This window comes from Pedobacter sp. B4-66 (assembly GCF_018492665.1).
Classification (GTDB): domain Bacteria; phylum Bacteroidota; class Bacteroidia; order Sphingobacteriales; family Sphingobacteriaceae; genus Pedobacter.
In genome coordinates this window covers 807,399-865,069 of the sequence record NZ_JAFVME010000003.1, presented here as the reverse complement: position 1 = coordinate 865,069, position 57,671 = coordinate 807,399, and the positions used below count along the sequence as shown (strand labels likewise).

55 protein-coding genes (1 of these 55 only partly in view) are annotated in these 57,671 nt (G+C 36.1%); 29 read left to right on the top strand and 26 right to left on the bottom strand.

Annotation, left to right across the window (positions count from 1 at the left end; translation table 11 throughout):
• From J1905_RS08330 to J1905_RS08305, 6 genes are all read left to right on the top strand, one after another.
• On the top strand, nucleotides 1-1,159 hold the 3' portion of the coding sequence (locus tag J1905_RS08330) for a glycosyltransferase family 2 protein (protein ID WP_214226807.1). 53 nt of this gene lie to the left of the window's left edge; only the last 1,159 of its 1,212 coding nucleotides appear in the window; the start codon falls outside the window, past its left edge; it ends in the stop codon at nucleotides 1,157-1,159.
• Between the two features lie 119 nt (nucleotides 1,160-1,278).
• Entirely contained in the window at nucleotides 1,279-2,439 is a 1,161-nt protein-coding gene (locus J1905_RS08325) for an acyltransferase family protein (RefSeq protein WP_214226806.1), read from the top strand.
• 76 nt (nucleotides 2,440-2,515) lie between these two features.
• A complete protein-coding gene (locus tag J1905_RS08320) occupies nucleotides 2,516-3,718 on the top strand; it encodes a glycosyltransferase (protein WP_214226805.1) in 1,203 nt (400 codons plus the stop codon).
• Between the two features lie 10 nt (nucleotides 3,719-3,728).
• On the top strand, nucleotides 3,729-4,346 hold the full coding sequence (locus tag J1905_RS08315; RefSeq protein ID WP_250318035.1) for an acyltransferase: 618 nt from the start codon (nucleotides 3,729-3,731) through the stop codon (nucleotides 4,344-4,346).
• Nucleotide 4,347: 1 nt separating this feature from the next.
• On the top strand, nucleotides 4,348-4,923 hold the full coding sequence (locus J1905_RS08310) for a gluconate 2-dehydrogenase subunit 3 family protein (RefSeq protein WP_214226804.1): 576 nt from the start codon (nucleotides 4,348-4,350) through the stop codon (nucleotides 4,921-4,923).
• Nucleotides 4,924-4,933: 10 nt separating this feature from the next.
• On the top strand, nucleotides 4,934-6,634 hold the full coding sequence (locus J1905_RS08305; RefSeq protein WP_214226803.1) for a GMC oxidoreductase: 1,701 nt from the start codon (nucleotides 4,934-4,936) through the stop codon (nucleotides 6,632-6,634).
• A gap of 3 nt (nucleotides 6,635-6,637) precedes the next feature.
• Here the strand turns inward: J1905_RS08305 and J1905_RS08300 are convergent, their stop codons facing one another.
• A complete protein-coding gene (locus tag J1905_RS08300) occupies nucleotides 6,638-8,014 on the bottom strand; it encodes a hypothetical protein (RefSeq protein ID WP_214226802.1) in 1,377 nt (458 codons plus the stop codon).
• A gap of 706 nt (nucleotides 8,015-8,720) precedes the next feature.
• Here J1905_RS08300 and J1905_RS08295 point away from each other — a divergent pair.
• Complete coding sequence (locus J1905_RS08295) at nucleotides 8,721-8,963, top strand: hypothetical protein (RefSeq protein WP_214226801.1); 243 nt, start codon at nucleotides 8,721-8,723, stop codon at nucleotides 8,961-8,963.
• Nucleotides 8,964-9,101: 138 nt separating this feature from the next.
• On the opposite strand, the gene J1905_RS08290 is transcribed toward J1905_RS08295, so the two are convergent.
• Nucleotides 9,102-10,436: a lipopolysaccharide biosynthesis protein gene (locus J1905_RS08290; protein WP_214226800.1), complete on the bottom strand. Its 1,335-nt coding sequence runs from the start codon at nucleotides 10,434-10,436 to the stop codon at nucleotides 9,102-9,104.
• Between the two features lie 141 nt (nucleotides 10,437-10,577).
• On the opposite strand from J1905_RS08290, the gene J1905_RS08285 reads away from it, so the two are divergent.
• A complete protein-coding gene (locus tag J1905_RS08285) occupies nucleotides 10,578-11,489 on the top strand; it encodes a glycosyltransferase family 2 protein (protein ID WP_214226799.1) in 912 nt (303 codons plus the stop codon).
• Between the two features lie 8 nt (nucleotides 11,490-11,497).
• Nucleotides 11,498-12,664, top strand: a complete 1,167-nt coding sequence (locus tag J1905_RS08280) for a glycosyltransferase family 2 protein (protein WP_214226798.1) — start codon at nucleotides 11,498-11,500, stop codon at nucleotides 12,662-12,664.
• 6 nt (nucleotides 12,665-12,670) lie between these two features.
• Here the strand turns inward: J1905_RS08280 and J1905_RS08275 are convergent, their stop codons facing one another.
• From J1905_RS08275 to J1905_RS08250, 6 genes are all read right to left on the bottom strand, one after another.
• Nucleotides 12,671-13,660, bottom strand: coding sequence for an LCP family protein (locus J1905_RS08275; RefSeq protein ID WP_214226797.1), 990 nt, complete (start codon nucleotides 13,658-13,660; stop codon nucleotides 12,671-12,673).
• A complete protein-coding gene (locus J1905_RS08270; RefSeq protein WP_214226796.1) occupies nucleotides 13,660-14,373 on the bottom strand; it encodes a 4'-phosphopantetheinyl transferase family protein in 714 nt (237 codons plus the stop codon). Before J1905_RS08270 ends, J1905_RS08275 begins: the two co-directional genes overlap by 1 nt.
• 353 nt (nucleotides 14,374-14,726) lie before the next feature.
• Entirely contained in the window at nucleotides 14,727-14,888 is a 162-nt protein-coding gene (locus J1905_RS08265) for a hypothetical protein (RefSeq protein WP_226905054.1), read from the bottom strand.
• 300 nt (nucleotides 14,889-15,188) lie between these two features.
• A complete protein-coding gene (locus J1905_RS08260) occupies nucleotides 15,189-15,749 on the bottom strand; it encodes a hypothetical protein (protein WP_214226795.1) in 561 nt (186 codons plus the stop codon).
• Between the two features lie 325 nt (nucleotides 15,750-16,074).
• On the bottom strand, nucleotides 16,075-16,326 hold the full coding sequence (locus J1905_RS08255) for a hypothetical protein (protein ID WP_214226794.1): 252 nt from the start codon (nucleotides 16,324-16,326) through the stop codon (nucleotides 16,075-16,077).
• Nucleotides 16,327-16,353: 27 nt separating this feature from the next.
• On the bottom strand, nucleotides 16,354-18,528 hold the full coding sequence (locus tag J1905_RS08250; protein ID WP_214226793.1) for a S46 family peptidase: 2,175 nt from the start codon (nucleotides 18,526-18,528) through the stop codon (nucleotides 16,354-16,356).
• A gap of 121 nt (nucleotides 18,529-18,649) precedes the next feature.
• Here J1905_RS08250 and msrC point away from each other — a divergent pair, with 121 nt between their 5' ends.
• The 13 genes from msrC to J1905_RS08185 all read left to right on the top strand — a co-directional run bounded on the left by msrC (nucleotide 18,650) and on the right by J1905_RS08185 (nucleotide 30,815).
• Complete coding sequence (gene msrC, locus J1905_RS08245; protein WP_214226792.1) at nucleotides 18,650-19,126, top strand: free L-methionine (R)-S-oxide reductase MsrC; 477 nt, start codon at nucleotides 18,650-18,652, stop codon at nucleotides 19,124-19,126.
• Nucleotides 19,119-19,724 (top strand): DNA-3-methyladenine glycosylase, encoded by a 606-nt coding sequence (locus J1905_RS08240; protein ID WP_214226791.1) that lies wholly within the window; start codon nucleotides 19,119-19,121, stop codon nucleotides 19,722-19,724. Before msrC ends, J1905_RS08240 begins: the two co-directional genes overlap by 8 nt.
• Before the next feature lie 92 nt (nucleotides 19,725-19,816).
• Entirely contained in the window at nucleotides 19,817-21,103 is a 1,287-nt protein-coding gene (kynU, locus tag J1905_RS08235) for a kynureninase (protein WP_214226790.1), read from the top strand.
• A gap of 20 nt (nucleotides 21,104-21,123) precedes the next feature.
• Nucleotides 21,124-21,984, top strand: a complete 861-nt coding sequence (locus J1905_RS08230; RefSeq protein ID WP_214226789.1) for a bestrophin family protein — start codon at nucleotides 21,124-21,126, stop codon at nucleotides 21,982-21,984.
• Nucleotide 21,985: 1 nt separating this feature from the next.
• The gene (locus J1905_RS08225) at nucleotides 21,986-22,885 is read left to right on the top strand and encodes a histone deacetylase family protein (protein ID WP_214226788.1); all 900 of its coding nucleotides are present in this window, start codon (nucleotides 21,986-21,988) and stop codon (nucleotides 22,883-22,885) included.
• Between the two features lie 2 nt (nucleotides 22,886-22,887).
• A complete protein-coding gene (gene topB, locus J1905_RS08220; protein ID WP_214226787.1) occupies nucleotides 22,888-24,747 on the top strand; it encodes a DNA topoisomerase III in 1,860 nt (619 codons plus the stop codon).
• Between the two features lie 43 nt (nucleotides 24,748-24,790).
• Complete coding sequence (locus J1905_RS08215; protein ID WP_214226786.1) at nucleotides 24,791-25,897, top strand: MBL fold metallo-hydrolase; 1,107 nt, start codon at nucleotides 24,791-24,793, stop codon at nucleotides 25,895-25,897.
• A gap of 60 nt (nucleotides 25,898-25,957) precedes the next feature.
• Nucleotides 25,958-26,335 carry a hypothetical protein gene (locus J1905_RS08210; protein WP_214226785.1) on the top strand — a complete coding sequence of 126 codons (378 nt, stop codon included), beginning with the start codon at nucleotides 25,958-25,960 and terminating at the stop codon, nucleotides 26,333-26,335.
• Nucleotides 26,326-27,135, top strand: coding sequence for a hypothetical protein (locus J1905_RS08205; protein ID WP_214226784.1), 810 nt, complete (start codon nucleotides 26,326-26,328; stop codon nucleotides 27,133-27,135). Before J1905_RS08210 ends, J1905_RS08205 begins: the two co-directional genes overlap by 10 nt.
• Nucleotides 27,135-28,061, top strand: coding sequence for a tRNA (adenosine(37)-N6)-dimethylallyltransferase MiaA (gene miaA, locus J1905_RS08200; protein WP_214226783.1), 927 nt, complete (start codon nucleotides 27,135-27,137; stop codon nucleotides 28,059-28,061). The genes J1905_RS08205 and miaA overlap by 1 nt, the downstream gene beginning before the upstream one ends.
• A gap of 77 nt (nucleotides 28,062-28,138) precedes the next feature.
• Nucleotides 28,139-28,636, top strand: a complete 498-nt coding sequence (locus tag J1905_RS08195) for a hypothetical protein (RefSeq protein WP_214226782.1) — start codon at nucleotides 28,139-28,141, stop codon at nucleotides 28,634-28,636.
• A 229-nt stretch (nucleotides 28,637-28,865) separates the two neighbouring features.
• Entirely contained in the window at nucleotides 28,866-29,402 is a 537-nt protein-coding gene (locus J1905_RS08190) for a DUF3347 domain-containing protein (protein ID WP_214226781.1), read from the top strand.
• Nucleotides 29,403-29,525: 123 nt separating this feature from the next.
• Nucleotides 29,526-30,815: a citrate synthase gene (locus tag J1905_RS08185; protein WP_173089402.1), complete on the top strand. Its 1,290-nt coding sequence runs from the start codon at nucleotides 29,526-29,528 to the stop codon at nucleotides 30,813-30,815.
• A 57-nt stretch (nucleotides 30,816-30,872) separates the two neighbouring features.
• On the opposite strand, the gene J1905_RS08180 is transcribed toward J1905_RS08185, so the two are convergent.
• From J1905_RS08180 to J1905_RS08160, 5 genes are read right to left on the bottom strand one after another with little or no spacing between them, the layout of a single operon-like run.
• The gene (locus J1905_RS08180; protein WP_214226780.1) at nucleotides 30,873-32,003 is read right to left on the bottom strand and encodes a DUF3667 domain-containing protein; all 1,131 of its coding nucleotides are present in this window, start codon (nucleotides 32,001-32,003) and stop codon (nucleotides 30,873-30,875) included.
• A 45-nt stretch (nucleotides 32,004-32,048) separates the two neighbouring features.
• Complete coding sequence (locus J1905_RS08175) at nucleotides 32,049-33,314, bottom strand: nucleoside permease (RefSeq protein WP_214226779.1); 1,266 nt, start codon at nucleotides 33,312-33,314, stop codon at nucleotides 32,049-32,051.
• A gap of 59 nt (nucleotides 33,315-33,373) precedes the next feature.
• The gene (locus tag J1905_RS08170) at nucleotides 33,374-33,988 is read right to left on the bottom strand and encodes a bifunctional nuclease family protein (protein WP_214226778.1); all 615 of its coding nucleotides are present in this window, start codon (nucleotides 33,986-33,988) and stop codon (nucleotides 33,374-33,376) included.
• Nucleotides 33,989-34,029: 41 nt separating this feature from the next.
• Nucleotides 34,030-35,001 carry an electron transfer flavoprotein subunit alpha/FixB family protein gene (locus tag J1905_RS08165; RefSeq protein WP_214226777.1) on the bottom strand — a complete coding sequence of 324 codons (972 nt, stop codon included), beginning with the start codon at nucleotides 34,999-35,001 and terminating at the stop codon, nucleotides 34,030-34,032.
• Between the two features lie 45 nt (nucleotides 35,002-35,046).
• The gene (locus J1905_RS08160) at nucleotides 35,047-35,784 is read right to left on the bottom strand and encodes an electron transfer flavoprotein subunit beta/FixA family protein (protein ID WP_214226776.1); all 738 of its coding nucleotides are present in this window, start codon (nucleotides 35,782-35,784) and stop codon (nucleotides 35,047-35,049) included.
• 86 nt (nucleotides 35,785-35,870) lie between these two features.
• On the opposite strand from J1905_RS08160, the gene J1905_RS08155 reads away from it, so the two are divergent.
• Nucleotides 35,871-36,206 carry a tetratricopeptide repeat protein gene (locus tag J1905_RS08155; protein WP_214226775.1) on the top strand — a complete coding sequence of 112 codons (336 nt, stop codon included), beginning with the start codon at nucleotides 35,871-35,873 and terminating at the stop codon, nucleotides 36,204-36,206.
• A gap of 11 nt (nucleotides 36,207-36,217) precedes the next feature.
• Complete coding sequence (chrA, locus tag J1905_RS08150) at nucleotides 36,218-37,420, top strand: chromate efflux transporter (protein WP_350027971.1); 1,203 nt, start codon at nucleotides 36,218-36,220, stop codon at nucleotides 37,418-37,420.
• Nucleotides 37,421-37,438: 18 nt separating this feature from the next.
• On the opposite strand, the gene dnaB is transcribed toward chrA, so the two are convergent.
• Nucleotides 37,439-39,013, bottom strand: a complete 1,575-nt coding sequence (gene dnaB, locus J1905_RS08145) for a replicative DNA helicase (protein WP_214226774.1) — start codon at nucleotides 39,011-39,013, stop codon at nucleotides 37,439-37,441.
• A 206-nt stretch (nucleotides 39,014-39,219) separates the two neighbouring features.
• Here dnaB and rlmB point away from each other — a divergent pair, with 206 nt between their 5' ends.
• On the top strand, nucleotides 39,220-39,990 hold the full coding sequence (gene rlmB / locus J1905_RS08140; RefSeq protein ID WP_214226773.1) for a 23S rRNA (guanosine(2251)-2'-O)-methyltransferase RlmB: 771 nt from the start codon (nucleotides 39,220-39,222) through the stop codon (nucleotides 39,988-39,990).
• Between the two features lie 28 nt (nucleotides 39,991-40,018).
• Here the strand turns inward: rlmB and J1905_RS08135 are convergent, their stop codons facing one another.
• From J1905_RS08135 to J1905_RS08125, 3 genes are all read right to left on the bottom strand, one after another.
• A complete protein-coding gene (locus J1905_RS08135) occupies nucleotides 40,019-41,296 on the bottom strand; it encodes an Hsp70 family protein (RefSeq protein WP_214226772.1) in 1,278 nt (425 codons plus the stop codon).
• A gap of 90 nt (nucleotides 41,297-41,386) precedes the next feature.
• Complete coding sequence (locus J1905_RS08130) at nucleotides 41,387-42,478, bottom strand: mannose-1-phosphate guanylyltransferase (RefSeq protein ID WP_214226771.1); 1,092 nt, start codon at nucleotides 42,476-42,478, stop codon at nucleotides 41,387-41,389.
• Between the two features lie 20 nt (nucleotides 42,479-42,498).
• Nucleotides 42,499-43,464 carry a KpsF/GutQ family sugar-phosphate isomerase gene (locus J1905_RS08125; protein ID WP_214226770.1) on the bottom strand — a complete coding sequence of 322 codons (966 nt, stop codon included), beginning with the start codon at nucleotides 43,462-43,464 and terminating at the stop codon, nucleotides 42,499-42,501.
• An 89-nt stretch (nucleotides 43,465-43,553) separates the two neighbouring features.
• On the opposite strand from J1905_RS08125, the gene recQ reads away from it, so the two are divergent.
• Entirely contained in the window at nucleotides 43,554-45,743 is a 2,190-nt protein-coding gene (recQ, locus tag J1905_RS08120) for a DNA helicase RecQ (protein ID WP_214226769.1), read from the top strand.
• A 14-nt stretch (nucleotides 45,744-45,757) separates the two neighbouring features.
• Nucleotides 45,758-46,573: a 3-deoxy-8-phosphooctulonate synthase gene (kdsA, locus tag J1905_RS08115; RefSeq protein ID WP_214226768.1), complete on the top strand. Its 816-nt coding sequence runs from the start codon at nucleotides 45,758-45,760 to the stop codon at nucleotides 46,571-46,573.
• Nucleotides 46,574-46,605: 32 nt separating this feature from the next.
• Here kdsA and J1905_RS08110 read toward each other — a convergent pair whose 3' ends face one another.
• Both J1905_RS08110 and J1905_RS08105 read right to left on the bottom strand, forming a co-directional pair.
• Nucleotides 46,606-48,507, bottom strand: coding sequence for an OmpA family protein (locus J1905_RS08110; RefSeq protein WP_214226767.1), 1,902 nt, complete (start codon nucleotides 48,505-48,507; stop codon nucleotides 46,606-46,608).
• A 50-nt stretch (nucleotides 48,508-48,557) separates the two neighbouring features.
• Nucleotides 48,558-49,181 carry a 7-carboxy-7-deazaguanine synthase QueE gene (locus J1905_RS08105; RefSeq protein ID WP_214226766.1) on the bottom strand — a complete coding sequence of 208 codons (624 nt, stop codon included), beginning with the start codon at nucleotides 49,179-49,181 and terminating at the stop codon, nucleotides 48,558-48,560.
• A gap of 149 nt (nucleotides 49,182-49,330) precedes the next feature.
• Between J1905_RS08105 and J1905_RS08100 the strand changes: the two genes are divergently transcribed.
• On the top strand, nucleotides 49,331-49,663 hold the full coding sequence (locus J1905_RS08100) for a Rieske (2Fe-2S) protein (RefSeq protein WP_250318034.1): 333 nt from the start codon (nucleotides 49,331-49,333) through the stop codon (nucleotides 49,661-49,663).
• An 84-nt stretch (nucleotides 49,664-49,747) separates the two neighbouring features.
• On the opposite strand, the gene J1905_RS08095 is transcribed toward J1905_RS08100, so the two are convergent.
• From J1905_RS08095 to J1905_RS08070, 6 genes are all read right to left on the bottom strand, one after another.
• Nucleotides 49,748-50,629 carry a bifunctional 5,10-methylenetetrahydrofolate dehydrogenase/5,10-methenyltetrahydrofolate cyclohydrolase gene (locus J1905_RS08095; RefSeq protein WP_214226765.1) on the bottom strand — a complete coding sequence of 294 codons (882 nt, stop codon included), beginning with the start codon at nucleotides 50,627-50,629 and terminating at the stop codon, nucleotides 49,748-49,750.
• Nucleotides 50,630-50,714: 85 nt separating this feature from the next.
• A complete protein-coding gene (lepA, locus tag J1905_RS08090) occupies nucleotides 50,715-52,502 on the bottom strand; it encodes a translation elongation factor 4 (RefSeq protein ID WP_173089419.1) in 1,788 nt (595 codons plus the stop codon).
• A 30-nt stretch (nucleotides 52,503-52,532) separates the two neighbouring features.
• Nucleotides 52,533-53,276 carry a copper homeostasis protein CutC gene (locus J1905_RS08085; RefSeq protein ID WP_214226764.1) on the bottom strand — a complete coding sequence of 248 codons (744 nt, stop codon included), beginning with the start codon at nucleotides 53,274-53,276 and terminating at the stop codon, nucleotides 52,533-52,535.
• Between the two features lie 11 nt (nucleotides 53,277-53,287).
• A complete protein-coding gene (locus J1905_RS08080) occupies nucleotides 53,288-54,322 on the bottom strand; it encodes a glycosylasparaginase (RefSeq protein WP_214226763.1) in 1,035 nt (344 codons plus the stop codon).
• Nucleotides 54,323-54,338: 16 nt separating this feature from the next.
• Nucleotides 54,339-55,142: a nitrilase family protein gene (locus tag J1905_RS08075; RefSeq protein WP_214226762.1), complete on the bottom strand. Its 804-nt coding sequence runs from the start codon at nucleotides 55,140-55,142 to the stop codon at nucleotides 54,339-54,341.
• A gap of 24 nt (nucleotides 55,143-55,166) precedes the next feature.
• Nucleotides 55,167-56,312 carry a methionine aminotransferase gene (locus tag J1905_RS08070; protein WP_214226761.1) on the bottom strand — a complete coding sequence of 382 codons (1,146 nt, stop codon included), beginning with the start codon at nucleotides 56,310-56,312 and terminating at the stop codon, nucleotides 55,167-55,169.
• A gap of 67 nt (nucleotides 56,313-56,379) precedes the next feature.
• On the opposite strand from J1905_RS08070, the gene J1905_RS08065 reads away from it, so the two are divergent.
• On the top strand, nucleotides 56,380-57,150 hold the full coding sequence (locus tag J1905_RS08065; protein WP_214226760.1) for a queuosine precursor transporter: 771 nt from the start codon (nucleotides 56,380-56,382) through the stop codon (nucleotides 57,148-57,150).
• Here J1905_RS08065 and J1905_RS08060 read toward each other — a convergent pair whose 3' ends face one another.
• Complete coding sequence (locus tag J1905_RS08060; protein WP_173089425.1) at nucleotides 57,151-57,528, bottom strand: GreA/GreB family elongation factor; 378 nt, start codon at nucleotides 57,526-57,528, stop codon at nucleotides 57,151-57,153.
• Between the last annotated feature and the right edge of the window lie 143 nt (nucleotides 57,529-57,671).

Here is a 57,671-nt window from a genome sequence, read left to right as displayed (position 1 = left end):
TTATCTCCTTTTTAATTGTGTTTATCTGTTGTTTTTTGCAATAGCTGGACATTTTTTGAAGAAAGAGAAAAAGGGGAGAGTAGCGACACTAAAAAAGATTGCAATTCTTATCCCAGCCTATAAGGAGGATGCTGTAATTCTAGAATCTAGTTTTCGAGCTGTAAATCATAGTTATGATGGTGAATTTAAGGTGTTTGTGGTTGCTGATGGACTGAGTAAGAATGCTATAGATAAAATGAATGAGTTTGGTTGCACTGTTATTCCTGTTTATTTTGAAAAGAGTACTAAAGGAAAGTCACTATTGTGTGCCATGAATCTTATTCCTGCAGATAGGTATGACATAGCTTTGGTATTGGATATCGATAATATTATGGCTGACAATTTTCTTAATGATCTAAATATTGCTTTTGCTGACGAACATAAAGTTGTGCAGACACATAGAACCGCAAAGAATCTGAATACAACTTTTGCATTTTTGGATGCTTGCAACGAAGAAATCAATAACCATATTTATAGAAAAGGTCATTATGCAGTAGGACTTTCACCTGCATTGATTGGTTCAGGAATGGCTTTTGAATTTGATTACCTCCATTCGTTATTAAAAGATATCGGCGAAACGGTAGGTGAAGATAAGGAGATGGATTTCAAAATAGCAAAGGATAAAAACAAGATTGTTTATCTGAATAATACTTATGTGTATGATGAGAAAATTGAAAACGCTAAGGTCTTTACACAGCAACGAACCCGTTGGATTGCCGCTCAGATAGAATTTTTTAAAAAGTACTTTTTTCAAGGATTTCGTGAGCTGTTTGTGAATAGGAATTTTGAATTTTTCAATAAAGTTCTTCAATCTATGCTCGTACCTAGGATGTTGCTTTTGGGACTGTTATTTGTCTTATCAGTAGCTGGGTTTGCTTTACTAAATAGTCCTCTCTCTTATTACTTTATTGTGCTATTTGTTGTTTTATGTTTTACGTTATTAATTTCTCTGCCTTTAAAATTTTATCGTGATAGACGTTTAGTGTCGGCTGTTTTTAAAATTCCTTATGCATTATGGTGTATGGTAATTGCATTATTTAGAATTAAGCGCGCAAAGGTTTCATTCATGCCAACACCTCATACTTCAAATTCACAAACTGATCAATTGTCTCAAAAGTAATATCGTATGCCATTTGAAATATTAGCTTTACCCGCAATCGCATTTTTAGTCTGGGGATTTATTAACGGATACAAAATTGAAAAAAAGAAAAAATTATAACGCATTTCAACAGGCACAACATGTTTAAATTCCTTAATTCCCTTCCTTCAAAATTAACCAGGATTACATCAGGGGGGAAACTTATCAGAGAAATTGACGGACTAAGGTTTATAGCCATACTTCCTGTTTTAGTACAACATTTTACAGAAAGATTTGAACGAAACACATCTATTGATTTTATACCTCTTGCATCCGATAATTTCATTAGTTTTTTGGCAGCCCGAGGCTTCTTAGGTGTGTATATTTTTTTTGTAATTAGTGGTTTTGTACTGGGGCTTCCGTTCGCTGCCCATAAATTTCAAGGGAAAAAAGAAGTTAAAATTGGTAATTATTTTTTAAGAAGAGTAACAAGATTGGAGCCACCTTACGTAATATGGATGACCTTATTCTTTCTGTTATTTGTTTTTCATAAACATGTTCCTTTTTTGACATATTTACCTCATTATTTAGCTAATATTACTTATACGCATGCTTTGATTTATAATGAATGGTCGCCTTTTAATCCACCAACCTGGACTTTGGAGATTGAGATTCAGTTTTATTTACTAGCGCCTTTTTTAGCTATGTTATTTTTCAAGATCAAAGAAAAATATTTGAGAAGAATTTTTAACATTACTATCATTTTACTTCTGGTGTTATGTCAGCAATATTTCCAATTTTTTAAAGTGCCCTATAACTTCACTATACTTGGACATCTTCAGTATTTTCTTGTTGGATTTCTTTTAGCTGATCTTTATTTAAATGATTGGAGCGAAATTAGTCCGAACACTCTTTTTGATTTTACAGGTGTCCTTGCATTATGTTCTCTGATTTATTTTTGGAGCTGGGATTATGAATTGTTTAACAGGATAATGGTTCTAATCTCTTTATTTGTATTTTTTGTTTCTGTATTTAAGGGTAACTATCTGAACAGATTTGTAGTAAACAGATGGATTATGGCTATAGGAGGGATGTGTTATACTATTTACCTCATCCATCTGCCTTTTGCAGAATTTTTAATTTTGCTTACAAAAAAGATTCAGGTAAGTTCTTATTACGCTGTGAACCTGTTTGTGCAACTGGGCATATTTATTCCAATTATTCTATCAATTAGTGCAGTATTTTATTTTTATTTAGAAAAGCCATTTATGAATAAGGATTGGCCTAAAAACTTTTATTTGAAATTAAAATCTTTGTTTTAGTGGACCGTGTTTTCTGATTAAGACTCAGAGATTTTTAAATTATTGTTTATTAAAAAACCCATTATCTAAGCTTAATATGAGCCAAGATCTAATAGAAAATAGAGATATCGTAATAGTTGGCCAGCAAGCCTGGGACATTCAAATTGGCAGTAATTGTAAGAATTTGGCAATGGAGTTTAGTAAATACAATAGAGTATTGTATGTAAATCCTCCTTTAGACCGGATTACGAAGATAAAGGATAGAAAAAATCCTTTTATTTCTAAAAGGATTAATGTAGTTAACAAGGTAATAAGGTGTTTAACAAAGCAATTTGAAAATCTTTGGGAGTTGAATCCTGACAGAACTATTGAATCTATTAACTGGATTAAATTTAGACCATTGTTCAGATATCTTAATAAAAGGAACAATGTTAGGTTTGCTTCCTCTATAAAAAAAGCTATGAAGGAGCTTGATTTTAAGAATGTAATACTATTTAATGATAATGATATATTCAGGTCATTTTATTTGAAAGAATTGCTATCTCCTGAGGTTAGTGTTTACTATTCTAGAGATTATATGTTGGGCGTTGACTACTGGAGGTATCATGGTATGCAATTAGAGCCAGAGTTGATTGAAAAAAGTGATGTAATTGTTGCCAACTCGATCTATTTGGCGAATTATTGTAAGAAATATAATCCGAGATCTTTTTATGTTGGACAGGGATGTGATCTGACTTTGTTTAAAGACGATAGCAGTTTGCAGATCCCTAAGGAATTGAAAGAGATAAAAACTCCCATAATTGGTTATGTGGGAGCAGTTAGCGCGAGCAGACTTGATATTGATATTTTAGTTCATGTTGCAAGGGAAAAGCCAGAGTGGCAGGTTGTCCTTGTAGGTCCTGCTGACGATCAATTTAAAAATAATGAATTAAATTTGATGAAAAATGTGCATTTTATTGGTCGTGTTCCCGAATCCCGCTTACCAAGTTTTATAAAAGGATTTGATGTTTGCTTGAATCCACAATTATTAAATGAACTCACAATTGGCAATTATCCAAGGAAAGTTGATGAGTATCTAGCTATGGGTAAGCCGGTTGTAGCCACATTAACGGAGGCAATGGGGACCTTTAGCGAATTTGTTTATCTCGCTACAGGTAAGGAAGAATATGTTCGGTTTATCGAGGAAGCCTTATCTAACAACTCAGTTGAGTTAATAGAGGCTCGAAAGTTGTTTGCTTCCTCACATACATGGACTAATAGTGTTGCTGAAATTTATAAGGCTATAAAATCTACTGTTTAATTTATTTTGAATGATGTCTATCTCGGATAAAATAAAGTCGAATCCTAAGCTAAAAAAACTAGTTCATTGGATGTTAGTTTCTAGCTATAAGCCACGGTTGTGGGTTAGGATATTCATAAATCCGTTTAAACATAAACGAAGGAAATCATCTGTTGTAAGATGGAAAACCAGACTTGATTTATTTCCATTTAATAAATTTGAGCTAGGTGAAAATTCACTTATTGAAGATTTTTCTGTTATTAACAATGGTGTAGGTGATGTATTTATCGGATCTGATACCATAGTGGGGATTTCTAATATTATTATTGGCCCCGTTGAAATAGGAAATAACGTAATGCTTGCCCAGCATATAGTAATTTCAGGATTGAATCATGGATATTCTGATCCAGTAATACCTCCAAGTAAGCAATCGGTTGTTACCGCCAATATTGTTATAGAGGATGATGTTTGGATAGGTGCAAATTCTGTTGTAACGGCTGGTATTAGGATTGGGAAACACTCAGTTGTAGGTGGGGGTAGTGTAGTGACTAATGATGTTCCTGAGTATTGTGTTGTAGTGGGAAATCCGGCACGTATTATTAAGCGATTTAATTTTGAAACTGCTACCTGGGATAAAATCAAGAAATAATATGAATAGACGTAAGGTGTTAAAAATAGGTGGAATAGCTGGCTTTTCAGGTTTGTTTTCATTTTCCATTTATAAAGCTATTTTTGAGCTAGACCATCCGTATAAAGAATACTTTTCTGAACATAAAATTTTGCTTGCCGAAGTTGTAGACTGCATTATTCCTGAAACTCAAAGTGCGGGTGCTAAAGCTGCGGGTGTACATATTTTCATTATAGGAATACTAGAAAACTGTGCTTCTGAAGTAGAAAAGAGCAATTTTTACAAAGGATTGGAAGAATTAAAAAGATACTCAATAAATGAGTATGGAAGCTCTTTTATGAATTGTAACGAAAAGCAAAGAGATGAAATAATTACATATTTTGAAAATAAAGGGGAAATTAAGGCAGGGATTGTAGGAAAGATAAGAAAGAAAGTGTTAGGGGAACCTTTTTTTAGCTTACTAAAACGATACACTATCGACGGATATTGTAATTCCTATTTGGGAGCTTCGAGAAATCTAAAATATGATAAAATACCCCATACATACGAACCTTGTATTAGTTATAGACAGGGAGAACCATCATGGGCTACTAAGTAATTAAAGAATAATGCAGATCAGTGGAAAACTAAAGCGGGATAATACCTATGATGCTATCGTAATAGGGTCAGGAATCAGTGGAGGATGGGCAGCTATGGAATTATGTAAGCAAGGTCTTAAAACATTGGTGTTGGAGAGGGGTAGAGATGTTGAACATGTAAAAGATTATCCAACCGCGATGCTAGATCCATGGGATTTTAAATTCGGAAATAACAATACTGTTCAGGATAAAATTGATGATCCGGTTCAGAGCAAAGTTTATAGACCAGGGAATAAGCATTTCTTTATTCGTGATAAGGAACAACCTTACTTACAGGAAAAACCCTTTGACTGGATTCGCGGAAGTCAGGTTGGAGGGAGATCTTTAGTCTGGGGCAGGCAATGCTATCGTTGGAGTGATCTTGATTTTAGCGCAAACCTGTACGATGGGCATGGAGTTGATTGGCCAATTAGATATTCTGATATCAAGCCGTGGTATGATTATACAGAGAGTTTTGTTGGGATTAGTGGAAAGGCTGAAGGGCTTCCTCAATTGCCAGATGGGAATTTTCTGCCTCCTATGGAACTCAATTGCATAGAAAGACATTTGGCAGAATCTATTAAAAAAAATGATGAACATAGGATAATGACAATTGCCAGGGTTGCTAATTTAACACAAGCCTGGAAAGGTAGAGGTACATGTATGAATAGGAATCTTTGTACAAGAGGATGTCCGTTTGGTGCTTATTTTAGTAGTAACAGTTCAACCATTCCTGTTGCAAATTCGACAGGGAATCTTACTCTGCGCCCTTTTTCTATTGCTTCCGAATTAATTTATGATGAACATACACAGAAAGCTACCGGAGTTAAAGTTATTGATACATTAAATGGTGAACAGTATGAGTTTTATGCCAGAATAATTTTTGTAAATGCTTCAACGATTTCAACAACTGCATTGTTGTTGAATTCCGTATCAAGTCGTTTTCCAAATGGTTTTGGTAATGATAGTGGGCAACTTGGACATAATTTAATGGACCACCATTCCTCCGCAGGCGCAACTGGTATTCATCCAGGCTTCAAAGACAAATATTATAAGGGTAGAAGACCCGCGGGATTTTTGATTCCAAGGTATAAAAATTTAATTCCAGGAACGTCAGATGAAGAGTATGTTCGTGGATACAACATTCAGGGGCACGGAGAAAGGCAAGAATGGATTGACAAATCAAAAGGGATTGATGGTTTTGGAAAGGCTTTTAAAGCCCAACTATCTACTCCAGGTTCGTGGTCTGTATGGATGGCGGGATGGGGGGAGTGTTTGCCTTATTTTGAGAATAAAGTTAGTTTAAGCGATACACAAAAAGATAAATGGGGAATCCCATTAGTAAGCATTGACTTTTCATTTAAAGCTAATGAAACAAAAATGATGAATGATATTCAACAGTCCAGTTGTGCTATGCTTGAATATGCCGGTTTTGAGGATGTTAATGGATTTAATTACGGTCATAATGGAGGTAGTACTGTTCATGAAATGGGAACTGCAAGAATGGGACACGATCCTAAAACATCAGTTCTTAATAAATTTAACCAAATACATGCCGTTAAAAATGTTTTCGTAACGGATGGGAGTTGTATGGCCTCATCAGCATGTCAAAACCCATCATTAACCTATATGGCCTTAACGGCAAGAGCCTGCGCATATGCCGTTAGTAAACTTAAGAAAAACGAATTATAATATTTATTCTACCGCTCCATATGAAGGTGATATGGCATTTCTTAATGTTTCATAGTAATCTCTAACTACTAGATAATGTGCTCTGCCTTTATTTTTTGCTTTTGAATTTGAATTTAATCTCCATGTGGTCTGACTTGAAAATCCAACATCATTACTAGTCGCAAAATATAGATTTCCAAGGTCTTCTGATTTAGTTACGCCTTGTTGGTTAATTGTTTTGTTAAAGGGATTTGAAGCAGGGAAATTGAATCCAATATTATTAAATACTTGACAGGTGCCTCCTTGTAGTGAATAAACGTCAACAAGATTTCCATACCATTGTTTGGTTGTATTTAAATTTCCGCATGTATTGTTGAAGACCTTTACATTTACATACGTTAATCCCGATGTTACATATGCAGGAACTGTCTGGACTTCGAATGCAGAGTATTTCCTGGAATTAACCACAATATTATTATAGATCAAGATTTCTTTTTTCGTAGTGCCTATCGAATAACACCAAGCTCTAATTGCATTTCCTTGATGGTTACTTATGTAGTTGTTGTAGAATTTTCCATTTCCCATCATTTGAAATATTCCATTGTGCTCATTGTTGGCAGAATTAATATTATTAACTCTATTGTGATGTATGGAGTAATCTTCTACATTGCCAACCCATGCTATACTGCCTACTGTGGGTGAGTTATTGTATTCTAAATTAGCAATTTCTAATCCTTTGATTAAACCATTCATTGCTCCCCATTCTGCAGATCCAGGGAAATTAATAAGTCTTGCTGTATTTTCAGCATAGATATTTAAGAACTTCAGATTCTTGGAATAAGAAGCTTCTGTACCATCATATTTTGTATTTTGATTATTATAGATGATTACCCAGTCTTTAATGTTTTTGAAGGAAGCGTTTTGGATGGTAGCATTGTTATAAGGGCGTGATATTAATATAGATCGGTAAGCATTATCATGAAATTGAAAACCATATTTAATTGTAGGATCGCCAGTTCCCGAAATGATTACATTCTTTAAATTAGTTAGGTTCATTATAGCGTTGTTGCCCTTCAATTCTACCAGGCCTCCATTTATAATCATGATCGGGCATCCATCTGTAGATTGAATATTTTGAATGTTAATACTCTTATATGCTCCTTTCGTTATCTTTATGCGATCGCCACAACCTAATTTAAGGGTAGCGCCGTTGATAACTAGATTTCCGGATCCTGTCCCTACGATTATTGTTTTGCCTGTAATTGGAGGAACAAGACTTGTATCTTCATTGGGAATTGAGGTTGGGGGTGCTTCAGGTGTCTGGATAGATTCACTTACTGTATTTTTTTTGCAAGCTAGTAATAGAAGAATTATGAAAAATAGGTTATAATTTAATTTCATATTGTTGTTGTTAAATAATACATTCTAAACTTAAATTCATTCATTATCTAGATCTATTAATAGATGAAAATTTCTTGTTAACTTATGTAGATAAACAGGAAAAAAAATACCCTAATTGGGTAAAGTAATTGCATGAAAAATCTCTCTTAAATATAAGTCCCTTGTGCAAATGTAATTTTTTTGAGATATAATCATAATTAAATTTGTATTATTTTTTTGTAATGGCCTTTTTTCATTAATTAAAACCACTTTTTCTGTAAAAAAAATATTTGTTACAACTCCTATGTTAGAAGTTTTTTTTTCGGAATTGTATTTTTGGTACGAAAATTATTAGCGTGTTTTTTTCTTTATAACTTATTGATCTTGAGCGTAATTTTTATGTTTTAATTCTTAATTATTGTTCTTGTTTTGTTTGGTAATCTAGCAAACAAAGAACATCTTTATTGGATAAAGTGAAAAAATAATCTCATATCAAAAAAAATGTCAATACTTTTAATTAGCTACGACTCTAATCTTTCTCTTGGTTAAGAAAATAGTTGCTACTGATTCTATTGATTTAATTATGCTTGTAGATGAACTTGAAACGAGGAATGTGAAGCTGCATTTCGGGAATTAAGTAAACTTGCTGTTTGTAGCCGGGCCACTGATACTAATATGTTTGACATTAGTATCAATAAAATGAAACTCGCAAAATTTTTAACAGAGAATGAGATTCCTTGCCCTTCATTCTCTCTATACGATACAGGAATCACCAGTTAAGAATGGACATGATTTCAGTTCTAATGATATAGTTGAATCCCGTGATGATTCTGTGAAAATTTTGGAAATCAATGGTCGTTTTTGGGCGTCAGTGGTAAGTTCTTATATCCAATTCTTATATCCAAACGGGATTGAATTTTCCGTTAATAATGGTAAAACTGGCTTTAGGAAAAGATCCGAAGATATCTAAAGTTAAAATAGGCAAACAGTTGTCGTTAAAGCAAGTGATATCATCAAAATTAGCAGGAAAAGAAGCGTCTTTTAAAGATACAAAGTATATCACTTATTTTGCAGATCCTCTTGCAAGGGCAATTAAAATCTTGAAACTTTAGAATCTAACATTTTTAATAAGTGTAATCAAATCCTTGTATCCCGAAGGAAATATTGACCAAAAACTGAACTTACTATAGCTCTGTAGTGCTTTATATCCTACTACAACAGCAATAATGGAGGGTACTATTGAACCTAAAGCAATTCCATATACATTTCCAAATAGTTTGACTCCAATAAAGTCGAAAGCTAAATTGGCTGCTAGCATAACTAATATTTTAATAAAGTTGACTTTTGGTCGGTGAATAACATCAATAGTCAATGCAAAAAAGCGGTCAGCTGGAAATAAAAGTGCAAATGTCATAAACAAACGTAGTACATTCGCTGCTTCCGTGTCTATGTACTTAGATCCTCCAATAATATAAATTGCAAGATCAGCAAAGAGGAGTGATAGTATAGCTACTGGAATTAGTCCAATGGTTAGCATGCCAATAAATTTTGACATATTCTGTATTACCTCCTGTTTTTTTTTCTGATTATAAGAAGATGATAATATAGGTATTGCGGTGGCAATGAAACTTCTTAAAGGTATTTCAATTACTTCTAATAATTTAACTCCAAGGTTATAAATTGCGAGTGCGGCATCTCCTAAAAAAACCTTTATTATTATAGTGTCAGTGGTTTTAAAAAGACTTGCACTTAACGTTGTTCCTACACTAAATTTTCCGAAATTATATATTTGCGAATTACTTTCTTTAGATCTATTTTTTAAATAAGACAACTTACACCATCCAAAAATCAAAGTAAAAGAACTGGTTACAAAGGAGGAGGTAAGATATGCATAGAGAATATTATCTAAGGTATTCTTCTTTAAAACAATTAATAATACTACAAACCCAATGAATGATCCTGTATTGATTACTCTGATGTATAATAATCTGTCGAATCTTTGCTCACCCTGAGCAATATTTGAAGCAATGTAAAACGGAAGGGTAAGAATGTAAGTGAGTCCAAACCATTTCAGTAACATTGAAAAGCCTATGTCATTTACATACTTTTCCAGAAGAAAAGCAGGGATATTTAATAAAATGAAGCCAATGGTTATCAAAATAGCAATATACCAAGTTGAGCCAATTATTTCCTTTTGCTTGCTTTCACTACTTCCTGAATAGAACTTTATGAATGCAATGGTTAGAAATCCCGATCTGAAAGTGTCAAGTAAAGAAAACCCTGTTATAAAAAAAATCCAGATACCGATTGCATCAAGAGAAAGAGAATGGTAAAGTAAAGAATAAGTAACAACGCCCAGTATAGACATTACTGCATTACCAGTTAGCGATAAGAAATGTTTATTTTGAACTTTTGACTTTAACGAATTGATGAAATCAGACATTCTGTTTGTTGGGCTCTAAGATTGATTGGTAAAAATAGTCTAAAGCTTTGACTTTAACCATTGCATAAGCCATAAAATGATTGATTTTTTGTAAGGAAAATGAGTTGACTTATACCCACAAAAAGATTACTTTTACTAAAAATGAAAACGACCTCCATTATCACTGTAAATTTTAATCAACCCAAAGTAACAATTGATTTTTTAAAGTCTGTAAAGGCGAATACTTCTACTGAGGAAGTAGAAGTTATTTTAGTTGATAATGGGAGTATAGAGAATCATAAAGATGCTTATTTAGAGGCATACCCTGACCTTATTTACATTTATTCAGAAAAGAATCTTGGATTTGCAGGAGGAAATAATCTAGGTATTAAAGTAGCTAAGGGGGAATATCTTTTGCTATTGAACAATGATACCGAGATATCTGAGAACATAATTGACGTTTTGACTTCTGAATTTGTAAAGAATCCTTCAATAGGAATTTTATCTCCTTTGATTTTATATTTTGAAGAGCAGGATGTTGTACAGTATGCAGGCTTTACAGAAATGAATTATGTGACAGGCAGAAATAAGGCAATAGGATATATGCAAAAGGATATTGGTCAGTTCGATTTAGAGAGTAGAGAAACCGGTTACTGCCACGGGGCTGCTATGATGTGCAAAAGAATGGATCTTGAAACAGTGGGATTAATGGCAGATCAGTTTTTTCTCTATTATGAGGAGTTGGATTGGTGTGAGAAATTTAAACAAGCGGGAAAGAAAATTTGGTTTACTGGACGTAGCAGGGTATATCACAAAGAATCGATGAGTGTAGGGAAAGAGAGCAGTATTAAGACTTATTTTATGACGAGAAATAGAATGCTGTTTATTCGGAGAAATACGAGTTTGTTAAATACCTTAATCTTTAGTGTTTTTTATTTGTTTGTTGCCTGTCCGAAGCAAGTTTTAATTTATTTGAAAAAGGGAAGGACAGATTTAATTAGGTGGGTATTTAAGGGGATTTGTTGGAATTTCAAAAATTCTAAGGATAGCAATGAACTTGGGTTTAAAATTTAACTGTTGAAATGATAATAGCATTCTGGATTAGCTTATTTTTAGTTGTTTATACGTTTGTGGGATATGGTTTCCTGTTATTTGTATTAGTAAGGATCAAAAGATTCTTTATTAAGCCATACAAATTTAAAACAAACTCAATACTGCCAACAGTTACTATACTTGTTGCAGCCTATAATGAAGAAGACATTATAGAAGAAAAGATCACCAATACTTTAGCCTTGGATTATCCAAAGGATAAAATGCAAATTATTTTTATAACTGATGGATCTAGTGATCAAACGGCTGAAAAGATACGATCATTTGAGCAGGTTACACTTATGCACGAAAATGTTCGTGCTGGTAAGATGGCGGCAATTAAAAGAGCAATTCCATTTATTACAGGAGAGATTACCATATTTACTGATGCAAATACATTTTTAAATCAAGAGGCTATTTTAGAGTTAGTTAAACATTATCAGAACAATAAAGTAGGAGCAGTAGCAGGCGAAAAAAGAATTCTAGTAGAGCAAAGTGCTGATGCCAGTTCTGCAGGTGAAGGCTTTTATTGGAAATATGAATCTTTGCTTAAGAAATGGGATTATGAGTTGTATTCTAATGTGGGGGCTGCAGGAGAACTGTTCAGCATAAGAACTTCTCTTTATCAGCCCGTAGAATCGGATACAATTATAGATGATCATATGATCGCAATGAGGATAGCTGAAAATGGTCATATTATTGCCTATGAACCGAATGCCTATGCAATGGAAACAGCTTCTGCAGATGTAAAGGAGGAACTGAAGCGTAAAATAAGAATTGCTGCAGGAGGTCTACAGTCTATTTTACGTTTAAAAAAGGCTGCCAATCCATTTCATTATCCTATTTTTACTTTTCAGTATATTAGTCATAGGGTTTTAAGGTGGACAATTACACCATTTTTGTTAATGGCTTTATTTCTAATAAATGGGTGGCTGGCGTTTAATAATGACTTTGTTCTATACAAATTCATTTTTGCTGCCCAGGTTGTTTTTTATATTTTAAGTCTAATAGGTTTGTTTTTCGAAAGAAGAAATATTAGGGTAAAAGTGCTATTTATACCATACTACTTTTGTGTAATGAATTATGCAGTACTAGCAGGTATTATCAGATATTTGAGAAAGGCACAAGGTGCTGCATGGGAAAAATCAAAAAGAAAATAAGTTAATCTATTTTTTATTGATGGGTTTTATATTTTTATAAATAAAATTATGGAGAGCATTGGTTGTCGATTTTAAATCTGCAGTTAAATACCATACATTGTTAATCCGCTTGCCAAGACTCTGACTGTCCAATGGGAACCTGGCCTGGTCAATTGCTTTGTTTTTTGAGCCTAAGATATTACTAGCAAATGTTAACATAGCCATATTATTCATGCTAGTTTCCAAATTGGGTAAAACTTGCGCTGCAAAAACAGGGAACATATTTTGCCCAGCATTTTTTATCTGGTTAAATAATGCAACTAAAACTGATCTTTGCCTTTCAGTTCTTTCAAAATCTCCATTTCCAACGTACCTGATTCTGGTATATGCAACAGCTTGTTTTCCGGTTAGTTTTTGTAAACCAGAATTTAAGACGTGCTCTGCCCTGGTATTTCCAATATTAGCCAATTCATCAAGATAATTATTTAAATGAGGTAATTCTGTGGGTTTTACATCTATGGTCACTCCACCTAATGCGTCGATAATTCTGGCAGCACTATAGAAATCAACATTAAGGTAGTCTTTTATATCCAAGTCGAAATTTTGATTAATGGTTTTTATAGCCAACTGAGGACCTCCAAAGGCAAATGCAGCATTGATTTTATCCATTCCTTTACCCTCAATTTTAACATAAGTGTCTCTCATGATCGATGACATTTTTAATTGACCATTTTTTTGATCAATAGAAATCACCATGATCACATCAGAATTAGACTGGTCTTCTGGATTACGCCTATCTACACCGAAGAGTGCTATATTAACCGGAGGATTCACCATTGCTTCAACTGATTGTCTCACTTTATTAGATATGCCCAAGGCCTCGTGTGTTTTATTTAGAACAACAGGCGCGGATGCTGCATGTGCTTTCGATGTAGAATTAGAAGATAATGTATCTTGCGCATTTGTTGAAAAATAGAAAAGAGTTAATACGCAGATTATACCAAGTGCTTGTTTCATTATTTTAAATTATAGTTCCAGTAAAAAGTTTTAAAAAGTGGATTCGATGTTGCAAGTGTCCATACATAGTTTTCATCAAGTATGGCGGTTTGTAGTCGATATGTAATGCCGTTCCTTATCATTTGGTTTGTTAAACAATTTAATTCATTCAGGTGATCAGTTAGCCCCTCTCCCGTGGCTTTAAGTATTGCTTCTTTTCTTGTCCATGCATAGTAAAAACCATGTGCTTTGCTACTTTGTCTGTTTATAAAATTACGCTCTCCCTGATCAAAACAATGTTCAAGTAAAAGTTCGGTATTAAAATCAGGTTTAACAAGTTCAATATCTATACCAACCTCTACACTGCTAACGGCAATGAGCAGGTAGTTTGCACTGTGACTTATATTAAATTCAATTTCGTCGATATATGGTTTTTTATTCGCTATCTGCTTAAATACTATTTCAGATGCCGGAGTAGAAACGAAATGTGCCAGAATATTTTTGCTTACAAATTTACTTGCCAGGTATCGTTTTGCATCATTTTGATTTTTGAATTCAGTAGCTTTTTGAAATTCTTGATGGGTAAGTAGATCCCCATAGTAGGAGCTATATTGCCGATCATACTCTTGAATATTGATTTTAAAAACATGAACAGCCTCCCTTTGGGGGCTGGTATGTTGAGGGAAATCTCTCCAATTAATTTCATGATCTAAGAATGATTTGGGTAGCTCCATAATTGAATCTATTTATTTTTTAAAGCGTTTTCAAAGATTTTTGCAAATTCCTTATCATTTGGTGGGAACAGGAAGGTTTTGTGATCTCCAGGAACCTCATGGATATTCAGACGATGGGTTAGTGGTTCGTTCTGCGTGTTTGAAATTTGGTCTTTAAACATAGGGGAGTGATAGGTTAATTAAACTGATGCATGTAATATCGCAAAAGTTATTCCCTTTTGTTACTTCTATAAATAGACCGGGTTAAATGCCTCCTGGTGGAGACTGTAGGAGGGGGTTATAATGGGCAAAAAAAAAGACCCTTATTGAAACAATAAGAATCCTTTTGGAGATTTTAGCTTTTAAAGGCTAAATTATTTTTTCTCTGGAGGTGTATTAACAATCTCTCCGAACTCGTTTACCCAGGCCATCATGCTTTCCAGGTCACCACCTGTGGAATTTTGCTGACGTTCAAGTTTACGCTGCTCTTTATCTTCCTTTTTCTTTTGTCTGTTTTTTTCTAGTTGCTTCTTCATGAAGGTAGCCTGAGATTTAGCCATAAATTCAATGTATTAGTTAAAAAATAACTTTCCTCTGGTTTTACCTGTCTGCCAGCATGTAAACGTATGTTGTTTACTATGTTATATGGCTTGATATAATTAATTCTCGGGCGACAACGGATCAGTAGCCAGGAGGAATTGAAACCCAATCAAAAGGTTTGATTGGCAAGTAAATATTAAGAGAATAGTGTAATGATACCCCGTTTGTTACAAATGTACGAAATTTCTCGTTAATAATCAATATTCTTAAAAACTAGGTTGCAATTGTTGTGAGACTTATAAGCCGACAGTAACTGTATAGGTTGCTGTTATCTCCGCTTTTAATTCTTTGGTGGTAGCAGTTCTAAGAATGCCTGTAAGTTTGTAGTTGAACGAAGGGGAGGTTAGGAAGCCTTTAAGGTCAGAGATTCCTGACACTAATGGTATGGTAAGCTTTGCAGCCTTGGAGGCTGATGGATTTGTTCTGGCAATTATTAAGCTGTCTTGTCCAGATGCCTTAATGGTTACAATTATGGTCTCTATGTTTTGAATATTGTTTAAACTATTGGTGTCTAAAAGCGCTAATTTAAAATCTTTGATCTTTATGTTTTTTATATTCTTAGCTCCAAATTTATCTACCTGACCATTGATCAAGGAATCGAGATTTAGCGATTTTGTATTGATGTCTTTAATCAATATTATTGAGTCTGTATCCGAGATCTTAGGTATGGTAAAAGCTACTGGTTTTGGGGAGATGAAAATGTCTCGTTGGATGGACTCACTAATATTATTGCAAGAGAAAAGTACAGCTGTAATTATTAAAGCTGAAGTCAGCAAAATATTAATTTTAGTTCTCATATAAATTACCTTATTTTGATTTTTCATCTTCGCAAAGATTCAAAATATTCTCCATACCACCAATTAAATCGTACGGAGAATTCAGAGTCTTAAAATCAGTGTTTTTCTGTAAAATTCTCAAATATTTGGCGATTATAGGCTGCCGAATATAATGTTGTGATGTTGTTTAATTAACTGTAATACAGTGTGTTTATTTGTATTTGTTTTAAGTTTTTGTTTATTTAAAGCTACTTTAAATAGGTTTGTTTGTCTTAAAATGCAGAATAATATTCTGTATTGCAATTAAACTATCTGTATTACAGTTGTTTGTGATTGTTTTAGTCTACTAGTACTGCTGTCTGTTGTAAGCGGCCGAAAAATCACTTCGCATATTTTTAAAACGCTCTACTACGGTAGCTATAAATGCTTCATCAAGGATCTGAAAGATCTCGTTAGCCCCTCCTCCACTGAGGTCTAGTTCCGATAATTTGTAGCTCTGCTCCAGTGTTCCTTGCTCAAATTTGATGATGTATTTTTGGTTCATATTAAACAGGGTGATCTTGCAATCTGGGTGCGGAAGTTCTGCTATTACTCTCATGTTTTTATAATGATTTTTTGAATCGGTTTATTGAAATTTAACGCCCATTTCTTTTACAAGGAAATCAGCTTTGTCAATTTTTGAAGCTACCCATAATACGTAACGGATGTCTACTCCAATTGATCTGCTGTAGCTGTCATTCCATGCATAGTCGTTTATTGTAGCACCGTAAGCGCGGTCAAAATTTACACCTACCAACTCGCCATAAGCATTCATAATTGGTGAGCCGGAGTTACCTCCGGTGGTGTCCATGTTGTAAAGAAAAGCAACGGGTACGTCGTTAAGGTCTTTCTTTGCGTATGGGCCAAAATCTTTAGCTGTCCAAAGCGCCTTTATTTGCTCTGGGTAAGAGAAATCGGGATTTCCGGTTGTGCCTTTTTCAAGTATCCCTTTAATGGTGGTGTATGGTCGCATGTATGATGCATCTGCTGGCCAATAGCCTTTAACATAGCCGTAAGTTAGCCTAAGCGTGCTGTTTGCATCTGGAATGAAGTCTTTGTTTAGGAACTTCTCTTTGATGTTTACGTAGTCGCCCATAAGCTTGTTTAAAAGCCCATCTCTGCGGTCTTTTTCTGGTTTTAACTCATTGATCTGTTTTGCGATATCATCTTCAAAAAGAAGTAATCCATCATTATATGCAGAGATTGATTTTGGTGATTGAAGCAGGGTGTTTAGTACGTAATTGGCTTCTTTTAGCTTGCTTAGTTCAAAGGTGTTCTCAATATACTTATCTATAGCGTCGTTGCTGTTGGCGCCTTTACTAGTGATTTTGTTAACCGCAGTTACTTTTTGGATGGAGTTAAACTGCGCTGCATCTTCAAGCATTCTTTTAAGTATTATTCTATCTGCGTCTATTTCGAAAGACTCGTAGGAGCTTGTTAGTGTTTGCTTAAGTTTTTGAATGTTCTGGTCAAAGTATTCCTGTTTCTGAGCTGCGGGTTGGGCGTTGAGTGCTGTTTTAAAGATGTTTATGTTTTTAGCAACAGTTAGCAGGTTTGTTGAAGTGTAAATCTGTGTAAGCCAAAGATCGCGTTGTGCATCGCTATTGATAAGTTTGTACAGATTGTCGATTTCACTCATCAGGTTTCCGTATTTGGCTTTGGTCTTAACGTTACTGTTTATGAATTGAATAAGCGCTTCTTCTTCTTCTTTTTTCTTTTTTGAAATAAGATCTATTCCTTTTAAACCCTGCATTTTACCTCTGTAGTTTTTTAAGGTATTGGCGTTTCTTTTAATACGAGTGGCTAGTTTAATCTCAGTGGTTTTGTCTTTTTTACCGACAGTTTCCATGGTTGAGTTTTGGAAGTCGTAAAGGTTAGATACGTAGGGTAGTACAAACTTTTCCTGGTACTCAATAAAGGCTGCAGGGCGATGGCGGAACGTTTTGCCTGGGTAACCTAAAATAAACACGAAATCATTTTCATTTGTACCTTTTGCATTTACTTTTAAGAATTTCTTAGGGGTGTATGGTACATTGTCTTTTGAAAACTTTGCCGGAGAGCCGTCTGGAGCTACATAAGCACGCATGAAAGAAAAGTCTCCGGTGTGGCGAGGCCATACCCAGTTGTCTGTTTCGCCTCCAAATTCGCCGATTTGTCTGTTTGGTACGTATACAAGTCTAACGTCTTGAATCGTTTTGTATCGGAATAACACATAGGTTTTTCCGATAAACATTTCCGAAACTTCAGCTTTGATACTTGGGTCTTTCTTTTCTGCTTCGAGTGCGATGTTTTTCATTACATCGTTTATTATTTTTAATCTCGAAGCAGGGTCTTCTATCTGCGCTACAGAACCTAGTACTTTGTCTGATACGTCGTCATAACTATCAGTTATACGGCAGGTTAAGCCTTTTGCCTCAATTTCCTGTTCACGTGTTTTGGCAACAAATCCATTGGTTATGTAGTCGTGTTCTTTTGTGCTGGCTAGTTGTACTGCGCTAAATGCGCAATGGTGGTTGGTGATGATTAAGCCTTCATTTGAAACGAAAGATCCGGAGCAGCCGCCAACATTTACAAGTGCATCTACAAGGCTGATACCTTTTGGATTGTAGATGGCGTTCTGGTCAATTTTTAAGCCTACTTTTTTTAGGTCAAGTTTATGGATTTCGCTTAAAGGAAACATTCCTTCTTCCCAAGGCTTGTAACCCGATTGGATTATCCCGAGCGCAAGGAGTGAAGTGAGGATTAAGGTCTTCTTATTCATCTTTATGATTAATATGGTAGTTAAAACTGCAAATTTAGGGATTTTAATTATGCTTTTACCCATTGATGGCAGTATTGAGTTCTTGGTTTTGTACTTTTGCAGTTCATTTACATAGACTAAAATGGCAGAGGATTTACGTATAATAACCGATATTAGTAAAGAAGAGCAGTATCTTTCTTTAATCCCTCAAATCAAGGGATTGGTAACCGGAGAGGATGATCAGATTGCAAATCTGGCTAATATCGCAGCAGCTTTAAAGGAGCAGTTTAAGTGGTTTTGGGTAGGTTTTTATTTGGTTAAGGGTGATGAGCTGGTGCTTGGTCCTTTTCAGGGGCCAGTGGCTTGTACGAGAATTAAAAAGGGGAAGGGCGTTTGTGGTGCTTCATGGCAAAAGGAAGAGGTTCTTGTAGTGCCAGATGTAGATGAATTTCCGGGGCATATTGCCTGTGCTTCTGCATCAAGATCGGAGATTGTTTTGCCTGTTTTTATTAAAGGTGAAGTGATTGGTGTCTTGGATGTAGATAGTGAATATCTTTCTCATTTTGATGATATTGATGCTAAATACTTAAAGGAAATAGTTAGTTTATTAGATGTCTAAATTACCTTTTTCTTTTTATCAGAATACTGATGTAAATGATCTTGCTGTTCAGTTATTGGGCAAGCTGTTGTTTACCAGGGTTGATGGTGAATTAACAGGAGGTATGATAGTTGAAACAGAGGCTTATAATGGAGTTGAAGACAAGGCTTCTCACGCTTATGGAGGTCGTTTTACTGACCGTACCAAAGTGATGTACGAGGAGGGTGGTTTGTCTTATGTTTATCTGTGTTACGGAATTCATTATCTCTTTAATGTGGTTACAGCTTCAAAAGGAACACCTCATGCTGTTTTAATAAGAGGAATTGAGCCTTTTGAAGGGATAGATGTAATGCTTCGCAGGAGGAACATGGTTTCTTTAAAGCCAAATATTACTGCAGGACCAGGAGCGCTTTCTAAAGCACTGGGGATAAATAAAAGTTTAAATGCTAGAGATCTGCTGGGCGATGAGATATGGATTGAGGATGATGGGTTGATCTTCGGTGAAGATCAGATCGTTGCTTCGGCTAGAGTTGGTGTTGATTATTCTGAGGATCATGCTTTGTTGCCATGGCGTTATTACGTTAAGGGGAATAAATTTGTAAGCAAGCCAAACAAATAGAATAGATTTTTATAGGTGGTAAAACTACTATTGTTGATAACAAATGGAACGGTTGATTTAATTATCAGCCTTTTTTATTGATATTTGAATCGATGAACTATGAGAACACTTTAACCTTTGCCCAAAGCCTGGATCATGCTGATCCGCTTAGTGGTTTTAGGAATGATTTCTTGTTTCCACAACAAAATGGTAAACCCTTTATTTATCTGTGTGGTAATTCTTTAGGTTTGCAACCTAAAGCTGCACGTGAGGTTTTGGATGAGCAGCTTAATAACTGGCATAACCTCGCTGTAGAGGGTTGGTTTGAAGGTGATAGCCCTTGGATGTTTTATCACAAGGAGCTAAAAAAACTGATGGGACCATTGGTTGGGGCAAGTGTTAAAGAGGTTTGTCCGATGAACACTTTAACTGTCAACTTGCATTTGTTGATGGTTAGTTTTTACAAGCCGGTTAAGGGACGTTTTAAAATCATCATGGAGGCAGGTGCCTTTCCGTCAGATCAGTATGCAATTGAAAGTCAGGTTCGTTTTCATGGGTATGATCCAAATGATGCTATTGTTGAGGTAGCGCCAAGAGTAGGGGAACATACTTTAAAAATAGAAGATATATTGGCTCAGATTGCGGAGCAGGGAGATGAGCTGGCTTTGGTGCTGTTTGGAGGTGTAAATTACTTTACAGGTCAGTGGTTTGATATGGAAGCAATAACTAAGGCTGGGCAGGCAATTGGAGCCGTTGTAGGCTTTGATCTGGCTCATGCGGCAGGTAATGTTCCTTTGAAATTGCACGACTGGAATGTTGACTTTGCTTGCTGGTGTTCTTACAAGTATCAAAATTCAGGACCCGGAGGTATCAGTGGTATTTTTGTTCATGAAAAGCATTTTTCGGATACCACATTGAGTCGCTTTGCAGGGTGGTGGGGATATCAGGAAGACCAACGATTTAAGATGGAGAAGGGCTTTGTGCCCGAGGCTGGTGCTGATGGTTGGCAGGTAAGTTGTACTCAGGTAATGCCTATGGCTTTGCACTTTGCATCACTGCAAATTTTTGAAAAGGCAGGGTTTATTGGTCCGCTAAGAAGTAAAAGTAAAGCTTTAACATCTTATTTGTTTTATATTATAAATGAGGTGAATAAGAGTTTAAATTATATGCAATTTGAAATTATAACTCCTCTGGATGAGAATGACCGTGGGGCGCAGGTTTCAATTATTGCAAAGCAAAAAGGAAAAGAGATTTTCGAGAAATTAGTAGCAAATAATGTTCTTGGCGATTGGAGAGAACCTAATGTGATTAGGCTAAGTCCGGTTCCTTTATATAATTCATTTGAGGATGTATTTCGTACTGGAGAACTATTGTTGCAGATCAGCAAAGACATTCTTTAGTACAATTAAGAGATTTTAATATGATAAACTATAATCCAAAAGATTGGTTCACTTTTATCTTTCACATACATAAAGCGGATACAATTAGAAAGCTGTGGCCGCTGATGGTTAGTGTTGCGGTCTTTTCGGGCTTAATTGCTTTTTTAGAACTTAACTACCTAAAATTGTCTGAGAGTACTTATGTGAAAAATATAGGAATGATGCACAACCTGCTTGGTTTTGTGATCTCTATGTTGTTGGTGTTTAGAACCAATACTTCGTACGACAGGTGGTGGGAAGGAAGAAGGCTTTTGGGGGCATTAACAAATGTGAGCCGTAATTTTGCAATAAAGATAAAGGCACTGAAACTAAAGGAAGAGCATGTAGAGTTTTTCGAATATGGTATTCCAAAATACGCCTTTGCTTTAAAAGAGCATTTAAGAGAAAAACAGTACTTCGGTAAAAACAGTTTCCTAATTGAGGTTGATGGAGGTAAGCACATTCCTAATCAGGTTGCAGCCAGTATTTCATCTAAAGTATTTGAATTGCAAGCAACGGGTGCTGTCAGTCAGGAGCAGTTAATTATACTTAACGCAGATGTTCAGCAGTTTACTGAGATATGTGGTGGTTGTGAGCGTATTAAGAATACACCTATTCCGTATTCTTATAGTGCTTTCATTAAGAAATTCATCTTCATTTATGTAATCACTTTGCCGTTTGGCTGGGTGTTTAGCTTAGGTTACTTTGTGGTTCCTATTGTGCCATTTATATTGTATGTACTGGCCAGTTTGGAGCTCATTGCTGAAGAGATTGAGAACCCATTTGGGGTAGATGCTAATGATTTGCCGGTCGATGAGATTTGTGATAACATTGAAAAGCATGTAGGGCAGATATTGCGATAAAATGATCAATATTGCCTGGCATCCCTTGTTTGCGCATCCTTTACCAGAGGGGCATCGCTTTCCTATGCTGAAGTATGAGTTAATCCCGGAGCAGCTACTGCATCAGGCTCTGATTAGGAACAATAACCTGTTTGCTCCAGATGTAGTGAGTGAGGACGTGATTTTACTGAGCCACAAGGCTGAGTATTGGAAGCAACTCAGGGATTTAACGCTTCCTGCAAAGGAGCAAAGGAGGATTGGTTTTCCTTTAACAGCGCAATTGGTAGAGCGTGAATTGAGAATTGCACAGGGCACTATTGATGGTGCCATGTTTGCAAGGCAGTATGGGATAGCTTTTAATGTTGCTGGTGGTACACATCATGCAGGCAGTAATTGGGGCGAGGGGTTTTGTTTGTTAAATGATCAGGCTATTGCTTCCAATTATCTGTTGAATAATGGTTTAGCTAGTCGAATCTTAATTATAGATTTAGATGTGCATCAGGGAAATGGAACTGCCGAGATCTTTTATAATGAGCCTCGTGTGTTTACATTTTCTATGCATGGTGATAAAAATTTTCCGTTTAGAAAGGAGCAATCTGATTTGGATATAGCACTGGAAGATGGAATTGAAGATGAAATGTATTTAAATAAGTTAAGTGCTTGTTTGCCCGGGTTATTAGAGTACAAACCTGATTTTGTGTTTTATTTATCGGGAGTAGATGTGCTTAAGAGTGATAAATTGGGCAAGCTTGCTTTATCTAAAGCAGCGTGTATGGAAAGAGATAGAATGATATTGCAATTTTGCAAGGACAACGATCTACCTGTTCAGGTAAGTATGGGCGGAGGATATTCGCCTGATATTAAGGATATAGTTGATGCGCATTGCAATACGTTTAAAGTTGGTATAGATATTTTTGAATAATTATGAAGATTGTTATTGCAGAGAAGCCTTCTGTGGGGCGTGAGTTGGCTAAAGTCTTCGGCGCTACTACAAAAAAAGACGGTTATATAGAGGGGAAGGGGTATTCTTTTACCTGGGCATTCGGGCATTTGCTTCAATTGGCTCCACCTCAGGAGTATGGCTTTATTGGATGGAGAAGGCAACATTTGCCGATGCTTCCTAAAAAATTTAAGCTTGGCATCAGGAAAATAAAAACTAAGGATGGCCTGGTTGAAGATCCTGGAGTTAGAAAACAACTGGATATCATTAAAAAGCTATTTGATGAAGCTACAGAGATTATAGTGGCAACGGATGCCGGGCGGGAAGGTGAACTCATTTTCCGCTATATCTACTACTTTTTGAAATGTAAAAAACCTTTTAAAAGGCTATGGATTTCCTCACAAACTGATGAGGCTATTAAAGAAGGCTTTAGAAACTTAAAGCCGGGAACCGATTACGATACACTTTTCAATTCGGCACATTGCAGATCGGAATCTGATTGGTTAGTAGGAATGAATGCTACTCAGGCATTGAGTATATCAGCAGGATCCCGGTCGGTACTTTCATTGGGAAGGGTTCAAACACCTACTTTGGCAATGATTTGCTCTCGCTTTCTGGAGATAAAGAATTTTGTTCCGCAACTTTATTATCAGCTTGCAATACAGTTGGATAAGGATGGTCAGCTATTTAAGGCGATCTCTGTAAACAACTTCGATAAGAAAGAAGAAGCTGAAGAGCTGTTTGCAAAAATAGAGGACGTTGCTGCTGGCTTTCCGAATGGTGGTAAGATTTTAACCGTTGAGGCGAAGCCAAGGAAAGAACCACCTCCCTTACTACATGATTTAAGCAGCTTACAGCAAGAAGCGAATAAGCGCAAAGGATTTACAGCCGATCAGACTTTGAACTTGTTACAAGGCTTGTATGAGAGTAAATTGGTTACTTATCCGCGTACCGGTAGTAGATATATTGGTGATGATGTATTTGCAGGAGTCCCTAACCTGATAGATAAACTAAAAGATCATAAGGACTTTGGTAAGCAGGCTGATTTTCTGTCGACTGCGACATTAAACAAGAGAAGCGTAAATGCTAAGAAGGTAACGGATCACCATGCTATTTTGCCTACAGGAGAATCTCCTTATCAATTGAGTGGTGATAAACAAGCCATTTATGATATGGTAGTTGGAAGAATGCTTGAGGCCTTCCATCAGGAATGTATAAAAGAGATCACTAAGATAACCATTGAGACAGGCTCTGTTTTTATGGCAAATGGAACGGTAATTCGCTCTGCAGGCTGGAGATCGGTATTTAACGAGTCGGATGACGATAAAAAGGATGAGGAAAATCCATCTTTACCAAAAGTAAAGGCAGGCGAGGAGCTTCCAATTGTAAATAAAGCTTTGCTGGAGAAACAAACTAAGCCTAAAGCTTTGTACAATGAAGCATCTTTATTAAAGGCTCTTGAGACCTCTGGAAAGGATATTGAGGATGAGGAGTTGAGGTATGCAATGAAGGATAGTGGCTTGGGTACTCCGGCTACCAGGGCTGCTATTATTGAAACGCTGATTAACAGAGAGTACATTGTCAGAGAAAAAAGAAATCTGGTGCCTACTACTAAGGGGCTGGCTGTTTATGATGTGGTAAAGGATCAGAAAATAGCTCAGGCAGAATTAACTGGTCAGTGGGAGAAGAGATTAGAAGAAATCCGATCAGGAGCATCTGTGGCAGATTTTAAAGCTGAAATCACAGATTATACAAGGACGATTACAAATGAGTTGTTGCAGTCGGGAGCTGGTTTGGCTGAGAAGTTTGCTAAAGAGGACAAGCCTGTTGAAAAAGTGAGTTAACAGGTTGCTTTTTTGTAAGTATATTCGTTTTTTAACTAAAATAATGAAAAGGAAAATTATGTATTCCATATTGATTATTATTGCTTTACTTGCTTTGACTACAGTTTGGGTGCTTAGCTTTCCCATTTTCGGGCGCGTGCCTGAAGGGGCTCGTTTAGAACGGATAAAGAAGCTTCCTAATTATAAGGACGGTGGGTTAGAAAACTTATCTCCAACACCTATGAAGCCTGATGACGTAAGTTATTGGGACATGATAAAAGGAATGTTGAAAGGAAATGATAAGGGAGCTCCTAAAAATGCTCTTCCTACTGTAAAACCTGATTTTACACAAAATGATGCAGAGACTAAGATTACCTGGTTTGGACATTCTTCTTATTTGGTACAAACTGATGGACAAAATATACTGGTAGATCCGGTGTTAAGTGAAAGGCCTTCTCCAATTTCTTTTATTGGTAGTAAAAGGTTTCTGGGAACTGATTTTGTGAAAGCTGAAGATTTCCCGGAGTTGGATGTGGTATTGATCACGCACGACCACTACGATCATTTGGATTATGAAGCTATATTAAAGCTAAAGGATAAAACCAGCCGATTTATTGTTTCGTTAGGTGTAGGATCGCATTTAGAACATTGGGGTGTTCCGGCAAGCAAGATTACGGAATTGTCGTGGGGAGAAGAAACTGTTCAGAGTAGTCTGAAATTTACCGCTCTTCCTGCTCGTCATTTTACCGGAAGGGTATTTAAAAGAAATCAAACAGTGTGGTCTGCATTTGTTCTGCAAACTTCAAAAGATAAATTGTATTTAGGGGGTGACTCTGGATATGATACGCATTTTAAGAGTGCAGGAGAGCAATACGGTCCATTTGATATTGCAATATTGGAGTGTGGGCAGTATAATGCTTACTGGCCTTTAATACACATGTTTCCAGAGCAAACCGTTCAGGCTGCCTTAGATTTAAAAGCAAAGGTTCTGTTGCCGGTTCACTGGGGTAAGTTTAAGTTAGCTATGCACGATTGGAATGAACCAATTATAAGAGTAGTAAATAAGGCAGATGAAGAAGGCCTAAAAATCACTACACCTTTAATGGGTGAATCAGTAATTTTAAATGGAAATTACCCTTCGAGTAAATGGTGGTTGGCCGATAACTTATAATATTAAACAATATCAATAAATAGGTGTTGTTTATATGGTAGTCATCTATAACTTAAAACAATGAAAACTGATTTTGTAGAAATTTTTCAAACCATTAGGGCGTCGCTGCAGCCTTACGCTACTGTGGGTTTTAGTAATAGAGTAAACAGTGAGACTTCGTTTGATCTGTGGAGTGATAAAAATGTGGTTATTGAAGGCAAAAAAAAGAATGAAGTTTTTTTTGCGAGTGTAACCATTCAAAAAGGGCATGTTGGTTTTTACTATATGCCCGTTTACGCTGAACCGGATATGAAAAAGATTTTTGACCCCAATTTGCTTAAATTGCTGAAAGGGAAGTCGTGCTTCCATATCAAAAAACTTGATGATACATTGATGTCTGAAATTGAAGATGCGCTTGCAGCGGGGTTTAAACTTTATAAAGAGAAGGGTTGGGTATAGCACAGGTTTGGCAAGATGATGTAATTGCCAGTTTTAAGAATATTGGTGTTACTACAGATTATATTGAATCGCCAGATTATTGTTTGTTATCGGTTGGTTTTGGAAATGTTGTTGTAAATTGCATTTCATTCGAAAATACCTGCCGTCCTGAAGATCTTGTTGCCTTACAGGAAGCGTATCAATTGAAAGATATTTTCCTGGTTCATTTATGGGAAGATATATGGGCAACGAGAAAAGCACAGGTGATAGGGCGGATTTCTTCTATTCTTGGATTGAATAAGCGAATACATGCGCGCAAAACCAAAATTGTTCCTATTACGCAAAAGGAAGCTGATGATTTCTTGAATGAAAACCATTTACAGGCATCAGCGAAATCTAAATATAAATTTGGTTTAAATTTGGATGATCAGCTTATTACGGTAGGTTGTTTCAGTAATCTGAGATATATGAAAGGTCTTAAGCCGGGGTATAGATCTGCTGAGTTGATCCGTTTTGCGTCTTTAACTGGATTTACTGTAATAGGTGGCTTTAGTAAGTTGCTAAAGCATTTTATTCAGACTTTTAATCCTGATGATGTAATGAGCTATGCAGATAGGGATTCGTCCTTAGGGAGGGCTTATGAGCAATCAGGTTTTAAGCTTACCGATATTACACCACCTGCAGAGATATGGTTGAAGCGAGATACTTTGGTGAGGTATTTTTCTCATCGATTACCCGTTAATAGTGACGGTTCTTTGATTGGTGATGAATATATAAAGATTTATAATACAGGGAATTTAAAATATATTTTATACTTATAATGCATCAAAATCCTTTAATAGTTATACTAGGTCCAACTGCATCAGGTAAAACCAAATTAGCTGTTAGACTAGCCGAATCCTTAAACGGAGAGGTTATTAGTGCGGATAGCAGGCAGGTCTTTAAAGGGATGGATATCGGTACAGGTAAAGATCTCAATGAATATTTAATTAATGGAAGAGCTATTCCATATCACTTGATAGATCATAAGCTGGCTGGTGAAAGATATAATGTAAATGAATTTAAGGAAGACTTTTATAAGATTTATAAAGTCTTAACAGATAAACATGTTCTACCTATACTTTGTGGGGGAACGGGAATGTATGTTCATAGTATTCTTCAAAATCATGAATATACTGCCATACCTGTAAATCATGAATTAAGAGACACTTTAAAAGAATTGGATATAGAATTGTTAAGAGCAAGGTTGTCTAGTTACCCATCTGAATTGACAAAGCAAGCCGACCAGTCATCTCATAAAAGAATGATCAGGGCGATTGAGATTGCAGAGTATCTTAGACATAACGACTTGCAGATTATTGAAAGACCTAAGATTGATCCTCTGGTTATTGGTTTAACTTCAGATGTGGAACTTCGCAGACAAAAAGTGATCAATCGTCTTGAACTTAGGTTTAGTGAAGGAATGATTGATGAGGTTAGGAGATTGCTTGACGAAGGAGTTACTAAAGAAGACCTGATATTTTATGGTTTAGAGTATAAATTTATTGTGGCTTATCTTTCTAATGAGCTTAGTTATTCTGAATTAAAAGAAAGACTTGCTATTGCAATATGTCAATTTGCAAAACGCCAAATGACATTTTTTAGAAAAATGGAGAAGGATGGGATTAAGATAAATTGGTTTAATACGGAATTGAATTCTGATGAAGTATTTGAAGAAGTGGTAGCAGTTTATAAAAGTAAATATTAGCTCAATGGCATGCAATTTGTAAATGTTTAAATGTATAGTAAAAAGCTATACACTAAATTTAAATAAACGATCAAAAAATGAAAAATTCTACAAAATTCTTTGCTACTGCAGTAGCTGCGGTGGCGTTGTTCTTCACTACTAATGCTAGTGCTCAAAAATTAGGTGTTGGAGTTAATTTGGGAGTACCCACAACCGATGGTTATAGCTTTGCGGTTGGTGCAGATGCCCGTTTACAATTTGATGTTTCAAAACAAGTATCAATTCCGGTAACCGCTGGTTATACTCATTTTCTTGGAAAAACAGTTGGAGGATTTGATGTGCCTGATTTTGGTTACATCCCAGTAAAAGCAGGTGTAAAAGTATTCTTTGATGAAACTGGTTCAGGACTTTATGGATTGGGTGAAATAGGGGCAGGTTTTGGTGTTACTAAAGGTTCCGGAACTTCTTTCCTTTACTCGCCGGCTGTTGGGTATGCTTTTAGTAGTGGTTTGGACTTAGGTGTAAAGTATGAAGGTCTTTCAAAAGGAGATTTAGGACATGTAGCTTTACGTATAGCTTACGGATTTAAGTTGTAATAACCAAACTATAAATTGAAAGCCCTGTTAAGTAAATTATAATGCTGAAATAGAATAATTTATTTGAACCCTTTGATTTTTTCAAAGGGTTTTTTAGTTATTTAGAATAAAAATGGGTATTTTAACCACAAAACAAAGTGATGAGGCTATTTTAGGGCTATATAAGCATGCTTTTGCTGTTTTAGAACTATTAATAGGTTCGTTGATTCATGAAAAATATAGATAAAGTATGAAAAAATATCTTGCGGTCGGGGTTCTGTTTATTGCTCTGTCTTGTACAAATACAGATAAAAAAAATACAGAAGCTTCAACAGATACCTTATCTGAAAAGAAGGTAGTAACTACAGCTGTTGTTGAATTAGCCGATAGTAAAGTTCAAAACATTTATAACGGTTATATCTATTTAAAAGATGCATTGGTAGAATCTAAATTTGAGGATGCTAAGAAAGCTGCTACAGAACTAAAAACTATTTTAGCCAGTTTTCCAGGTTGTGAGAACACGGCAGTAATTGCAGAAAAAATAGAAACAGCAAAGGATATCGCTGGCCAAAGAAAAGAATTCACTTATTTAAGCTCAGATGTGATTGCCATGTTTAAACATGCCGATTTAAAAAAGGGTTCTATTTATGTTCAACATTGCCCTATGGCCAATAAAGGTGAAGGGGGGGATTGGCTTGCTTCTGAAAAACAGATTCAAAATCCTTATTATGGGGATGAAATGATGGATTGTGGTGCAGTTTTAGAAGAGATCAAAAGCAGTAAGTAGATTATTAATCTTACTTGATTTTGACCCACATTTAATAATAATTTAACAGCTTTGTTATACATGATTAAATGCTAATAGAAAAGGATTAGTTAGTTTTGTTTATTATAAATTTAAGATATATATATGTCAGATATTGCAGAAATTAAGATTGATGGGAAGGTGTACCAATTCCCGGTTATAACAGGTTCCGAAGGAGAGAAGGCGATAGATATTTCCAAACTTAGAGATTTAACGGGGCATATCACTTTAGATTTTGGTTACAAAAATACAGGGTCAACAAAAAGTGCCATTACTTTTCTCGATGGAGAAAAAGGAATCCTAAAATATCGTGGTTACCCTATTGAAGAGTTAGCAGAAAAATCAACATTTCTTGAAGTAGCATATTTGCTTATATATGGCGATTTACCTAAACAAGCTGAGCTAAACGATTTTCAAGCGCAAATTAGCAGACATACGCTAATTCATGAGGATATGAAGAAGTTTCTTGATGGTTACCCTTCAAAATCTCACCCAATGGCGCAATTGTCTTCATTGGTATGTTCATTGTCAACATTTTACCCTGAGTCATTAAATGCAAATTCATCACCAGAAACGATGGATTTAACAATGATTAAGTTGTTGGCTAAATTCCCTACAATTGTATCTTTCATTTATAAAAAATCATTAGGTCACCCACTTATTTATCCTAAAAATAAGTTCGATTACGTGAGCAATTTCTTAAATATGATCTTCGGACAACGTACTGAAGAAATAGAAATTGATCCTGTAGTTGTTAGTGCAATGAATACTTTACTAATTCTACATGCTGACCACGAACAAAACTGTTCTGCATCAACTGTAAGAATGGTAGGTTCTTCTGACTGTAATTTATATGCTTCTGTTTCTGCAGGTATTGATGCCCTATGGGGCCCATTGCATGGTGGAGCAAACCAAGCTGTAATTGAGATGTTAGAACTCATTAAAGAGGATGGCGGTGATACAGAAAAGTGGATCAATAAAGCAAAAGATAAAAATGATCCTTTTCGTATGATGGGCTTTGGTCATAGGGTTTACAAAAACTTTGATCCAAGAGCAAAAATCATTAAAAAAGCATGCGACGATATTTTAGAGAAACTTGGTATTGATGATCCAGTTTTAGAAATTGCCAAAAAATTGGAAGAAGCAGCATTAAGTGATTCATATTTTGTTGAGCGTAAGCTTTATCCTAATGTTGACTTTTACTCAGGTATCATTTACAGAGCATTAGGATTCCCAACGGATATGTTTACTGTTCTTTTTGCACTTGGTCGTTTACCAGGATGGATTGCTCAGTGGAAAGAAATGCATGAAAACAAAGAGCCTATAGGTCGCCCTCGTCAAATATATGTAGGTCATACCAATAGAGAATTTGTTGGTATAGAAGAAAGAAAATAGATTAAAACATATATCTTAAATAAAAAAACCTTAGCCAATCAGCTAAGGTTTTTTTATTTATACAAAGTAGTAAATAAATCGTTCTATAACCCATTCAGAAATAAACGCCGCCATCATGTATAAGAAAGTCAATGTTATCATTTTCTTGATGGTCACTTTTCTGGAACGCTGATAGAATACAGTTAACGCCTGATAGAGATACCAGATAATTCCAATAATTACCGCCCACTTGATAAGGTCACTAATTGTAGATCCTGTCCCAAATAAGTCTCTCCTTAATGGAACTGTTACTATCTGAGTAATAAAAAAGGCAGTTGTTCCATGTATCGTAAATATAAGGTGATCCAAGTAATAGATGTGGTTTCTTCTAAAGTTCCACATAATAAATAAAGCTAATAAAGGCATTAGTAGGAAGTATTGCTTAGGACGATAATGCTCAAGCTCTTCTTTTACAGACCAATTTCCCGATGCTGATTTTTGGTTTATAGCAATTTCCCGTTTCTTTAAAATCCTGTCGATCCAGGAATCACGATCTGATTCCTTTAATTTTTGCTGTCTTAACAGGTATGCACTATAGGTACTATCTTGTTTGATGATGTGGTATTTTTGATAAGACTCTAATACATCGTCATATTCTTCAGTCTTTAAACTATCTTTTCTATGAATAAGTTGGTTGATTTTATCTTGCTGTTCTGTGAAGCTGAGGGATCTAAAATCGGATAGATCAAGTTTTCTTTGTAAGTAGCTTGTTGATTTTCCTATAAATGAGTCATCATCAATGTCCTTATCTTCTATTGATTCACTTATCTGTTTCGCAGCTGATCTTTTAGAGTCCTTATTGGAAGAATGAAATTCTACTGTTTCTTCTTTGTGCTCCAATTTATTTGGTACAACAATAAAATACACAATAGAAACAAAGATGTACATACTAATCGGATTAATATATCTTGCTCTTTTTCCGGCTAAATAATCTAATGTAACTTGCCCGGGTTTAGTAAGTAGAGGGACTAACGTCTGAAAAAACTTATTGTCGAAATGGAAATAATGGGCAATGCTATGACTAATAAATTGCCAGAAATTTTCTTTAAGCTCGAGGTTGGGTTGTCCGCAGTTGCTACAATAATGCTTTTCTACAATTTGTCCACAATTAAGGCAGTTGTGTTCTTTTCTATATTTACCTGTTGACATAGATTTATTAAAAACGTTAACTCAGAATTTTTACAGTAATGGGGGCTAGTGGCCCATTGCCTTTATTGCTGACTCCTCAGCACGGTTATGTTTATATTTGAAAATGAAAGGAAATAGAATTGCTAACAGCAGTGCATACGATGCAAAAGTAATCCATATTCCATGCCAGTTCTTACTATGGTCGGCGTATGTAAAAAACTTATCTATAATTACTCCGCTAGTAAAGCTTCCAAAAAGTGCTCCAAAGCCATTTACCATCATCATGAACAATCCTTGAGCACTACCTCTTATTGTGGCATCAATTTGAGTTTCCATAAATAGCGAACCTGAAATATTGAAAAAGTCGAAAGCCATACCATAAACGATACATGATAAGATGATCATCCACAAGCCTCCTGCCGGATCAGCAAAAGCGAAAAGACCAAATCTTAGTACCCATGCTAACATACTTAACAACATTACATATTTGATTCCAAATTTTCTTAGGAAAAATGGAATTGCGAGAATAAACAATGTCTCAGAGATTTGGGAAATAGACATGATAATTGCCGGATACTTTACTGCTAGTAAATTTTCATACTCCGGGATATTCTTGAAATCATGTAAAAAAGTATCACCGTAAGCATTTGTAAGCTGAAGGGCAGCACCTAAAAACATAGAGAAAAAGAAAAATACTGCGAACTTCTTTTGCTTAAATAAAGTAAAAGCTCTTAGACCTAAGGCATCAACAAATGACTTTGAATCAATCCTGTTTGCTAGAGGTGGACATTTTGGTAATGTAAAAGCATAAATACCTAAAGCCAAAGAAACGGCAGAGGCAATATAAAATTGATTAGAAGAAGCTTCATTTCCTGAAAGACTTACCACCCAGAGTGCAGCAATAAATCCAATAGTTCCCCAAATCCTGATAGGCGGATAGTCCCTTACAACATCTTTCTGGTTACTTTTTAATGCTGAATAAGCAACTGTAATAGAGAGAGAGAGAGTTGGCATGTAAAAGAACATGTTTACCAGTATAACCCAAAAAAATGTTGTTGGATTATCTACTAATGGTAAAGAGAATAAACTTACGGCACCTAGGATATGTAAAATTCCGTAGAGTTTTTCCGCATTAATAAAGCGATCTGAAATAATACCCATAAGTGCAGGCATAAAAATAGCCGAAATACCCATGGTTGAAAAGATTGCCCCAAATTCAGAGCCAGACCACCTTTTATTTTGAAACCAATAAACTCCAATAGTAATGAGCCAGGAACCCCATATAAAGAATTGCAAGAAATTCATTAGAGTTAAGCGAAACTTAACATTCATAAATAATAGTTTAGTTGGTTTTGAAAGTAATAGTTGAATATAGAACTATTTTAAAATTGTTATGCCGAATTTCTCTTATTTATTTCATCACGAATTCTTGCAGCTTTTTCATATGCTTCTTCAAAAATAGCTTCCTGAAGTTTTTGCTGAAGCTCTTCCATACTTAAAGATTTGTAGTTGCTACCAGGAATAGAAGTACTGATGTCTTCTGAACCTTGTTCTTTAGGAATCGCATCTATGTTTTCGAGAAACAAGAAATCATTTCCTTCAATTACAATTCCTGCTGAAGATAAAATGAACTCATAAGTATAAATTGCCGCATTAAAACGAACAGCCAAAGCTATTGCATCAGATGTACGCGCATCTATTTCATGAGTAGTTTCACCATCGGTGCAAATTAGTTTTGCAAAAAACACGCCCTCTACCAGATTATAAATTAAAACTTCCTCTATTTGGATGTTATAAGTTTGGGCAAATGTTTTAAACAGGTCATGAGTTAAAGGCCTGCTTGGTGTCATTTTTTCTATTTCTATTGCAATAGCCTGAGCTTCAAATGCACCAATAATTATAGGCAAACGTCTTCTTCCGTTTACTTCGCCAAGAACCAGAGCGTAAGCTCCTGATTGAGTTTGGCTATAGGATAAACCAACAATATCGAGTTTTACTTTTTTCATATTAAATAATACCCGGCAAAATAGGTTTGCCGGGTATTTAATTAACTTTTATGTGCTTTTAATGCTTCTATTAATTTTGGAACAACTTCAAATGCGTCACCAACAATTCCGTAATCAGCCACTTTAAAGAAAGGAGCTTCAGGATCTTTGTTGATTACAACAATAACTTTAGATGAACTAACACCTGCCAAATGTTGGATCGCACCTGATATACCAATTGCAATATATAAGTTTGGACTGATAGCAATACCTGTCTGACCAACGTGCTCTGAATGTGGTCTCCAATCAGCATCAGAAACTGGTTTCGAGCAAGCAGTTGCTGCACCAAGAAGGCCAGCTAACTCTTCAATCATTCCCCAGTTTTCAGGACCTTTTAATCCTCTTCCACCCGAAACTACAATTTCTGCATCAGGTAAAGATACTTTATTTGTTGCTCTTACTATTTCTTTAACGATAGCGCTAAGGTCTGTAGCTTTAATCTCTGGGCTAAATGCTTCAACAGCCGCTTCAACTGCAGATTCTTTAACGCCAAAAGCATTTGGATTTAATGCAATAATTTTAACTGCAGAAGTTAATTCTGTGATTGCAAAAGCTTTACCTGAAAAGGCTGTTTTTTTAACTAAGAACTTCCCCCCATCTAATTGAGGTAATTCTACAGCGCCATCTACTAATCCGGCTTTAAGTTTAACAGCTATACGAGGAGCCAAACCTTTTCCTGAGAAAGAGTTAGAAAGTACAATAATATCTGCGCTTTCTTTTTTTGCTGCTTCAGCTATAATTGAAGCATATGCTTGATTTACGAAATTCTTAAGCTGATCATTAGAAACATTTAAAACTTTAGAAGCTCCGTATTTACCTAATGCTTTAAGTTCACTTTCATCAACATTACCAATAGATACAGCGGTTAAATTACTTCCTTGTTTATCTGCAATGGCTTTTGCATAAGATACTGCTTCAAAAACAGACTTCTTAAATTTGCCATCTACTTGTTCTACATATACTAAAACTGACATACGATCTTTATTAAATATTTTTTAAATTCTGAAATAGAACTCCAGTTAGATTACTTTAGCTTCCTGATGTAATAAGTCAATTAATTTAGCAGTCTCTTCAGCCGGAACCAGTTTAACTGTGCCACGAGGAGGAGGAGTTTCGAATTGTTGAACTTTTGCAACTTGTTCAATATCTTTAGCTTCAATAACAACAAGAGGTTTAGTTCTTGCAGACATAATGCCTCTCATATTCGGGATTTTAGGTTCAGCAGTTCCTTCTGAACAACTTGCAATAAACTTGCCAGTTACAGAAATAACTTCTTTTCCACCTTCAATTTCGCGTTCTAATGTTGCTGTTGTTCCATCATAGTCTAATTTTTTGATGATAGAAATAGATGGAATGTCAAGGAATTCACCAATCATCGCAGCAACCTGAGATCCATTATAATCAATAGATTCACGGCCACAAAGTATCATGTCAAATTCAGTAGTTTTAGCATATTCTGCTATCTGGTAAGCGGTAAAATAAGCATCTCTTGGAGCTGCATTAATTCTAACTGCATCATCAGCGCCAATAGCTAAGGCTTTTCTTATGGTTGGGTCTGTTTGGCTTTCTCCAACATTAACTACGGTTACCGTTCCTTTACCACCTTCACAAAGTTCAATAGCTCTTGATAAGGCAATCTCATCATATGGGTTAACAATAAATTGTACACCTGAGGTATTGAATTGTGTATTATCGTTAGTAAAAGTTATTTTTGTTGTTGTGTCGGGCACATTACTGATACAAACTAATATTTTCATATGTATAAATTTGTTTTAAAGGTAATGAAGCTATTTTAGCTAAAATTGTCTTTTTGCAAATCTAATTAAAAAAGCAGGGATTAAAAATGCAAAGTACCCGTTTAGACAAACTATTAAATTTTTTAGAGAGCGATCCCAATGATCCCTTCGTTTTGTATGCCCTTGCAACAGAATATAATTCAGCGAATGACTCAGAAAGGGCATTTGAATATTATTTGAAACTTGTAGCAGAACACCCTGATTATGTGGGAACCTATTATCATTTAGGGAAACTGTACGAGAAAACAGGGAAAACTGATGAGGGTATAAAAATATATCAAAAAGGCATGGTTGCTGCCAAAAATAAAAGAGATATGCATGCTTTTTCTGAACTACAAGGGGCATATAATTCAGCTGCAGGATTAGATTATGAAGATGACTAGTTTTTAAACGAGTGAGCAATAAGAAGCAACTTTTGTTTATAAGAAATGTGATTCTATTCACATTTACTGCTTTTGGAGGTGCACAGGCTCACCTTGCATTATTGCTAAAGTACTTTGTTAAGGACGCAAGGTATATTACTGAAGAAGAGCTTTTGGAACTGAATGCTTTAGCGCAGGTGCTACCTGGCCCTGCATCTACTCAAACGCTTGTAGGCATTGCTTATAAAGTAGGAGGGCTAAAGCTTTCCTTAATAACTTTTTTAATCTGGATTTTTCCTTCTGCCGCCATTATGACTTTTGCAGCAATCAGTTTTGCAAAGATAGATCATAAAGAAAAATTTGTCCAGATACTGGAATATATACAGCCAATAGCATTAGGTATAGTGGCATTTGGTGCATATAATCTTTCAAGGCGAGTTCTTGTTTCTCAATTATCTATATTTCTTGCCATTTCTGCGGTAATTGCGACGCTTGTATTGAGGAATGCTTACGTGTTTCCAATGGCTATTTTAATAGGGGGGATGATCTCATCGGCACTCGATGCTCCCAAAGAGGAAAGCGAAATCAGGGTAAAGTTGTTTTCAAATATAAACCGTAAAAAGCTGGTTTATTTTGTTGGAGTACTGTTGTTTCTAGCCTTATTAGGTGCTGTTATTAACCGTACTTCTCCGTTTAGTTTGCCAATAAGGTTGTTTGAGAATTTTTACCGTAATGGTATTTTTATTTTTGGTGGTGGGCAAGTGCTTGTCCCTCTTATGTTTACTGAGTTTGTGCAAATGAAGCATTATCTGCACTCTTCAGGATTCTTATCTGGTTTTGCGTTGCAGCAGGCTTTACCCGGGCCAACATTCTCATTTACAAGTTATGTTGGTGCACTAAGTATGAGGAACTTTGGTTACGGAGTAACCGGTCAGATACTTGGAGGGGTAGTAGCTGTTTTAGGAATAAACTTGCCAGGGTTGATCCTGGTGTTATTTATTGTTCCTTTTTGGGAAGACCTTAAAAAGATAACACGTATTAAATACTCACTATCAGGTATAAATGCCGTAAGTGTTGGCTTTATTATTGCAGCATTTATTTTGCTTGTAAAGCCAATAGGATTGGATTATACAGCTATAGCTGTTTTGATAACCACCTTTCTTATTTTGAATTTCACCAAAATAAGCCCGCCTTTTATTGTTCTTGGCGGGATATTATTAGGTTACTTCTTGTAGGAATAAAAGTTAGTCTTATTAGAAAGGTGCATCTTCATCATGCATGTCATCCATACGTGACGGTTTAATGATTACATTTCCTGCAGGTCTGTCAAAATCTTGTGAAGGATGCATTCCAGCGCCAGGGCTATCCATTGAGAATGAGGTAGGTGCAGAGAAACTCTCTTCCAAATCCGCAAATTTTACATACTTACCAATAAAGCGTAGTGGCACAATTCCGGTTTCACCGTTACGGTGTTTTGCAATAATTACCTCACCAACGCCGGCTTGTGATCGCCCTTGCTCATCTTCTGTGATGCCATAATATTCCGGTCTGTATAAGAACAACACCATATCGGCATCCTGCTCAATAGATCCGGATTCACGTAAATCTGAAAGCATTGGTCGTTTTCCGTTCACACCTGGTCTACTCTCTACTGCACGACTTAACTGGGATAAGGCTAGTACGGGTACATTTAGTTCTTTGGCTACAGATTTAAGCGCTCTTGATATACTGCCAATTTCCTGCTCCCTGTTACCACCACCACTTTGTCCTTCTCCTTTACCATGCATTAGCTGCAAATAATCGATGATGATTAGTTGTAAATCATATTGAGATTTTAGCCTTCTGCATTTTGCTCTAAATTCGAATATGTTAAGCGCAGGGGTATCATCTATTAGTAGAGGAGCTTCTGTTAAGGTTCCTATTTTACTATGAAGTTGTTGCCATTCCCACTCTGCGAGGTTTCCTTTTCTGATTTTCTCCTGCTCAATCTCAGTTTCCCCGGAAATCAAACGATTTACCAGCTGAACAGACGACATCTCTAATGAGAATACTACAACAGGTCTTTTAAATTGTACAGCTGCGTTACGTGCACAGGTTAGAACGAATGCGGTTTTACCCATTGCCGGACGAGCCGCAATAATTACTAAATCTGATGGTTGCCATCCACCTGTAATACGATCAAGATCGGTAAAGCCTGATGGTACACCAGTTAAACCATCACTCTTGCCACGAAGCGCCTCTAAAGTGGCTAAAGATTGCTTTACAATCTCATCCATCTTTTGAGTATCTCTTCTTAAGTTATTCTGAGCAATATCAAATAAGTTTTTCTCTGCATGATCCAGTAAATCGAATATATCGGTAGTATCCTCGTAAGCATTCTGGATAATTTCCGAAGAGATTCTGATCAGTTCTCTCTGAATATACTTTTGAGAAATAATACGTGCGTGGAATTCTATGTTAGCAGCAGAAGCTACTCTGTTGGTTAGGTTGGTAATATAATACGCGCCACCAATCATTTCTAATTGTCCCAGCGTTCTTAGTTCAGAAGTAACAGTTAAAATATCAACTGGTTTAGATTTCTGGAAAAGCCCTTGAATAGCTTCAAAAATCTTTTTGTGCCCTTCATGATAAAATACTTCGGGCTTTAGAATATCAATTACAGTCGATAGTGCGTCTTTTTCAAGCATTAATGCACCAAGAACGGCTTCTTCAAGGTCGATAGCCTGCGGTGGGATTTTCCCCATCGTAGTCATAGAATTGCTTAATCTATTTTTACGCGCTGTAAAGTTTGCCTTATCTTGTCCTTGAATTCCGTTATCGCTGCTCATGGATACAAAAATAGACAAAAATTAGGTCCCTTCTTGAATTCTTTATGAACATTCCCACAACTAAAATACTTTCATTTTGGTATGTCTCTTATGAATTTGAATAATTTGCTAACAGCAAGATGTTGATAAGCAAAACACTTGCTCATAAAAATTAGGTTAAATTAATAGCAATTTTTGAGCTATTTTTGCGCTTCAATTTTATGAAGATGGAAAACTCAAGAAGGTCTACCAGACCTAAAGAAAATAATGAGTTCGTATTTGGTATACGTGCAGTAATAGAGGCTATTAAGGCTGGTAAAGATATAGAGACTATTTATATACAAAGGAATTTAACTGGTGAGATTATACTGGAGCTAAAACAGCTGCTAAAAGAGGTTGATGCACCGATACATAATGTTCCTGTAGAGAAATTGAACCGGATGACCCAAAAAAATCATCAAGGTGTGATTGCTGTAATTTCATCGATTACTTTTCAAAAAATTGAAGACATTATTCCTATGATTTACGAAAAAGGAGAAACACCTTTGGTGTTGATTCTTGATGGAATTACGGATGTAAGAAATATGGGAGCGATAGCTAGAACTGCAGCGTGTGCAGGTGTTCATGCTATAGTTGTACCAACTAAAAATTCTGCGCAAATCAATGCTGATGCTATTAAAACATCAGCAGGAGCTTTATTTACCATACCGGTATGCAGACATCCGAATCTTCAAAAAATAGCTTTGTTTTTACAGGAATGTGGTTTGCAAATTGTGGCTTGTACAGAAAAAACGAACGATTTAATATATGTTCCGGACTATACAACACCAACGGCTATTGTAATGGGGGCTGAGGATGAGGGTATTTCAAATGAAATCATGAGAATGGCTAATCATTTGGCTAAAATACCTATGATTGGTGAAATCAGTTCGTTAAACGTGTCGGTTTCTGCAGGTGTTATTTTGTATGAAGCAATAAGACAGCGTTCGCAAGGATAAAAAATCTTATCTTATAAAGAGCCTGATCTTATAATACAGGCTCTTCAAATAAATATCCGCTATAAGCTAAGCCTTTAGCTACACTAATAAAGTTATCTCCCGAATGCACTGGTGTATTTGGGAATTTTGTTTTAAAGAGTTCCTTAATTGCTGAAACCATAGATGTTCCTCCGGTTAGGAAAAGACTATCGATATCATCTATTGCTATTTGATTATTCAAAAGGAAATCATCCAGGTAAGCACTTATCTTTTTAAGATCCTTTTGGATAATGCCATTGTATTGATCTATGGATATTTCATCGTTAATTTCAATATCCATTTTTGAATATTTAAATTGTGAAACCTCGAGTGAAGATAATTCTACTTTAGTTTTTTCAACCGATTGGAAAAGGGAGTATCCGAGATTGTTATCAGTAAGCGTAAGTAGGTTCTTGAATTTTCTATCCTGTTTAGAGTAGTGATAATAGTTTTGAAGATCATTTTTAATCTTAATACCATTAAAAAAGTTCATTTGCTCCCACGAACAAATATTGGCAAACAAGGAAACAGGAACAGTTAGCATTTTTCCTGGGGCAGCCTCATATAAGGTGTGTTTTCCAAAGTGCGGGGTTCCTTTGTCCCACATAAATGCCGAATCGAAGCTATCTCCACCAATATAAATACCACCTGTAGCAATAATATCGTTTCTTCTGTCTTTATCCCCAACTTTGGCCGGGTCAAGTATCAAATAGGTAAAGTCAGTTGTTCCTCCGCCTAAATCTGCTACCAATACTTTTTCTTTTTTGGTTATGGTCTTCTCATAGGCAAAAGCAGCGCCTATTGGTTCAAATTGGAATCTCACCTCTTCAAAACCGGCATTTTCAGCTGCTTTGTTTAACCTTTTTTGCGCAAGGGCATCTTTAGCGGTATTGTCATCATCAAAAAAAACAGGGCGGCCAATGATTGCTTTTTTACAATCATAACCGATAATCTCATCTGCTTTTTCTTTTAATTCTTTTAAAATCAATGTAACAAGATCAGAAGCATTGTATTTTTTGTTATGGATCCTGGTCTCAATAAAACTACTTCTTGGCAGAATACGTTTTATTGATTTCATGAATCGACCTTTCATACCATCCTTAATGTACTCTGAAATAGCTTGGTCACCAACTACATATTTAAGTGGCTCAGTAGAGCTTTGTTCACTCTGAAAATATAATATTGAGGGAACAATAATGGTTTTTATGATTTCCTTTTTCTCTTCATCATAAATTGAAAGGGCAGAATTGGTTGTCCCGAAATCAATTCCATATAAAAAATTAGACATTGCAACAGTAAAATTGATGTAAATAAAACAACACATCCGGATTTGGTTTAAGCCAGATCCGGATGTGCTAAAAGATTATACTTTAGTAAGTTAAATGTATTTTGTTCCGAATTTAGATTTAACGTCAGCAACAATTTGTTTTATGCTTTGTTCCTCAGATCTCGGGCAAATTAATAGTGTATTGTTTGACTCAACGACAATGTAGTCGTGTAAATCTTGCAGGATAACCAATTTGTCTTTTGGAACGTTTACCATACAGTTAGATGAGTTGAACATCATCACTTTTTCTGCTGGAATTACCGCATTGCCAACATAATCGTGCTCTGCAATGTCATATATTGAAGCCCATGTTCCAAGGTCAGACCAGCCAAAATCAGCAGGAAGTACGTAAACATTGTCTGCCTTTTCCATAATGCCAAAATCGATAGAAATATTGGTGCATTGCAAGTATGCATTTCCGATAAACTCAATTTCGTTAGTTGTATTATATAAGCCATTTCCCTGATGAAATATCTCATACATATCAGGTAAATGTTTAGAAAAGGCTTCATTGATAGATTTAGCTGACCAGATAAAAATACCCGCATTCCATAAAAAATCGCCGCTTTGAACAAAGGATTTTGCCAGGTCTAAATTGGGTTTTTCAGTAAAGATTTTTACTTTATGAATTTGTTCGTCAGTTTTTAACGAATTTCCCGTGTATTGTATATAGCCATAACCGGTATCAGGTCTGCTCGGTTTTATTCCCAAAGTAATCAGGCAGTTATTTTCAGATGCTGCCTTTAAAGATTGTTCAATAGCCGCAATAAAAGCATCCTGATTAGTAATAGTATGATCAGAAGGCGCTACTACGATAGTGGCATTTGGGTTAATTTGAGCAATTTTCATTGATCCATAAGAGATACAAGGAGCTGTATTTCTCATAATAGGTTCTGCCAGAATTTGATTTTCATTCAAATCAGGAAGTTGTTCCTTAATGATGTGCGTATATATTTCGTTAGTTACTACAAATATATTTTCTGGCGGACAGATTTTTAAGAAACGTTCGTATGTACTTTGTATTAGTGTTTTACCAACACCGAAAAAATCAATAAATTGCTTAGGATATTCTGTTCTACTAACAGGCCAGAAACGGCTTCCAACCCCACCAGCCATTATTAAAGCGTAATTGTTATTATTCATATCTGATGTTACAGTATCTTTTAAATTATACCTTCCTGTAAAAGGTCGTGAAAATGTATCATGCCAAAATAGGTTCCGTTATCAGTAACCAATAGTTGCGTAATGTTATTGTTTTTAATCATATCTAAAGCGGTCATGGCTAAAATCTCCTTATCTACCTTTTTTGGATTAGGGTTCATTAAGTCGCTCGCTTTAATGTCGGCTAAATTAGAATGTTTTTCTAACATTCTACGAATATCACCATCAGTAATTATCCCCAAAATCTCATTGCTTTCAATAACAACAACGGCACCCAAACGGTTTTGACTAATTTCTATTATGACATCTTTAACAGAAGCAGAGGGATGAATACTTGGTTTCTCGTTCTTCAGGGCAATATCTCCTGCTTTTAAGTATAGCCTTTTACCTAGTGCTCCACCAGGATGGTAGCGTGCAAAATCATCTTCATTAAAATTACGTGAATTTAACAAAGCAATAGCCAATGCATCACCCATAGCTAGCTGTGCAGTAGTACTTGTTGTAGGAGCAAGGTTGTGAGGACAAGCTTCCTTTTCTACTGATGTGTTCAATATAAAATCTGCCTGCATGGCTAAATCAGAATTCAGCTGACCAACCATGCCGATCATTACGTTTCCAGCCTGCTTAAGCAGCGGAGTTAATACTTTAATTTCAGGAGTATTTCCGCTTTTAGATATGCAGATTACAATGTCGTTTTTTTGGATCATTCCGAGGTCTCCGTGTACTGCATCTGCCGCATGCATAAAAATTGCCGGAGTACCTGTTGAGTTAAAAGTTGCTACAATCTTTTGCGCAATAATGGCGCTTTTGCCGATTCCAGTTACAATTACACGCCCTTCACTGGCTATAATTAGGTCAATAATCTTAACAAAATCGTCATTTATGTTCTCAATTAAGCCTAAAATTGCCTGAGCTTCCAACTGTAAAGTGCTAACAGCGTCGTCGATAATAGATTTTTTACTTTTCAAACAGAATTATTTAGTATATTGATGCTTTGAATTTGTGCAAAATTATGTTATTTTGAAGTAAAAATAGCACTGAATATTTTATACACGAAATGGATGTGAAAAAGTCGTTGTTTGACAACTTACAAACCTTTTTTGGTTTTGATAATTTTAAAGGTGATCAGGAGTCTATCATCACGAATATTCTTGAAAAAAGGAATACGTTTGTTATAATGCCTACGGGTGGGGGGAAGTCCATTTGCTATCAGTTGCCAGCTTTGATGGAAGAGGGAACTGCGATCGTAATATCGCCATTAATTGCACTGATGAAAAATCAGGTGGATCAGTTAAGGGCATTTGGAGGAAGTGATAGTATTGCGCACTTTCTAAATTCTTCCTTAAATAAAGCTGAAATTACTCAGGTTAAAAGTGATTTATTAAGCGGACAAACAAAATTGTTATATGTTGCCCCGGAGTCACTTTCTAAGCAAGACAATATTGATTTCTTAAAATTGATTAAGATTTCTTTTGTGGCGGTTGATGAAGCTCACTGTATTTCTGAGTGGGGACATGATTTTAGACCTGAGTACCGAAAGATAAGACAGGTGATACAAGGTCTGGGTGAAGATATTCCAATTATAGCCTTAACCGCAACTGCAACACCTAAAGTTCAGCAGGATATCATTAAGAACCTGCAAATGTCTGATGCCACCTTGTTTAAATCATCATTTAACAGGCCAAACTTATTTTATGAGATCAGGCCTAAGAGGGATGTTATTAAAGAGATCATCAGGTACATAAAATATAATACTGGTAAATCGGGTATTATTTATTGCCTTAGTCGTAAAAAGGTGGAAGAGGTTGCCGAAACCTTGAACCTTAACGGTATTAAAGCCCTCCCGTATCATGCGGGCTTAGAACCCAAGGTTAGAGCCGAAACACAGGATAAGTTCCTTATGGAGGATGCAGAGGTTATTGTAGCCACCATTGCTTTTGGTATGGGGATAGATAAACCTGATGTTCGTTTCGTAATCCACCACGACATACCTAAGAGTATGGAGGGCTATTACCAGGAAACCGGTAGAGCCGGACGTGATGGTGGTGAAGGAATTTGTATTGCTTTTTACGCTCAAAAGGATGTAGATAAGCTTGCTAAGTTCATGAAAGACAAGCCTGTATCTGAACGTGAAATAGGAACTCAGATATTAAAGGAAGTAATTGATTACGCCGAATCTGGAGTATGCCGTCGAAAGCAAATCCTGCATTACTTTGGAGAGAACTTTAATGAAACCGGTTGTAATTGTATGTGTGATAACTGCAAGAAACCGAAAAAACTATTTGAAGCAGAAGAATCATTGCTGGTTCTGTTAAAACTGATAAAGAAAATAGGAGAGAAGTTTGATGATGCACATATATTGAGCATTATTTTAGGAAATGAAACCGCACAAACAATTGCTTATGAACATAGTAAGCTTCCTGAATTTGGTTTAGGAGTTGTAGAGGGCGAGAACCATTGGAAATCGCTTATACGACAAGCTGTTCTAAATAACTTCCTATCTAAAGATATCGACAATTACGGTTTGCTTGGATTAACTAATGGTGGATTGAGCTTTATTGAAAATCCATACTCCCTTAAGTTTGTACTAAACGAGCCAATTGAAAGTGCTGCAGATGATGATGAGGATGATGTTAAGCATGGCACTGGGGCAGTAGATGCTCAATTACTGCAATTGCTTAAAGATCTGAGAAAGAAAATAGCGAAGCAAAAGAATGTACCTCCTTTTGTTGTGTTTCAAGACCCTTCGCTTGAAGAAATGTGTACCCATTATCCAATTTCAATGGAGGAGCTTAAGCAGATCTCCGGAGTTGGCCATGGTAAAGCACTTAAGTTCGGAGGATCTTTCCTTGAACTCATCAAAAAGTATGTAGAAGATAATGATATTGAGCGCCCGATTGACCTGATCATTAAAACTCAGGCTAATAAATCTCAACTGAAAGTTTCTATTATTCAGAACATAGATAGAAAAATTGGACTTGAGGATATTGCTAAATCTAAAGGTATCACTTATGATGATATCCTTAAAGAGGTTGAGGCAATTGTAAACTCTGGCACTAAACTAAACCTAAGCTACTTTGTAGATGAGGTGATAGATGAGGACCGTCAGGATGAAGTATTTGACTATTTTCAATCTGCAGAGAACGACTCTATAGATGAGGCGTTAAAAGAGCTTGGAGAAGCAGATTATTCGCGTGAAGAAATACAGCTAATGCGTATTAAATTCATGTCAGAACTAGGTAATTAACAATAAAAGCAAAAATGATCAATTTCCCTTTAGATAATTTAAAAAATCAGGAATCAGGTAATTTCTTTTTAATGGCTGGACCTTGCGCCATAGAAGGTGAAGAAATCGCCATGAGAATAGCCGAGAAGATAGTTACAATAACAGATAAGCTACAGATACCATATATTTTTAAGGGTTCTTACCGCAAAGCCAACCGTTCTAAAGGAGATTCCTTTACAGGGATTGGTGACGAAAAGGCACTTAAAATATTAGAGAAAGTAAGCAAAACTTTTGGTGTACCAACAGTAACAGATATTCATGAAAGTGCTGAGGCCGCTATGGCTGCTGCTTATGTAGATGTATTGCAAATTCCGGCCTTTTTGTGCAGACAAACTGATTTGCTAATTGCAGCGGCAAAAACAAATAAAGTTGTAAACGTAAAAAAAGGTCAGTTTCTATCAGCTGGGTCAATGAAGTTTGCGGTAGAAAAGATAGTTGAAGCAGGCAATAACAAAGTAATCCTTACAGATAGAGGTAATACTTTTGGATATCAGGATCTTATTGTAGATTATCGTGGCTTGCCTGAAATGCAATCTTTTGGAGTGCCTGTTGTGATGGATTGTACGCATTCATTACAGCAACCAAATCAAAGCAGTGGAGTTACAGGTGGTAAACCAGCATTAATAGAAACTATTGCTAAAGCTGCAATTGCAGTAGGGGCAGATGGTTTGTTTATTGAAACGCACCCTGATCCTACAAATGCAAAATCAGATGGTGCTAATATGTTGCATCTCGATTTGCTGGAAGATCTTTTGGTAAAACTAATAAGAGTAAGAAAAGCGGTTATTTAACCGCTTTTTTATTTTTATATGGGTTAAAGAAGTTATTGTAACTTGCTTATTATAAAAGAGGTTCTCCTATTTAGCTTTCTATTTTCATCAGTATTGTTAAGGGCGATAGGTTTTGTTTCGCCATACCCCTTGTAGGTTAGTCTCTCAGCTGCTATTTTATTTTCTAATAAATAATCATAAACTGCTTTTGCACGTTGCATAGATAGTTTTTCATTATCTTTTATATTTCCAACATTATCGGTGTGCCCTTGTATTTCGATACTGATATTTGCGTTGCTTTTTAGCAGATCAACAAGAGTCGTTAGCTCAGTAACAGATGCAGGTAGCAAATTATACTGATCGGTATTAAAGAATATGTTTTTCAGGATTACATTGGTACCTACTTTTAGCTTTTCAAGTAAAATCTCTAGCAGAAAGGGTTTATTCGTATAGGAATTGTTTAATTCATAATTTTCAGAATGAAACAGATAGCCATCAGAGCTAGCATTAAATGCATAATTTCCCCCAATTGGCATTACGGCAAGGAAACCTCCTGTTTCTTTAGAAGTATAGTCGTTGTATTCTGTTTTCTCATTTTTTAGATTCACTATCTGAATCTGTGCTTCCAAAAATGCCCCCGTTTCTTTATCCTTTACAATCCCTTTAACATAAGTAATTGGAAGTGGCTTTTTGTTTTCAGGTATTTTGAATTGGTAGATGTCCATATCACCAAATCCTCCCTTTAAGTTAGAAGAAAACAAACCTTCTGTGCCATCTGGAGTTACAATTAAGCCGGTCTCCTCGTTAAACGTATTAATCGGGTAACCCATGTTTTCCGGCTTTCCCCAATGACCTGTATCATCTAATCTGCTTAAAAAAATATCCTTGTTTCCTAATCCTGGCCATCCATCAGATGAGAAATAAAGCGTTTTTCCATCAGGATGTATAAATGGAGTATGCTCATCGTATGGTGTATTTATTTCAGGACCAAGGTTTTGAGGAGTATCCCAATATCCATCACCTTTTAATGTGCTTTTCCAAATATCATAACCACCTAAGCCCCCTGGTCTATTGCTTACAAAATACAGCGTGGTACCATCAGGGCTAATTGCAGGTTGCGAATCCCAGAATGGAGAGTTTAAAGGAGCTCCAAGATTAAAAGGCTCACCCCAGTTATTACCTTCTTTATGACTAACGTATATATCGCATCTACCTAAGCCATCGGGCCTATTACAACCAGTAAAAAACAAGTATAATCCATCTGGAGAAATGGATTGGGCCCCTTCATTAAATTTTGAGGTGTTAATTTTGTCACTTAATGGAGTAGGAGTAGTCCATTCTTTATTGACCTTATGAGAGATGAAAAAATCCTCGTTTCCATCTATATTTCTGCTAAAAATCAGCTTTTCTCCATCTGCAGTAATAGAAGGAAAGTAGTCTCTGTAACTCGAATTTATTTCTTTTCCAAGATTAATGGGTTCATACTTTTGGGGAGATTTTATTGCTAAAACAGCAAATTCACAATCTTTAAGGTACTTGTTGGCCTTACTAGTGAAATCTTTATCATTGCCTTTGTAGTTTTTAATAAAGAGTTGGATATGTTGTAATGCATTAGAGTAGTCGCCGGTGTTTAACTCGGATTCGGCTAAACCATAAAATAAACGGGGATCAGCTTTTTCTACACCAAGATTTAAAGCACTTGTATAAGCAGTTTTAGCTGCCTCAAATTTTTTGGTTCTGCGATTAATGTCGCCAAGCTGAACAAAGGCAAATTGAAAGGATGGATCTTTTTTTACAGATTCCTGTAAAGCAGAAACAGCAAGGTCATAGTTGTCCTGCTTTAAAAAATCCTGAGCTTTGTCGAAGTTCGTTTGCGCCTTTTTCACACTGCTGGTTTGTGCACCAGCATATATTGTAATAAAGAATAAGAAGAATAAGAGTAACGTTTTCTTCATTGACGCTTATATTAACGAGAATATTAAATATAGCGAAATAGCGAGAAAACCTATGGTATATTTAAATATTTATGTGTTTGTAAAGAAATTTCCCATTTAGGATTGGCCATTACATAATCAATAATCAAAGGAGTAATCTCTTTTGATTTAGACCATTCCGGTTGCAGATAAAGTTTACAAGTATCCGAAACTGTCTCTGCATATTTCTCTGCCCATTCAAAATCACTTTTGTTAAATACAATTACTTTAAGCTCATTTGCGAAAGGAGTAATGTCAGGTCTTGGTGCTTTAAATTTCTTTGGTGAAAGACAAATCCAATCCCATTCACCAGATAGCGGGTATGCGCCCGAAGTCTCAATAAAAGTCAATATGTTTTTCTCACGAAGACGCTTAGTAAGGTAATCAAGATTATAAATCAGAGGTTCGCCACCGGTAATCACAACAGCTTTTCCTGGAAATGTATCCGCTTTGGTAACAATATCATCAGATGAAGTAAGTGGGTGAAGTTCTGCATCCCAGCTTTCTTTTACATCACACCAGTGGCAACCCACATCACAACCGCCTAAACGAATAAAATAAGCTGCTTTACCGGTATTAAATCCTTCTCCTTGTATCGTGTAAAACTCTTCCATTAAAGGAAGTAGTGTGCCGTCTGCTGGTATTTGATGTGCCATATATAAGGTTGCAAAGTTAAATAAATATCCGAGGGAAATTAGATTATATGTATATTGAGCAGATATAAATGACCTATCTGTGAAGAAATCATGATTATTTTAATCATTGATTTTAAAATAGTTGTTTGAAATTTAATTAGAGTTCGATTTTGAAGTGGCATAAAATAGAGACAGAAATACCCGAGGAGGAGTTTGTGAAGCAGATTAATGTAGAAGGTAAAAAGCTCTGCCTGGTAAAACATCAAGAAAAGCTTTTTGTAGTGCAAAATACTTGTCCGCATGCCGGTGGTATTTTAAGCGGAGGTTGGTGTAAAAATGGAAACCTCATTTGTCCAATTCACCGTTGGGAATATAACCTTGAAAACGGAAGAGGAGGTGAGGGGCAGGGTGATTATATAGATATTTACCCGTTAGAAACAAGAACTGATGGGGTTTATGTAGGCTTTAAAGAAAGTTGGATTAAAAAGTTGTTTGGAAAATAAGGGCTAATTACTAATATTGTCGTTGTCCTGGATTTATTTCAGGACAACGACAATATTAGTGTGATAATAGTCTCACAAGACTAATTATCCGTAAATTTCTTTTTTAGCAGAAGCAAGTGTGTTCTTTAATAAACCAACAATGGTCATTAAGCCAACACCTCCCGGTACAGGAGTAATCCAAGACGATACAGGAGCAACGTTCTCAAAATCAACATCTCCGTATAGTTTGTATCCCGATTTGGTGGTTTCAGAAGTTTCTCTGTTCATACCTACATCTATAATAATAGCACCAGCTTTAACCATATCAGCAGTGATGAAATTCTTTTTGCCAATAGCAGCAATAATAATATCAGCCTGCAAACACATTTCTTTTAAGTTAGTAGTTCTGCTATGGGTAAGAGACACAGTACAGTTTCCTGGATTTGCATTGCGAGCCATAAGAATACTCATTGGGCTACCAACGATATTACTTCTGCCTACAACTACACAATGTTTACCAACTGTATCTATTTCATAAGATTGCAACATTAACATGATGCCATAAGGCGTAGCAGGAATGAAGCATGGTAAATTACGCATCATGCGTCCTAAATTGATCGGGTGAAAACCATCCACATCCTTACGATGATCGATAGCTTCAGTTACCTTTTCAGGATCAATATGTTTAGGTAATGGAAGTTGAACTATTAAACCGTCAACACCAGCATCCTGATTAATTTCTTTAACTTTTTGTAATAATTCTTCTTCAGTAACAGTAACATCGTATCTGATCAGTGAAGACTGGAAACCAACTTTTTCACAGTTTTTCATTTTACTGGCAACATAAGTCTCACTTCCACCATCATTACCTACAAGTATGGCTACCAGATGAGGCTTTCTACCACTAGTTGCTAAAAAGTCTGCAGCTTCAACTGCTATTTCCTGTTTTATTTTCTCTGATACAAATTTTCCGTCAAGTAATTTCATTCTGTTTTTATAGGAGTATTTAGTACTTAGATCAGATGATTATTTGAGCTGCATCAGTTCTAAGTACTACCTACTAAATACTAATTTAATCTAATTTCAATACCGCCATAAATGCAGTTTGCGGGATTTCCACATTACCTACCTGGCGCATACGTTTTTTACCTTGTTTTTGTTTTTCCAAGAGCTTGCGTTTACGAGAAATATCACCACCATAACATTTTGCGGTAACATCCTTACGTAAGGCACTAAGCGTTTCACGGGCAATAACTTTTGCACCGATAGAGGCTTGTATTTTAATCTCAAATTGTTGACGAGGGATTAGTTCTCTTAGTTTTTCACAAATTTTCTTACCGAAATCGTAAGCGTTGCTACGGTGAATCAATGAAGATAAAGCATCAACTGGTTCATCATTTAATAACATATCTAATCTTACCAGATCAGACTTACGATAACCAATCTGATGGTAGTCAAATGAAGCATAACCTTTAGAAATCGTTTTTAATTTATCATAAAAATCAAAAACAATCTCTCCCATAGGCATCTCAAAAACAAGCTCAACACGATCAGAAGTCAGGTAAGATTGATTTGCAATAATCCCTCTTTTCTGAATACAAAGTGACATTACCGGGCCAACAAATTCGGCTTTAGTAATGATGTTTGCTTTGATAAATGGTTCTTCAACAGAATCCAATTTACTTGGATCTGGTAAATCTGAAGGATTGTTTACAATAACTTCTTCACCCTTGGTAGTATGTGCAACATATGATACGTTGGGTACGGTTGTAATAACCGTCATATCAAATTCACGCTCTAAACGTTCCTGAATAATCTCCATGTGCAGCATTCCTAAGAAACCGCAACGGAAACCGAAACCTAAGGCAGCAGAACTTTCCGGCTCAAATACTATAGAAGCATCATTCAATTGCAACTTGTGCATTGCCTCACGTAATTCCTCAAATTCATCAGTATCAACAGGATAAATACCTGCGAAAACCATTGGTTTAACCTCTTCAAAACCCTGAATCGATTCTAAAGATGGCCTGTCAACAGTAGTAATTGTATCACCAACTTTTACCTCACGAGCTTCTTTAATACCGGAAATAATGTAACCCACATCACCGGTTTTAACTACAGCACGAGGCGACATATCCAGTTTTAAAATACCAACTTCATCAGCTAAATATTGTTTACCTGTGTTAATGAATTTAACTTTATCACCTTTTTTAATTTGACCGTTTATTACTTTATAGTAAGCAATAATTCCCCTAAAAGGATTAAAAACAGAGTCAAAAATCAATGCCTGTAAAGGTGCCTCAGGATCTCCAACAGGAGCAGGAACACGGTCTACAATAGCTTGAATAATATCAGGGATACCCAAACCTGTTTTACCCGATGCAGGAATAATATCTTCACGTTTACAGCCGATCAGATCAATAATCTGGTCTTTTACTTCCTCAGGCATTGCCCCAGGTAAATCCATTTTATTTAAAATCGGAATAATTTCAAGATCGTGCTCTAGAGCTAGATATAAGTTTGAAATGGTTTGTGCCTGAATTCCCTGAGATGCATCAACAATAAGTAGTGCACCTTCGCAAGCTGCGATAGAACGCGAAACTTCATATGAAAAATCTACGTGTCCAGGTGTATCAATCAGGTTGAAATTGTATTCAATATCACCTACCTTATAGTTCATTTGTATGGCATGACTTTTAATAGTAATGCCTCGTTCGCGCTCAAGGTCCATGTTATCCAATAACTGGGCCTGCGATTCGCGTTGAGAAATCGTCTCGGTATATTCTAACAAACGGTCAGCCAAGGTGCTTTTTCCGTGGTCAATATGTGCAATTATGCAAAAATTACGTATATGCTTCATCAGTGGCGCAAAGATAAGGTTTTGAGCGGATTATTCCGCAGGTTTGTTTGCTAGCTCAATTAAATTTTTTACAGTCTCACTATCAGTAAGATCGTAACTGAACTCATCGGCTATGCTTCCCATGCTCAATCTGGGGTTTCTGAACTGCATTTCGCTCTTTACAGCACGCCTTGCAGAGGCATGAAATTCTTTAGCGCCTGTTATTTTAATGATGTCAGAAATATTATTTGTTGAAACACCTGCGCCCGGCATAATAATGATTCTGCCTTCAGCTTGTTTAATTAGCTTGGCAAGTACATCAGCGCCTTTAAGTGCCGAAGCTTCTCCTCCTGATGTAAGGATGCGTTCGCAACCCAACTCAATAATATCCTCCAGTGCCTTTTCAAGGTCGTTGCTCATGTCAAAAGCCCTATGAAAAGTTACAGGCATTGGTTTCGCTGTTTCAATCAGCTCTGCACATCTTCCCTTGTCTACACTGCCATCGGTCTTTAAAATGCCAATAACTACTCCATCGCAATTTAATGATTTACAGATTTTTATATCTTCCTTCATTAAATTGAACTCCAACTCTGAGTACAAGAAATCGCCGCCACGTGGACGTATAATAGGATATACCTTTATTGATAATGTTTTTTTAGCTAATGCAATCTGAGCATAGCTTGGCGTTGTACCGCCTTCAGGTAAATTATCGCATAACTCAACCCTAATTGCGCCACCTTCCTGAGCTGCAAGAGCAGACCTTACGGAATTGGCGCAAACCTCCATATTTACCATGATACTAAATCTTAATAATAACTTTTTCCGGGAATTAACAGATCATCTTTCTGCTCAGTACAAACGGCATAACTAAAGCCTTTCTGAATAGCGTAAGCACCATATTCTCCTTTTTTATTGATGGCAAGAAAGCCTACCTGTATTACTTTTGCAGTTTCAGGTTTCTTTTTGATGATTCTCATAACCGCTTCTTTACAAGCGTCTTCCGGTGAATATCCTTGGCGCATCAGTTCTACAACCAAGAAACTTCCAACGTTACGAATCACCTCTTCGCCAACTCCGGTAGAAGTAGCACCACCAACCTCATTGTCAACATACAAGCCAGCACCAATTATCGGACTGTCTCCAACACGGCCATGTAGTTTGTAAGCCATTCCGCTTGTAGTACAAGCACCAGAAATATTGCCTTTGGCATCAATGGCCAGCATACCTATGGTGTCGTGATTGTATTGATTTCCAGGTAATTTAGTAGGAGCAGCCTTTTGGTAAAGTTTGTTCTCTATGTTCATTACCGGAGCATATTTTGCAGTTTTAAGCCATTCTTTCCAAGCTTTTTCACTTTCCTTGGTTAGTAAGTTTTCTTTTTTAAAACCGTTTTCCAAAGCAAATTGAAGGGCACCATCACCAACAAGCATTACATGTGGCGTTTTTTCCATTACCAATCTGGCAACAGAAATTGGGTGCATAATGTATTCAAGGCCAGCTACAGAACCACAATTACCTTGTTCGTCCATAATACAGGCATCAAGCGTAACATGGCCATCTCTGTCTGGCAAGCCACCATAACCAACCGACTGATTTTTTGGATCAGCCTCTGGTACATGTACACCTTGCTCAACTGCATCTAAAGCTCTTCCGCCTGTAGAAAGTACTTTCCAAGCAGCCTGATTAGCTGCAATTCCAAAATCCCAGGTAGAGATTACAATAGGTTTAACATCAACAGAAGTCGATGTGGTCGGAATAATTCCGGCAATACTTTTTTTATCAATAGCAAGTAGCGAAGCTGATATTGCTGTTGTTTTTATGAATTTTCTACGATTAAACATTGTAGTGTTAAAGTAACTAAATAATTTTAAAATTATCAGCATCTCTTAGGAAAGGAAAACTACGGCGAGTCTTAACCAATTCCTCGTAACCTATGCTGAAGGTGTATAAATCTTCATCTTCGGGTTTGTAGTAAACAGTTTTTCCCATTGGATCAATGCATTGAGAGTGACCACTATGGTAAACTTCTTTACCATCATGACCAACCCTGTTTGCTGCAATCACATAACTTTGATTTTCAATAGCGCGAGCAGGAATAAGTGCATTCCAATGACTCGACCTTTTATCCGGCCAGCTTGCTATTAATAGTAAAATATCATATTCTGCATTTTGATTACGCAACCAAACCGGGAAACGCAGATCATAGCAAATGGCCAAGCGTATTTTCCAACCTTTTAGGTCTACAATTACTTTGTCCTCACCGGGAGCATAGTTTTTATCTTCATCGCCTAAACCAAAAAGATGGCGCTTATCGTAATGACTAAAAGTACCGTCTGGCAACATCCAGATTAATCGGTTGTAATATTTATTGTTTTCTTTTATGATTAAACTTCCCGTAACTACACATTCATATTTTTCGGATGTTTGAGCCATCCATTGCATGGTTTTTCCGTTCATCTCTTCTGCAAGCGATTCGGCATTCATGCTAAAGCCTGTATTGAACATCTCTGGAAGCACAATCAGGTCAGTTTTTTCTTTTATCCCCATTGATAACCTTAGGGCAAGGTTTTGTAAGTTTTTATCTATATTTTCCCAAAATAGGTAGGCCTGATAAATCGTAACTTTGAGATTGCTAATATTCAGGTAATTTGGTTGATCCATTATTGTAATTTAAAGGGATGTAAATTATAACTTCATTAGTCCTTCAACGGCTTTTTCCAGTGTTTCGTGCTTTTTAGCGAAACAAAAGCGTAAAACCTTATGATCTGTATTTCTAATGTAGAAGGCCGAAACAGGTATGCTTGCTACTCCGTTTTCGCTAACAAGCTTTTGAGCCATATCCGTATCTTTCTCATCATTCAAGTGAGCATAGCTAACACATTGAAAGTAAGAGCCATGACAAGGTAATAATTTAAATTTAGTTTCGCTAAGTAAAGAGCGGAAGAAATCCCTCTTTTCCTGGAAAAAATCAGATAATCCGATATAATTTTCAGGAGATTTAAGGTAATTAGCAATACCCACCTGCATTGGTGTATTTACGCTGAAAACATTGAATTGGTGTACTTTACGAAACTCTTTCATTAAGTTTGCAGGAGCTAAGCAGTAGCCTAATTTCCAGCCCGTTGTATGTAGTAGTTTGCCAAATGACGCCACAATAAAACTTCGGTCTCTAAGTTCCGGGTATGAAGCCATGCTATGATGCTTTTTACCATCAAATATGATATGCTCGTAAACCTCATCACTTAAAATAAGGATGTCAGTATTTTTGGTAAGTTTAATGAGCGCTTTAATGTCCTTTTCACTTAAAATACTGCCTGTAGGGTTATGCGGGCTGTTTAAAATGATCATTTTGGTATTCACGGTAAACAATTTCTTTACCATTTCCCAGTCTATTTCATAATCCGGCGGTGCCATCTCATAAGGTTTTACCAATCCGCCCAGTAATTTAATAGCAGGAGCGTAAGAGTCGTAAGCCGGCTCAAAAACAATAACCTCGTCACCTGGAATTATGCAGGAAGATAGTGCAGTGAAAATAGCTTGCGTGCCACCAGCAGTAACCGTAACCTCGGTTTCAGGATTATAAACCGCATTGTATAGTGTATTTGCTTTTTCAGCAATAAGCTCTCTTAGCGATTGTAAACCGGGCATAGGGGCGTACTGATTAAAGCCTTTTTTCATGGCATCAGCAACAAAATCTATCAATTTAGGATCACAATCATAGTCAGGAAATCCTTGAGATAGATTTATAGCATTATGTTCTTCAGCTAGTTTAGACATCACAGAAAAAATAGTGGTGCCAACTGTCGGTAATTTTGAATTTATTGATATCATGTTTAAGCGAAAATAGAAATAATATTTATCCCGTTATATCGGAATTATTTAATAATTTCAACCTGCTATGACTTTTAAAACGAAAGAGAGCAGATTACTGCTCATTTTAGGCAGCTTCTTTGTTGCAAATGCTATACTCTCAGAATTTATAGGTGTAAAGATCTTTACGGTTGAGGGTACTCTCGGTATCGAAAAGTTTAATATTAATTTATTAGGGGTACCTAACCTTTCTTATAATATGTCTGCAGGGGTTTTAACCTGGCCCATTATATTTATAATGACAGATATTATTAACGAGTATTTTGGGGTAAAGCAAGTTCGTTATTTATCTATTTTAACAGCTATTTTAATAGCATATGCATTCATTGTTGTAGGCGGAGCAATGCATTTACAGCCTTCCGATTTCTGGGTTACACAAAACATTAATGGAGAACCTTTAAATATGAACAATGCCTTTGCCGGTATATTTGGGCAAGGTATGTGGATCATAGTAGGTTCCATTGTTGCTTTCCTGGTAGGTCAGATTGCTGATGTATTCATTTTTCATAAAATAAAGAAAGTTACCGGCGACAAGGCCTTGTGGTTACGTGCCACCGGTTCAACATTAATTTCGCAATGTATTGATAGCTTTGTGGTTATCTTTATTGCTTTTTATCTTAATCCTCAATACCACTGGAGCTGGCAAATGGTTGCTGCTATTGGTCTGGTAAATTATACTTATAAGTTTGTGGTAGCCATCCTGATGACTCCAATATTATATCTTGTACATGGCATTATTGATAGGTATCTAGGAAAAGATCTATCTCATAGAATGATAACAATGGCGGGCAGGAGTTAATTACATCCTGCTTACCGATAGTATTTTAAATTCCTGTAGACCATCTGGCATCTCCCAGGTAATAATGTCGTTGGTTCTGTAGCCAAATAATGCAATTCCGATAGGTGCAAAAACTGATACCTTTTGAACTTTAATATTGGCTTCTTCGGGCATTACCAATTTAAATGTAAACTCTTTTCCGGTTTTTGTGTTGGCTATACGAGCTTCCGATTTTAAGCACACCACATCCTCAGGAAGTTCTTCTTCTGTGTATATCGTGGCTTCCTTTAATTCGATACGTAGTTTTTCTTTGTTGTAAGCGCTCATATTTGATTTCTCTAAATGTTCCTTTAATAATTTAAAGTCGCTTTTTGATAATGACAATGATTTAGTTTCCATGATCTTAAATGTTTTGTAAAATAATATTTGTTAGATTTTTTCAAAAAGTTAAATAGGCGATGCAACTGCTGCTGAAAACGCATTAAAAATTGAAAAAAAAGAAAAAGCAGATTTTTTCAGGTGCTTTTAACCCCCGCATCGAA

Bases quoted from the DNA above. Each gene is read 5' to 3' on its own strand.
- J1905_RS08325 (WP_214226806.1), top strand. From the start codon at position 1,279: ATGTTTAAATTCCTTAATTCCCTTCCTTCAAAATTAACCAGGATTACA.
- J1905_RS08320 (WP_214226805.1), top strand. From the start codon at position 2,516: ATGAGCCAAGATCTAATAGAAAATAGAGATATCGTAATAGTTGGCCAG.
- J1905_RS08315 (WP_250318035.1), top strand. From the start codon at position 3,729: ATGATGTCTATCTCGGATAAAATAAAGTCGAATCCTAAGCTAAAAAAA.
- J1905_RS08310 (WP_214226804.1), top strand. From the start codon at position 4,348: ATGAATAGACGTAAGGTGTTAAAAATAGGTGGAATAGCTGGCTTTTCA.
- J1905_RS08305 (WP_214226803.1), top strand. From the start codon at position 4,934: ATGCAGATCAGTGGAAAACTAAAGCGGGATAATACCTATGATGCTATC.
- J1905_RS08300 (WP_214226802.1), bottom strand. From the start codon at position 8,014: ATGAAATTAAATTATAACCTATTTTTCATAATTCTTCTATTACTAGCT.
- J1905_RS08295 (WP_214226801.1), top strand. From the start codon at position 8,721: ATGAGATTCCTTGCCCTTCATTCTCTCTATACGATACAGGAATCACCA.
- J1905_RS08290 (WP_214226800.1), bottom strand. From the start codon at position 10,436: ATGTCTGATTTCATCAATTCGTTAAAGTCAAAAGTTCAAAATAAACAT.
- J1905_RS08285 (WP_214226799.1), top strand. From the start codon at position 10,578: ATGAAAACGACCTCCATTATCACTGTAAATTTTAATCAACCCAAAGTA.
- J1905_RS08280 (WP_214226798.1), top strand. From the start codon at position 11,498: ATGATAATAGCATTCTGGATTAGCTTATTTTTAGTTGTTTATACGTTT.
- J1905_RS08275 (WP_214226797.1), bottom strand. From the start codon at position 13,660: ATGAAACAAGCACTTGGTATAATCTGCGTATTAACTCTTTTCTATTTT.
- J1905_RS08270 (WP_214226796.1), bottom strand. From the start codon at position 14,373: ATGGAGCTACCCAAATCATTCTTAGATCATGAAATTAATTGGAGAGAT.
- J1905_RS08265 (WP_226905054.1), bottom strand. From the start codon at position 14,888: ATGAAGAAGCAACTAGAAAAAAACAGACAAAAGAAAAAGGAAGATAAA.
- J1905_RS08260 (WP_214226795.1), bottom strand. From the start codon at position 15,749: ATGAGAACTAAAATTAATATTTTGCTGACTTCAGCTTTAATAATTACA.
- J1905_RS08255 (WP_214226794.1), bottom strand. From the start codon at position 16,326: ATGAGAGTAATAGCAGAACTTCCGCACCCAGATTGCAAGATCACCCTG.
- J1905_RS08250 (WP_214226793.1), bottom strand. From the start codon at position 18,528: ATGAATAAGAAGACCTTAATCCTCACTTCACTCCTTGCGCTCGGGATA.
- msrC (WP_214226792.1), top strand. From the start codon at position 18,650: ATGGCAGAGGATTTACGTATAATAACCGATATTAGTAAAGAAGAGCAG.
- J1905_RS08240 (WP_214226791.1), top strand. From the start codon at position 19,119: ATGTCTAAATTACCTTTTTCTTTTTATCAGAATACTGATGTAAATGAT.
- kynU (WP_214226790.1), top strand. From the start codon at position 19,817: ATGAACTATGAGAACACTTTAACCTTTGCCCAAAGCCTGGATCATGCT.
- J1905_RS08230 (WP_214226789.1), top strand. From the start codon at position 21,124: ATGATAAACTATAATCCAAAAGATTGGTTCACTTTTATCTTTCACATA.
- J1905_RS08225 (WP_214226788.1), top strand. From the start codon at position 21,986: ATGATCAATATTGCCTGGCATCCCTTGTTTGCGCATCCTTTACCAGAG.
- topB (WP_214226787.1), top strand. From the start codon at position 22,888: ATGAAGATTGTTATTGCAGAGAAGCCTTCTGTGGGGCGTGAGTTGGCT.
- J1905_RS08215 (WP_214226786.1), top strand. From the start codon at position 24,791: ATGAAAAGGAAAATTATGTATTCCATATTGATTATTATTGCTTTACTT.
- J1905_RS08210 (WP_214226785.1), top strand. From the start codon at position 25,958: ATGAAAACTGATTTTGTAGAAATTTTTCAAACCATTAGGGCGTCGCTG.
- miaA (WP_214226783.1), top strand. From the start codon at position 27,135: ATGCATCAAAATCCTTTAATAGTTATACTAGGTCCAACTGCATCAGGT.
- J1905_RS08195 (WP_214226782.1), top strand. From the start codon at position 28,139: ATGAAAAATTCTACAAAATTCTTTGCTACTGCAGTAGCTGCGGTGGCG.
- J1905_RS08190 (WP_214226781.1), top strand. From the start codon at position 28,866: ATGAAAAAATATCTTGCGGTCGGGGTTCTGTTTATTGCTCTGTCTTGT.
- J1905_RS08185 (WP_173089402.1), top strand. From the start codon at position 29,526: ATGTCAGATATTGCAGAAATTAAGATTGATGGGAAGGTGTACCAATTC.
- J1905_RS08180 (WP_214226780.1), bottom strand. From the start codon at position 32,003: ATGTCAACAGGTAAATATAGAAAAGAACACAACTGCCTTAATTGTGGA.
- J1905_RS08175 (WP_214226779.1), bottom strand. From the start codon at position 33,314: ATGAATGTTAAGTTTCGCTTAACTCTAATGAATTTCTTGCAATTCTTT.
- J1905_RS08170 (WP_214226778.1), bottom strand. From the start codon at position 33,988: ATGAAAAAAGTAAAACTCGATATTGTTGGTTTATCCTATAGCCAAACT.
- J1905_RS08165 (WP_214226777.1), bottom strand. From the start codon at position 35,001: ATGTCAGTTTTAGTATATGTAGAACAAGTAGATGGCAAATTTAAGAAG.
- J1905_RS08160 (WP_214226776.1), bottom strand. From the start codon at position 35,784: ATGAAAATATTAGTTTGTATCAGTAATGTGCCCGACACAACAACAAAA.
- J1905_RS08155 (WP_214226775.1), top strand. From the start codon at position 35,871: ATGCAAAGTACCCGTTTAGACAAACTATTAAATTTTTTAGAGAGCGAT.
- dnaB (WP_214226774.1), bottom strand. From the start codon at position 39,013: ATGAGCAGCGATAACGGAATTCAAGGACAAGATAAGGCAAACTTTACA.
- rlmB (WP_214226773.1), top strand. From the start codon at position 39,220: ATGGAAAACTCAAGAAGGTCTACCAGACCTAAAGAAAATAATGAGTTC.
- J1905_RS08135 (WP_214226772.1), bottom strand. From the start codon at position 41,296: ATGTCTAATTTTTTATATGGAATTGATTTCGGGACAACCAATTCTGCC.
- J1905_RS08130 (WP_214226771.1), bottom strand. From the start codon at position 42,478: ATGAATAATAACAATTACGCTTTAATAATGGCTGGTGGGGTTGGAAGC.
- recQ (WP_214226769.1), top strand. From the start codon at position 43,554: ATGGATGTGAAAAAGTCGTTGTTTGACAACTTACAAACCTTTTTTGGT.
- kdsA (WP_214226768.1), top strand. From the start codon at position 45,758: ATGATCAATTTCCCTTTAGATAATTTAAAAAATCAGGAATCAGGTAAT.
- J1905_RS08110 (WP_214226767.1), bottom strand. From the start codon at position 48,507: ATGAAGAAAACGTTACTCTTATTCTTCTTATTCTTTATTACAATATAT.
- J1905_RS08105 (WP_214226766.1), bottom strand. From the start codon at position 49,181: ATGGCACATCAAATACCAGCAGACGGCACACTACTTCCTTTAATGGAA.
- J1905_RS08095 (WP_214226765.1), bottom strand. From the start codon at position 50,629: ATGAAATTACTTGACGGAAAATTTGTATCAGAGAAAATAAAACAGGAA.
- lepA (WP_173089419.1), bottom strand. From the start codon at position 52,502: ATGAAGCATATACGTAATTTTTGCATAATTGCACATATTGACCACGGA.
- J1905_RS08085 (WP_214226764.1), bottom strand. From the start codon at position 53,276: ATGGTAAATATGGAGGTTTGCGCCAATTCCGTAAGGTCTGCTCTTGCA.
- J1905_RS08080 (WP_214226763.1), bottom strand. From the start codon at position 54,322: ATGTTTAATCGTAGAAAATTCATAAAAACAACAGCAATATCAGCTTCG.
- J1905_RS08075 (WP_214226762.1), bottom strand. From the start codon at position 55,142: ATGGATCAACCAAATTACCTGAATATTAGCAATCTCAAAGTTACGATT.
- J1905_RS08070 (WP_214226761.1), bottom strand. From the start codon at position 56,312: ATGATATCAATAAATTCAAAATTACCGACAGTTGGCACCACTATTTTT.
- J1905_RS08065 (WP_214226760.1), top strand. From the start codon at position 56,380: ATGACTTTTAAAACGAAAGAGAGCAGATTACTGCTCATTTTAGGCAGC.
- J1905_RS08060 (WP_173089425.1), bottom strand. From the start codon at position 57,528: ATGGAAACTAAATCATTGTCATTATCAAAAAGCGACTTTAAATTATTA.